At 49.7% G+C, this 51,009-nt stretch carries 61 protein-coding genes, 1 tRNA gene and 1 rRNA gene; 48 read left to right on the top strand and 15 right to left on the bottom strand.

What is annotated here, in order from left to right; all coding sequences use genetic code 11:
- Window positions 1–43 precede the first annotated feature (43 nt).
- Window positions 44–158, top strand: a 5S ribosomal RNA gene (gene rrf, locus CWI70_RS12325).
- A 161-nt stretch (window positions 159–319) separates the two neighbouring features.
- Here the strand turns inward: rrf and CWI70_RS12320 are convergent.
- Together CWI70_RS12320 and CWI70_RS12315 are read right to left on the bottom strand one after the other, a co-directional pair.
- The gene (locus CWI70_RS12320; protein ID WP_126774177.1) at window positions 320–3,754 is read right to left on the bottom strand and encodes a translocation/assembly module TamB domain-containing protein; all 3,435 of its coding nucleotides are present in this window, start codon (window positions 3,752–3,754) and stop codon (window positions 320–322) included.
- On the bottom strand, window positions 3,751–5,499 hold the full coding sequence (locus tag CWI70_RS12315) for an autotransporter assembly complex protein TamA (protein ID WP_241967907.1): 1,749 nt from the start codon (window positions 5,497–5,499) through the stop codon (window positions 3,751–3,753). The genes CWI70_RS12320 and CWI70_RS12315 overlap by 4 nt, the downstream gene beginning before the upstream one ends.
- Window positions 5,500–5,678: 179 nt before the next feature.
- Between CWI70_RS12315 and CWI70_RS12310 the strand changes: the two genes are divergently transcribed.
- The 3 genes from CWI70_RS12310 (at window position 5,679) to rimI (ending at window position 6,663) form a co-directional block, all read left to right on the top strand.
- A tRNA-Trp gene (locus CWI70_RS12310) sits at window positions 5,679–5,755 on the top strand.
- 75 nt (window positions 5,756–5,830) lie between these two features.
- Window positions 5,831–6,211, top strand: coding sequence for a hypothetical protein (locus tag CWI70_RS12305; RefSeq protein WP_126774175.1), 381 nt, complete (start codon window positions 5,831–5,833; stop codon window positions 6,209–6,211).
- Entirely contained in the window at window positions 6,208–6,663 is a 456-nt protein-coding gene (rimI, locus tag CWI70_RS12300; RefSeq protein ID WP_126774173.1) for a ribosomal protein S18-alanine N-acetyltransferase, read from the top strand. Before CWI70_RS12305 ends, rimI begins: the two co-directional genes overlap by 4 nt.
- On the opposite strand, the gene CWI70_RS12295 is transcribed toward rimI, so the two are convergent.
- Window positions 6,660–6,971, bottom strand: a complete 312-nt coding sequence (locus CWI70_RS12295) for an ArsR/SmtB family transcription factor (protein ID WP_126774171.1) — start codon at window positions 6,969–6,971, stop codon at window positions 6,660–6,662. The genes rimI and CWI70_RS12295 overlap by 4 nt on opposite strands.
- A 15-nt stretch (window positions 6,972–6,986) precedes the next feature.
- On the bottom strand, window positions 6,987–7,202 hold the full coding sequence (locus tag CWI70_RS12290) for a YgaP family membrane protein (RefSeq protein ID WP_126774169.1): 216 nt from the start codon (window positions 7,200–7,202) through the stop codon (window positions 6,987–6,989).
- A gap of 181 nt (window positions 7,203–7,383) precedes the next feature.
- On the opposite strand from CWI70_RS12290, the gene CWI70_RS12285 reads away from it, so the two are divergent.
- From CWI70_RS12285 to deoD, 5 genes are read left to right on the top strand one after another with little or no spacing between them, the layout of a single operon-like run.
- Complete coding sequence (locus CWI70_RS12285; RefSeq protein ID WP_126774167.1) at window positions 7,384–7,812, top strand: cytidine deaminase; 429 nt, start codon at window positions 7,384–7,386, stop codon at window positions 7,810–7,812.
- Window positions 7,809–8,585 (top strand): deoxyribose-phosphate aldolase, encoded by a 777-nt coding sequence (deoC, locus tag CWI70_RS12280; protein WP_126774165.1) that lies wholly within the window; start codon window positions 7,809–7,811, stop codon window positions 8,583–8,585. The genes CWI70_RS12285 and deoC overlap by 4 nt, the downstream gene beginning before the upstream one ends.
- Window positions 8,585–9,922 (top strand): thymidine phosphorylase, encoded by a 1,338-nt coding sequence (gene deoA / locus CWI70_RS12275; RefSeq protein ID WP_126774163.1) that lies wholly within the window; start codon window positions 8,585–8,587, stop codon window positions 9,920–9,922. The genes deoC and deoA overlap by 1 nt, the downstream gene beginning before the upstream one ends.
- Window positions 9,923–9,924: 2 nt before the next feature.
- A complete protein-coding gene (locus CWI70_RS12270) occupies window positions 9,925–11,151 on the top strand; it encodes a phosphopentomutase (protein WP_126774182.1) in 1,227 nt (408 codons plus the stop codon).
- Window positions 11,152–11,169: 18 nt separating this feature from the next.
- Entirely contained in the window at window positions 11,170–11,880 is a 711-nt protein-coding gene (gene deoD, locus CWI70_RS12265; RefSeq protein ID WP_126774161.1) for a purine-nucleoside phosphorylase, read from the top strand.
- A gap of 43 nt (window positions 11,881–11,923) precedes the next feature.
- Here the strand turns inward: deoD and CWI70_RS12260 are convergent, their stop codons facing one another.
- Complete coding sequence (locus CWI70_RS12260) at window positions 11,924–14,383, bottom strand: S8 family serine peptidase (protein WP_241967906.1); 2,460 nt, start codon at window positions 14,381–14,383, stop codon at window positions 11,924–11,926.
- Between the two features lie 164 nt (window positions 14,384–14,547).
- On the opposite strand from CWI70_RS12260, the gene prfC reads away from it, so the two are divergent.
- Together prfC and CWI70_RS12250 are read left to right on the top strand one after the other, a co-directional pair.
- Window positions 14,548–16,137: a peptide chain release factor 3 gene (gene prfC / locus CWI70_RS12255; RefSeq protein WP_126774159.1), complete on the top strand. Its 1,590-nt coding sequence runs from the start codon at window positions 14,548–14,550 to the stop codon at window positions 16,135–16,137.
- 2 nt (window positions 16,138–16,139) lie between these two features.
- Window positions 16,140–16,949 (top strand): TatD family hydrolase, encoded by an 810-nt coding sequence (locus CWI70_RS12250; protein WP_126774157.1) that lies wholly within the window; start codon window positions 16,140–16,142, stop codon window positions 16,947–16,949.
- On the opposite strand, the gene CWI70_RS12245 is transcribed toward CWI70_RS12250, so the two are convergent.
- The gene (locus CWI70_RS12245; protein ID WP_126774155.1) at window positions 16,900–17,472 is read right to left on the bottom strand and encodes a hypothetical protein; all 573 of its coding nucleotides are present in this window, start codon (window positions 17,470–17,472) and stop codon (window positions 16,900–16,902) included. The two genes, CWI70_RS12250 and CWI70_RS12245, sit on opposite strands and share 50 nt — an antisense overlap.
- Window positions 17,473–17,526: 54 nt before the next feature.
- Here CWI70_RS12245 and serB point away from each other — a divergent pair, with 54 nt between their 5' ends.
- From serB to CWI70_RS12220, 5 genes are read left to right on the top strand one after another with little or no spacing between them, the layout of a single operon-like run.
- Window positions 17,527–18,177 (top strand): phosphoserine phosphatase SerB, encoded by a 651-nt coding sequence (gene serB / locus CWI70_RS12240; protein ID WP_126774153.1) that lies wholly within the window; start codon window positions 17,527–17,529, stop codon window positions 18,175–18,177.
- Window positions 18,178–18,198: 21 nt separating this feature from the next.
- Complete coding sequence (gene radA / locus CWI70_RS12235) at window positions 18,199–19,560, top strand: DNA repair protein RadA (protein WP_126774151.1); 1,362 nt, start codon at window positions 18,199–18,201, stop codon at window positions 19,558–19,560.
- Window positions 19,560–20,279, top strand: coding sequence for a substrate-binding domain-containing protein (locus tag CWI70_RS12230; RefSeq protein WP_126774150.1), 720 nt, complete (start codon window positions 19,560–19,562; stop codon window positions 20,277–20,279). Before radA ends, CWI70_RS12230 begins: the two co-directional genes overlap by 1 nt.
- Window positions 20,267–21,223, top strand: a complete 957-nt coding sequence (locus CWI70_RS12225) for a FecCD family ABC transporter permease (protein ID WP_126774148.1) — start codon at window positions 20,267–20,269, stop codon at window positions 21,221–21,223. The genes CWI70_RS12230 and CWI70_RS12225 overlap by 13 nt, the downstream gene beginning before the upstream one ends.
- Complete coding sequence (locus CWI70_RS12220; protein ID WP_157980907.1) at window positions 21,220–21,972, top strand: ABC transporter ATP-binding protein; 753 nt, start codon at window positions 21,220–21,222, stop codon at window positions 21,970–21,972. The genes CWI70_RS12225 and CWI70_RS12220 overlap by 4 nt, the downstream gene beginning before the upstream one ends.
- Here CWI70_RS12220 and CWI70_RS12215 read toward each other — a convergent pair.
- A complete protein-coding gene (locus CWI70_RS12215; protein ID WP_126774144.1) occupies window positions 21,969–23,288 on the bottom strand; it encodes a S41 family peptidase in 1,320 nt (439 codons plus the stop codon). The two genes, CWI70_RS12220 and CWI70_RS12215, sit on opposite strands and share 4 nt — an antisense overlap.
- A 141-nt stretch (window positions 23,289–23,429) precedes the next feature.
- Here CWI70_RS12215 and nagZ point away from each other — a divergent pair, with 141 nt between their 5' ends.
- Window positions 23,430–24,443: a beta-N-acetylhexosaminidase gene (nagZ, locus tag CWI70_RS12210; protein ID WP_126774142.1), complete on the top strand. Its 1,014-nt coding sequence runs from the start codon at window positions 23,430–23,432 to the stop codon at window positions 24,441–24,443.
- Between the two features lie 10 nt (window positions 24,444–24,453).
- Here nagZ and queC read toward each other — a convergent pair whose 3' ends face one another.
- Window positions 24,454–25,110: a 7-cyano-7-deazaguanine synthase QueC gene (gene queC / locus CWI70_RS12205; protein ID WP_126774141.1), complete on the bottom strand. Its 657-nt coding sequence runs from the start codon at window positions 25,108–25,110 to the stop codon at window positions 24,454–24,456.
- Between the two features lie 74 nt (window positions 25,111–25,184).
- Between queC and queE the strand changes: the two genes are divergently transcribed.
- The 14 genes from queE to CWI70_RS12135 all read left to right on the top strand — a co-directional run bounded on the left by queE (window position 25,185) and on the right by CWI70_RS12135 (window position 35,039).
- Window positions 25,185–25,871, top strand: coding sequence for a 7-carboxy-7-deazaguanine synthase QueE (queE, locus tag CWI70_RS12200; RefSeq protein WP_126774139.1), 687 nt, complete (start codon window positions 25,185–25,187; stop codon window positions 25,869–25,871).
- 92 nt (window positions 25,872–25,963) lie between these two features.
- Window positions 25,964–26,263, top strand: coding sequence for a Flp family type IVb pilin (locus CWI70_RS12195; RefSeq protein ID WP_241967905.1), 300 nt, complete (start codon window positions 25,964–25,966; stop codon window positions 26,261–26,263).
- Entirely contained in the window at window positions 26,263–27,465 is a 1,203-nt protein-coding gene (locus CWI70_RS12190) for a hypothetical protein (protein ID WP_126774137.1), read from the top strand. The genes CWI70_RS12195 and CWI70_RS12190 overlap by 1 nt, the downstream gene beginning before the upstream one ends.
- Complete coding sequence (locus CWI70_RS12185; RefSeq protein ID WP_126774135.1) at window positions 27,452–27,994, top strand: hypothetical protein; 543 nt, start codon at window positions 27,452–27,454, stop codon at window positions 27,992–27,994. The genes CWI70_RS12190 and CWI70_RS12185 overlap by 14 nt, the downstream gene beginning before the upstream one ends.
- On the top strand, window positions 27,988–28,482 hold the full coding sequence (locus CWI70_RS12180) for a hypothetical protein (RefSeq protein WP_126774133.1): 495 nt from the start codon (window positions 27,988–27,990) through the stop codon (window positions 28,480–28,482). The genes CWI70_RS12185 and CWI70_RS12180 overlap by 7 nt, the downstream gene beginning before the upstream one ends.
- Window positions 28,466–28,678 carry a hypothetical protein gene (locus tag CWI70_RS12175; RefSeq protein ID WP_126774131.1) on the top strand — a complete coding sequence of 71 codons (213 nt, stop codon included), beginning with the start codon at window positions 28,466–28,468 and terminating at the stop codon, window positions 28,676–28,678. The genes CWI70_RS12180 and CWI70_RS12175 overlap by 17 nt, the downstream gene beginning before the upstream one ends.
- A gap of 3 nt (window positions 28,679–28,681) precedes the next feature.
- On the top strand, window positions 28,682–29,392 hold the full coding sequence (gene cpaB, locus CWI70_RS12170) for a Flp pilus assembly protein CpaB (RefSeq protein ID WP_126774129.1): 711 nt from the start codon (window positions 28,682–28,684) through the stop codon (window positions 29,390–29,392).
- Window positions 29,393–29,398: 6 nt separating this feature from the next.
- Entirely contained in the window at window positions 29,399–30,613 is a 1,215-nt protein-coding gene (locus CWI70_RS12165) for a type II and III secretion system protein family protein (RefSeq protein ID WP_126774127.1), read from the top strand.
- Window positions 30,610–31,797, top strand: a complete 1,188-nt coding sequence (locus CWI70_RS12160) for a TadA family conjugal transfer-associated ATPase (RefSeq protein WP_126774125.1) — start codon at window positions 30,610–30,612, stop codon at window positions 31,795–31,797. The genes CWI70_RS12165 and CWI70_RS12160 overlap by 4 nt, the downstream gene beginning before the upstream one ends.
- The gene (locus CWI70_RS12155; protein ID WP_126774123.1) at window positions 31,787–32,650 is read left to right on the top strand and encodes a type II secretion system F family protein; all 864 of its coding nucleotides are present in this window, start codon (window positions 31,787–31,789) and stop codon (window positions 32,648–32,650) included. The genes CWI70_RS12160 and CWI70_RS12155 overlap by 11 nt, the downstream gene beginning before the upstream one ends.
- Window positions 32,637–33,425 (top strand): type II secretion system F family protein, encoded by a 789-nt coding sequence (locus CWI70_RS12150; protein ID WP_126774121.1) that lies wholly within the window; start codon window positions 32,637–32,639, stop codon window positions 33,423–33,425. The genes CWI70_RS12155 and CWI70_RS12150 overlap by 14 nt, the downstream gene beginning before the upstream one ends.
- A gap of 19 nt (window positions 33,426–33,444) precedes the next feature.
- Window positions 33,445–33,825, top strand: a complete 381-nt coding sequence (locus tag CWI70_RS12145) for a DUF192 domain-containing protein (protein WP_126774119.1) — start codon at window positions 33,445–33,447, stop codon at window positions 33,823–33,825.
- Window positions 33,809–34,291, top strand: coding sequence for a hypothetical protein (locus CWI70_RS12140; protein ID WP_126774117.1), 483 nt, complete (start codon window positions 33,809–33,811; stop codon window positions 34,289–34,291). Before CWI70_RS12145 ends, CWI70_RS12140 begins: the two co-directional genes overlap by 17 nt.
- Window position 34,292: 1 nt before the next feature.
- Complete coding sequence (locus tag CWI70_RS12135; RefSeq protein WP_126774116.1) at window positions 34,293–35,039, top strand: hypothetical protein; 747 nt, start codon at window positions 34,293–34,295, stop codon at window positions 35,037–35,039.
- On the opposite strand, the gene CWI70_RS12130 is transcribed toward CWI70_RS12135, so the two are convergent.
- The 6 genes from CWI70_RS12130 to CWI70_RS12105 are packed head-to-tail and all read right to left on the bottom strand — an operon-like array spanning window position 35,036 to window position 40,800.
- On the bottom strand, window positions 35,036–35,398 hold the full coding sequence (locus CWI70_RS12130) for a Na+/H+ antiporter subunit G (RefSeq protein WP_126774114.1): 363 nt from the start codon (window positions 35,396–35,398) through the stop codon (window positions 35,036–35,038). The two genes, CWI70_RS12135 and CWI70_RS12130, sit on opposite strands and share 4 nt — an antisense overlap.
- A gap of 10 nt (window positions 35,399–35,408) precedes the next feature.
- Window positions 35,409–35,678 (bottom strand): K+/H+ antiporter subunit F, encoded by a 270-nt coding sequence (locus CWI70_RS12125; protein WP_126774112.1) that lies wholly within the window; start codon window positions 35,676–35,678, stop codon window positions 35,409–35,411.
- Entirely contained in the window at window positions 35,672–36,160 is a 489-nt protein-coding gene (locus CWI70_RS12120) for a Na+/H+ antiporter subunit E (protein ID WP_126774110.1), read from the bottom strand. Before CWI70_RS12120 ends, CWI70_RS12125 begins: the two co-directional genes overlap by 7 nt.
- Window positions 36,153–37,667, bottom strand: a complete 1,515-nt coding sequence (locus CWI70_RS12115) for a monovalent cation/H+ antiporter subunit D (protein ID WP_126774108.1) — start codon at window positions 37,665–37,667, stop codon at window positions 36,153–36,155. The genes CWI70_RS12120 and CWI70_RS12115 overlap by 8 nt, the downstream gene beginning before the upstream one ends.
- Window positions 37,667–38,011 (bottom strand): Na+/H+ antiporter subunit C, encoded by a 345-nt coding sequence (locus CWI70_RS12110; RefSeq protein ID WP_126774106.1) that lies wholly within the window; start codon window positions 38,009–38,011, stop codon window positions 37,667–37,669. The genes CWI70_RS12115 and CWI70_RS12110 overlap by 1 nt, the downstream gene beginning before the upstream one ends.
- Window positions 38,011–40,800, bottom strand: coding sequence for a monovalent cation/H+ antiporter subunit A (locus CWI70_RS12105; RefSeq protein ID WP_126774104.1), 2,790 nt, complete (start codon window positions 40,798–40,800; stop codon window positions 38,011–38,013). Before CWI70_RS12105 ends, CWI70_RS12110 begins: the two co-directional genes overlap by 1 nt.
- 431 nt (window positions 40,801–41,231) lie before the next feature.
- Here CWI70_RS12105 and rplN point away from each other — a divergent pair, with 431 nt between their 5' ends.
- The 17 genes from rplN (at window position 41,232) to rplQ (ending at window position 49,746) form a co-directional block, all read left to right on the top strand.
- Window positions 41,232–41,600: a 50S ribosomal protein L14 gene (gene rplN, locus CWI70_RS12100; RefSeq protein ID WP_026861019.1), complete on the top strand. Its 369-nt coding sequence runs from the start codon at window positions 41,232–41,234 to the stop codon at window positions 41,598–41,600.
- A 10-nt stretch (window positions 41,601–41,610) separates the two neighbouring features.
- A complete protein-coding gene (gene rplX / locus CWI70_RS12095; RefSeq protein WP_126764557.1) occupies window positions 41,611–41,925 on the top strand; it encodes a 50S ribosomal protein L24 in 315 nt (104 codons plus the stop codon).
- A 21-nt stretch (window positions 41,926–41,946) separates the two neighbouring features.
- Window positions 41,947–42,486 (top strand): 50S ribosomal protein L5, encoded by a 540-nt coding sequence (gene rplE, locus CWI70_RS12090; protein WP_126774102.1) that lies wholly within the window; start codon window positions 41,947–41,949, stop codon window positions 42,484–42,486.
- 11 nt (window positions 42,487–42,497) lie between these two features.
- A complete protein-coding gene (gene rpsN, locus CWI70_RS12085) occupies window positions 42,498–42,803 on the top strand; it encodes a 30S ribosomal protein S14 (RefSeq protein WP_126774100.1) in 306 nt (101 codons plus the stop codon).
- Between the two features lie 26 nt (window positions 42,804–42,829).
- Window positions 42,830–43,222, top strand: coding sequence for a 30S ribosomal protein S8 (rpsH, locus tag CWI70_RS12080; protein WP_034734085.1), 393 nt, complete (start codon window positions 42,830–42,832; stop codon window positions 43,220–43,222).
- A gap of 14 nt (window positions 43,223–43,236) precedes the next feature.
- Entirely contained in the window at window positions 43,237–43,770 is a 534-nt protein-coding gene (gene rplF, locus CWI70_RS12075) for a 50S ribosomal protein L6 (RefSeq protein ID WP_126774098.1), read from the top strand.
- 9 nt (window positions 43,771–43,779) lie between these two features.
- On the top strand, window positions 43,780–44,133 hold the full coding sequence (gene rplR, locus CWI70_RS12070; RefSeq protein ID WP_126774096.1) for a 50S ribosomal protein L18: 354 nt from the start codon (window positions 43,780–43,782) through the stop codon (window positions 44,131–44,133).
- A gap of 9 nt (window positions 44,134–44,142) precedes the next feature.
- On the top strand, window positions 44,143–44,649 hold the full coding sequence (rpsE, locus tag CWI70_RS12065) for a 30S ribosomal protein S5 (protein WP_126755499.1): 507 nt from the start codon (window positions 44,143–44,145) through the stop codon (window positions 44,647–44,649).
- A 6-nt stretch (window positions 44,650–44,655) separates the two neighbouring features.
- Window positions 44,656–44,838, top strand: a complete 183-nt coding sequence (gene rpmD / locus CWI70_RS12060; RefSeq protein WP_126755500.1) for a 50S ribosomal protein L30 — start codon at window positions 44,656–44,658, stop codon at window positions 44,836–44,838.
- A 4-nt stretch (window positions 44,839–44,842) separates the two neighbouring features.
- A complete protein-coding gene (rplO, locus tag CWI70_RS12055) occupies window positions 44,843–45,277 on the top strand; it encodes a 50S ribosomal protein L15 (RefSeq protein WP_126774094.1) in 435 nt (144 codons plus the stop codon).
- 5 nt (window positions 45,278–45,282) lie between these two features.
- On the top strand, window positions 45,283–46,611 hold the full coding sequence (gene secY, locus CWI70_RS12050; protein WP_126774092.1) for a preprotein translocase subunit SecY: 1,329 nt from the start codon (window positions 45,283–45,285) through the stop codon (window positions 46,609–46,611).
- 25 nt (window positions 46,612–46,636) lie between these two features.
- Window positions 46,637–46,750: a 50S ribosomal protein L36 gene (gene rpmJ / locus CWI70_RS12045; RefSeq protein WP_055439830.1), complete on the top strand. Its 114-nt coding sequence runs from the start codon at window positions 46,637–46,639 to the stop codon at window positions 46,748–46,750.
- 132 nt (window positions 46,751–46,882) lie between these two features.
- Complete coding sequence (gene rpsM / locus CWI70_RS12040) at window positions 46,883–47,239, top strand: 30S ribosomal protein S13 (protein WP_126774090.1); 357 nt, start codon at window positions 46,883–46,885, stop codon at window positions 47,237–47,239.
- 11 nt (window positions 47,240–47,250) lie between these two features.
- Window positions 47,251–47,640: a 30S ribosomal protein S11 gene (rpsK, locus tag CWI70_RS12035; RefSeq protein WP_034734070.1), complete on the top strand. Its 390-nt coding sequence runs from the start codon at window positions 47,251–47,253 to the stop codon at window positions 47,638–47,640.
- A gap of 30 nt (window positions 47,641–47,670) precedes the next feature.
- On the top strand, window positions 47,671–48,291 hold the full coding sequence (gene rpsD / locus CWI70_RS12030) for a 30S ribosomal protein S4 (protein ID WP_126774088.1): 621 nt from the start codon (window positions 47,671–47,673) through the stop codon (window positions 48,289–48,291).
- 25 nt (window positions 48,292–48,316) lie between these two features.
- A complete protein-coding gene (locus CWI70_RS12025) occupies window positions 48,317–49,306 on the top strand; it encodes a DNA-directed RNA polymerase subunit alpha (protein WP_126774086.1) in 990 nt (329 codons plus the stop codon).
- A gap of 38 nt (window positions 49,307–49,344) precedes the next feature.
- The gene (rplQ, locus tag CWI70_RS12020; RefSeq protein WP_126774084.1) at window positions 49,345–49,746 is read left to right on the top strand and encodes a 50S ribosomal protein L17; all 402 of its coding nucleotides are present in this window, start codon (window positions 49,345–49,347) and stop codon (window positions 49,744–49,746) included.
- A 74-nt stretch (window positions 49,747–49,820) separates the two neighbouring features.
- Here rplQ and CWI70_RS12015 read toward each other — a convergent pair whose 3' ends face one another.
- A complete protein-coding gene (locus CWI70_RS12015; RefSeq protein ID WP_126774082.1) occupies window positions 49,821–50,651 on the bottom strand; it encodes a hypothetical protein in 831 nt (276 codons plus the stop codon).
- Window positions 50,652–51,009: the final 358 nt, after the last annotated feature.

Genomic DNA, 51,009 nt, shown 5'->3' with positions numbered 1-51,009 from the left:
AGCCTACACAATCAGCTTTGACCTTATTTTTGACAAGTTTATGCCTGGCGGCCATAGCGAAGTGGAACCACCTGATCCATTCCGAACTCAGTAGTGAAACGCTTCAGCGCCGATGGTAGTGTGGGGCTTCCCCATGTGAGAGTAGGACACCGCCAGGCTTTAAATAGAGAACCCCAGTCCAAATGGACTGGGGTTTTTTTTATGCCTCACGGACAACTGCGTTGTTCGCTATTCGCTGTTTGTTGTTGGTTTAAACCAAGAGCGAACGCAGTGAGCGTGCAAACAGCAAACAGCAAACATCGCTCTTCGCTTTTATCTATTAACGCTCGAAGGTGTAGAAGATGTCGCCACCTTGAGCCTGACTACTGGTCATGGTTTCAATGAGTAAACGCTCAGTTAATTGATAGCGAACCATAAAAGTATTCGTACTCTCTAGTAGCCCTACGCCATATCTGACAAAAAGTTTTGGCGACAAATACTTACCGATATAAAAAGACGTTTCGCGTGTGTTTGGATCGTTATCAATACCGAACTCATCGATACCAAAAGAGTCTTGTAACGACTCTCCGATAGCATCAGTTCCCTTGGCTCCCAACATAAGCAGCGCTTGTAGTTGAATGTCTTCGGATCCAGTTGATGATGCCGACTGCATGCTCTTACCTAATATCAGGTACGAAAGAATTTCTGAATCAGGCATGGCAGGTGTCGAGAACAAACGAAAGTCTGGCTCAGTTAATGTTCCTACCACCTGTGCGCCAACGTTGACATTGCCAACGCTATTGCCATTCGATATGTCGCGTTTCACTCTTAGGTTTAAGCCTGGGTTACTGATATCGCCACCGTTATATATAAAGGCTCCGCGATCAATATTCAGCTCCTGTCCATAGAGTTCATAGCTACCGTTGGCGACATTGATACTACCGATTGCGGTAGTCGGACGCCGCGGTTCTTCCATAATTTCAAGGCTACCTTGCAGTCGGCCAGTAAAGCCGTACGCGTCAACGGTCACTTGCTGCCCTAGATTAACGCGTATTTGGGCGTTGACCTGTAGTTCATCTCCACCTACTAATGCATCTTTGACTGGCTCCCCGTCGCGGGTGATAACTACATCGTTACTGTTGCTGACCGAAGTTTCAAAGTCGGGGGCTGCAATCGCTGCAAAAGGCACATCTACAGTACCTGCAATATCGATGCTACGATTGTTAACGTGAACGGTTAGATTTGGGCTTACATCGACAGTTGCTGTAGGCATTTGTAAGGCACGGAAGTTTTGTCCAGTGATCCTCAAATAGGCCTCAGCGTCTAGGGGCATGGCCACCCCCTCCACCAATACCCAGCCGTCGTCACCTGCTTTGGCTTGACCTTGAATCTCGATCTCATCCTCAGCTCCCGCTTGATCGATCAAAGCGAGCCGAACGTCATTGAAGACAAAGTTGGTTTCTGCGAAGACGACGGATTCTGCATAGACCTCCATGTCACCGCTGAAACTTGGTTCTGCCAATGAGCCTGTCAGATTAAGCTGAGCCGTGGCTTTGCCGCCGTTGTAGCGCATGCCGGGTAAAACCCAGTCAAGCATTGCTAGGTCATCCAATGCAAATAGCAGACTTCCCTCGACTTTAGGCTCGGTGTAGATATCTAGTAACGCCAGATCACCGAACAAGCCACCTTCATTGTTAGCAAGTTGACCTTCGACTTCAGCGGTAATGGCATCGGCATTGCCACGAGCTGCGAGCTCCCAATACGATAGTCGGGTACTTGTTTCTTGGTTTAAGGCAAAAAATACCGTGTTATCACTGGTTAATTGCAGTCCTAGGTCGCTCATTTGCAAGCTATCGCGACGAAAAGTTGCCGTCGCATTGAGCGAAACTAATCCTGCAATGCGCTGTGCTACGTCGCGCTCTCGGAAACGATTCAATAACCATAGCGAGAGTCGTTCGCCAGTTAGGTTCGCAATAACGCTTTCTTGGGTAAGGGCCAACTCGGTGCATAGTACTCCAAATTGGTTAGCGTCATGCTGTAAACACAGTTTATCCAATTCCGCCTGCCAAACCTGCTTTTGTTGTTTAATTGCGAGCTGTGTTGGTTCGGTGAGTAGCCAACTGTCTAAACTGGCGGTTTGGAGCTTAAATTGCTGGAATAGAATTTGAAACTCGCTGAGCTGCGCCTGCGTATCAATGCTAAATTCTGTTTCAAGTGACTGTAGTTCACTCAAGCCAGCAGGAAGGTGAGGGAGCTGCTGAAGATCTTTCACGAACAAGCTTCCTCGTAGATTGTCATTAGCGGTTGACCCGTTCAGCTTCAGTTCGGTTTGACCAAGTGCTATAGCGAGGTCTGAGAAACTGAGTTGATTGTTATTGAGCTCAAGGCTACCCGCGAGCAGTGCTTCATTGCCAGCAAGGCCTATGGTGCTGCGTCCTGATTCAATATCTAAACTGACATCTAAGGTGTCTTCCCATGACGCCTTAAGCGTTCCCTGCATTTCAAACTCAGGGCTCGAAAGGGAAAGCTTGGCAACTTCGAGTTGTGTCATAGACCCAGAGCCTTCAATCTCAACTGTTAACTCTTCGATGAGAGATTGCGTGGCGGTCTTCATGCCCATGACCGATTGGTTCGCAAACTGAAAGTCATCGAGGGTTCCTACAATTTGGGTAAATCCGACTTCGGCTTGTAGGTTAAGGTCCGTGGTCTGAAAACCTAGGTTCGTGTAAGAAACAAGTATGTCGAACGGCATCTGTTCATAGTCGCGACTAAAATCATTGTGTTGCCAGAAGCCATTGAGCGTCACTTCGCCATAATTATTGAGGTTAGTTGCCGTGAGCTGGTTGAGTTGAATTTTGTCATTGTCAATTTGTGCGTTACCCGACAAAAACGAATCGGCGTTGATGTAGTTGTCACTGACAAAGGCATAGTCCGTCAACCAAGGTTGCACCAAATTCAACGGTAATTCAGTTAATGTCAGCTCGCCTTGCCACGTTGGGTTCGCTAGTGGTGAATTAACGGTAGCCGTTAATTTCTGTTCCGGTGTGTTCGCGCCCTTGAATGTACTCGTTATTTGCAAGGGAGCATTTTGCAAAGCGCCATCGACATTAACTGTACCTTCAATCATAGGAATACGCGTGTCAACGAACGCTAATGTATAGCTACCGGCAACCTGTAACGGATAGTTGTTTTTAAGGTGAGCAGAAACACTGCCGTTATGAGCAAAACTAAATTCTGGTTGCTCTGTGCGTAAATTGAATCCATTAAGCTTCAATTGACTGTCAACTAGGCTCAGCGAGCTCGATAATTTGATGGTTAAGGTACTGAGAGCGCTCGCATCGTCAGCAGATTGGAAGGCGAAATTAGTGATAGTTAATTCAGCAACATCCACTGTAAAAGGTAGGTCAATCGTGGGTAATACAATAGGTTCGTCGTCGCGCTGAGCTTGCTCGAGCAGCTGCAGCTTTGAGTTATACAGGCTTAGTTTTTCAATGGTCAACTGACTATCTAACAATTCCCAGGGTCGCCAAGCCACAATGACTTCGTCGGCACTGTAGCGTTGTGTGGGCGTTTGTAATACGAAGCCATTGAGAGTGAGTTGATCAATGAGACTACCTTCGAGTTGGTCATAGCTCACTGATACTGGGGCAAACTTGAGCGCCTGCGACAGCATGAAGCGCGAGCCGGTCGTGGTGCTTACCAACACGTATAACAAAACAGGTACGAGGATGAATAAGGCTACAATCACCGTAGCTAATCGTTTTAACCATCTCATAAGTCTGGCCCTATGGTTAAATGCAAGCGCCAAGGTTTATCAGGTTCATCTACTGCTTGTGCGACATCTAAGCGAACAGGGCCGATCGGCGATAGCCAACGTAGTCCAACCCCATAAGTCTGCTTCCAGCTCATCGACCAATCCATACCGCTATTACCAAGGTCGGTGAACAGGGCGACACGCCAATTTGGCGCTACTAAGTAATCAACCTCAGCGCTGGCTACGCCAAGGTAGCGCCCCCCCACCACGACACCTTCGTCGTTGGTTGGACCTAGTTGCTGATAGGCATAGCCGCGGACACTATGGTCGCCCCCCGCAAAAAAACGTAATGATGGTGATATTTCTTCGAATGCATTGGTCTCCATTGCGCCTAATTCTGCCCGCGCGAGTATGCGCCACTGCTCGTTGAGCGAATAAACAGCTTTACCGCTTAGGGTTAGCGAATAAAATGTGGCACTCGACAGAACGCTATCACTCGCCCCTTGGAGTCGCGCACTGACGCGGTAGCCACTATCGACTAAGTTACGGTTGCGTGGGTCCAGATTGCTACTAACATAGCTAAATTCGGCGCTTGGCACTAAAAAGTTCGACGTTTCTCGGGGATCTGTGCCAAAGCGAAAGTCTTCTTGTTGATAGCTTAATTGGTAGGTACGCTGCCAGCGGTCGTAATGGCGTGTATCGCGCGCACTGGTGCGATAAAGCGTCGACTGGAGCTCTTCATAACTACGATCGATGACTTCACCAGTGAGGCTGTATTGATCTCGTGCCGGGTTTTTGCCTGGAATAATGTAATCAACAAAGCCAGTGCTCTGTACCTGCGAGAGTCGTAAAAGACTCGAAATTCGGTGCCCTCTGTCATTTACCCAGCGTCGATCAAAGGCTAACGTTAGACGCGCACCTGTGTCGGTGCCATAGCCTGGGCCAACTTGGTAGAAATCGCGTTGATTAGGTGTCACCCGAACTGATACCGGAACTTGTTGGCTTTTAGCTTCTTGCCATAACGGTGCCACTTCCACCGTTTCAAAATAATCGCTCCCAGCCAGTGCTACTTGTAGATCCAGCAGATCGCGGGTGTGAAACAAATCCCCTTCGGCAAACTGAAAGTAGCGTTCGATAAATTCGCTCGATAAATGGTTACAGCAGATTGAAACGGTACCAAAGCGGAATCTTTCACCGCTGGCGTAGGTGAGTCGTACAGCCGCGCTAGCATCACTCAATTCGACGTGGAGTTCTTGCTGGGTAAACTCTGCGTCGTAATAACCGCGTTCGGCAGCGAGGTTGCGTAGCATGGTTTTTACGCGTTCGTAATCGGCGTGAAGTAAAGGCTCGCCAACTTTCACCGGAAACCGTTTGCGTAATTCTTTATAAGCCTCGTCTTGTCCTAGTGCGCCGGTAACATTAATGGCGACTTCGCTGATGCGTGTGCGCTCGCCCAGTTCAATAGCGTAGGTTACTTTGATTTGCTGCTCGCTAGTGATGATGTCAGTGTCGACTGTTGTGTGGTAATAACCAAAAGGTTGAAGTGCTTGCTTGATCTCAGTTTCGCCACGGCGCGCTAAGAAACGCACGCGGAAAATACTCGGAGCAGACTGACCAGAGTATTCTAATAGTCCAAGGTAACTCTCGACGTTGGTGGCAAGCTCACCATCAACACCGCTGTAGGAGACCTCTAAAGTTGCATCGTTTCGCTGTTGTTGGGCGCTCGCGGAGTTGCTCAGCAAACACCCACAAAGTATAACGAGCAAGCATATTCCATTGCGTAAGATCACTTCGTCACCGTTACTTGCTTATTGAATCGCTCATAAAAATCAGTATATCAGAGCAATTACATGAAATCGGTGAAAAAATCTGCAAGTGAACTGTAAATAGCTATAAAACACTTGCCAGCACACAAGTGGCCAGTATAATTCGGGTTCTACTTTGCAGGGGTGTAGTTCCAATTGGTAGAACAGCGGTCTCCAAAACCGACGGTTGGGGGTTCGAATCCCTCCACCCCTGCCACTTTTAAGTCATCTCCAAATTCGCTAAGCTACAACCTTCTTCATTTTAGTGTGGGCGTTATCACTCGGTGTCGCTATGACCATTGATCACAAGAATCCTCCGCTTTGGAGCACGCAACAACAGCAAGCGCTTGCCGCACTTAAATTGACCTTGTGGCGCAGCAAAGGCAGTGATGAACAATCCGCGATTGCATCGGAATCGACCACGAAAACCGTTAATTGTTACAAAGCTGGGCCTTGGCTATTCGTGAGTGCTAAGCCGCTCGCTGTCGACTTACCTGTTTGGTTGCGTGATCTTACTCGAGCCTGTTCGGGCACCGCTGAGCGACCAGCAGAAGTGAGTCCTTCGGCTGTGGCTGAGTGGCAACAAGAGTTGGTGCTGCAGCTTGCGGAGAGCCTGCCGTCAGCCGCAGATAAGAAAGCTCTGTGGCGGCACATTGCCCATCGAGAACAATGATCACTCGATTAACTCATTACGAACCTCGCATGTTGGCGATTGAACAGGCAAGCCATGTTGTTCCTTGGTCAGAGCGCACGCTCGAATCCTGTTTTCAAGCGGACTACCGCGTCTATGGCTGGTTTGCGGGCTCGGAAAAAGTGCTGCAAGGTTTTTATATTGCACATCTGGTGTGTGATGAGTTGACGTTGATGAACATTGCGGTACATCCCGACCTACAGGGGCAAGGCATAGGTCGTTTACTGATGCAGCACCTTTTAACCCTGGCAACGCAAGAACACGCAAGCATTTGGCTAGAGGTCAGAGCATCAAATAGGCCAGCCCAAGCACTCTACTTGAGCGTAGGCTTTAGCGAAGTTGGTCGACGGCCCGATTACTATGCAGTGGCAAATGGCCGTGAAGATGCAGTCGTCATGCGTTGGGATGCGGCAGACAGAGTGGAAGAAAGTTAATAGTCTGGGCAGAATTTAGTCTTTAACAGGCGCATGAATTGCAACGTGTCTTCGTCATTAATTGAATAGTAGATCGTTTGCGCTTCTTTACGAAATTTGACCAAGCCTTGTTGTCGCAATACTGCCAAATGCTGCGAGAACGCTGACGGGCTCAACGGGAAATGCTGATTCAACACACCCACGCTCTGTTCACCATTGGCTAGGTGACAAAGGATTTGCAGGCGATGTTCATTGGCAATGGAGCGCAAAAATGTAGCAGCTTGTTGCGCTTCTTCCTGTTGCATTTCTTCGATTGTCAGCGTACTCATGCAGTATTCCTATTCTTATTCCGATCTAGCTAGTTCCCGTTCTGTTTTTAAACCAAAAAGCTTACGTAGCGCAAGGCTTGCTGGACAAAAACCAGTAAACGACTGCTGAAAAAGGTTAGCACCTATAAAAACGGTCAGCCAAACAAAGTTTGGATGTACCCATACAGTTAATGCGACCGATAACAGTACCATGAAACCAGCAAAAGCTGTTAGTGCGCGTTCGACAGTCATAAAACACCTCGTTTAAGCGGTAGCTAATTTAGAAGCATCTTAAATATAGTGTAGGTTGCCGAATTTGTCCATAGTTGTCGTACGAAAATAACACCCCTAAGCGATTTCATTGATCTCGCTGACTTGGAACAGACAAACGAAAAGAGTAAGCTGATCGGCCGAAGATCAAGAAAGAAACATTATGAATAACGAACTACATCAATTGGAATTCCTCCGCCAGCATGCAAAGCAAGCAAGCGAAAAAGCTTACGTGCCTTATAGCCAGTTTCCGGTAGGTGCTGCTTTGTTGATGAAGAGTGGGGAAGTGATTAGCGGCTGCAATGTTGAGAATGTCTCTTATGGTTTATCGAATTGCGCCGAACGAACAGCTGTTTTTAGCGCTGTCGCGCAAGGCTACGATGCCCGTGATATCTCTGCGGTAGTGGTGTACACCCCTGGTGATAAAGCTTACGCTCCTTGTGGTGCGTGCCGACAAGTTCTCGCTGAATTTTTGGCTACCGGTACGCCGATCGTTTCGACCAGTGAGCGACAAATGCGGCAGTGGGCGATTGAAGATTTACTCCCTGATGCCTTCGAATTCGACGTGAATGCTTATCGGAAGCCGCTATGAGTAGAAGCGAACGAGATGTCGCGCAACTTGTGTTGCGCTTGATGGATTTGACTTCACTGAATCAGTCTGACAGCCCCGCCGCGATTACTGAGTTGTGCACAAGCGCAGCTTCGTCGTATGGCAGCCCTGCGGCATTGTGCGTCTTTCCCGAATTTGTGGTTTGGGCTAAGCACGAGTGCGAGCGACTCAACTTAACCCAGGTAAAAATTGCCACAGTAACGAACTTTCCAATGGGCAGTATTGATGTGGCTCGTGCCGTTGCCGAAACAGAGCGAGCTGTGGGCGCAGGTGCTGACGAGGTTGATGTTGTTTTCCCTTATCAAGCACTCACTGCTGGTGATGAAAAGGTTGGCTATGACATGGTACAAGCGTGCAAGCAGGCCTGTGCAGAGCGTGCGCTGTTGAAAGTGATTTTGGAAACCGGTGAGTTGCAAACGCCACAACTCATCCGTCGAGCGAGCGAAATTGCGATTCAAGCTGGGGCAGATTTTATTAAGACATCGACTGGTAAAGTCGCTGTCAATGCCACTCCTGAAGCCGCAAAAATGATGCTCGAAGCGATTCGCGAAAGCGGAACACAATGCGGATTTAAAGCTGCTGGCGGCGTCCGCACAGCGGCTGACGCGGCAGTTTATCTTGATCTTGCCCAACAGATTATGGGATCAAGCTTCTTGTCGCCAGAGCGTTTTCGGTTTGGTGCGAGCGGCCTTTTAACCAATTTACACGCTATTCTTGCTGGACAAAGTCCAGCATCAGCAGGGACGAGCTATTAATGTTTTTACCGCAAGAGATTATTCGTAAAAAGCGCGATGGAGGCACATTAACTCGCGCCGAAATTGACTTCTTTGTCCAAGGTTTGAGTGACAACTCGATTGCCGAGAGCCAGATTTCGGCTTTAGCGATGGCGATCTTCTTTCAGGGCATGAGTATGCAGGAACGCGTTTGCCTGACCGAAGCGATGCGCGATTCTGGGCAAGTTTTACATTGGCACGATTTAAACCTAGATGGACCGGTGCTGGATAAGCATTCCACCGGCGGTGTTGGTGATGTCGTGAGCCTTATGTTGGGACCAATTATTGCCGCCTGTGGCGGTTACGTGCCAATGATTTCGGGACGTGGACTTGGTCATACCGGCGGCACGCTAGATAAAATGCATGCCATCCCGAACTATCAACCGTTTCCAAGCGATGACCAATTTCGTCAGGTAGTGAAAGATGTAGGCGTCGCAATTATTGGTCAGACAGGTAGCCTAGCTCCAGCTGACAAGCGCTTCTATGCTACGCGAGATGTTACCGCGACAGTTGAATCCGTGCCTTTGATCACTGCTTCTATTTTGTCGAAGAAGTTGGCGGCAGGTCTTGATGGACTGGTGCTCGATGTGAAGTGCGGTAACGGCGCCATCATGCCTAACTTGGCACGTGCAGAAGAGTTGGCGGAGAGTCTAGTTACTGTCGCGCAAGGTGCAGGTCTCAACACCAGTGCGTTGATTACTGATATGAACCAGGTGCTCGCACACTCCGCTGGGAACGCCATAGAGGTTCGTGAGGCGATAGCTTATTTACGGGGTGACCATCGTACGCCACAGTTACATAAAGTCACGGTGGCGCTCGCTGCCGAGATGTTGTTGCTAGGCGGTTTGGCGCGTTCGCAAGAAGCCGCCGAGCAAGCTGTTGATGAAGCCTTGGCCAGTGGTCGAGCTGCGGAAAAATTCGCTGCGATGGTGGAGGCTTTAGGCGGCCCTAGTGATTTGCTTGACAACGCCGCTACGCACCTACCGCTAGCTAAGGTCGCGCGGCCGGTATTTGCAACGGCGGAACAGTTAGCGGCGGGCCATAAGGTTACGCATATTGAAACACGTCAAATTGGCTTAGCTGTGGTTGCTTTAGGCGGCGGTCGTCGGCGCAGTGAAGATAAACTCGACTACAGTGTTGGGCTTGAGCATATCGCAGCGTTGGGTCAAAACATCGACGAACAGACGCCGTTGGCACACATTTATGCTGCTGATGAGAGCAGCTGGCAACAGGCTGCAGAAACAGTTCGTCAAGCATTTCGATTTAGCAATGAAGCGAGCGATTTACCGCCCGCTGTTTACCGTCGAATTGGAGCCTAATGATGGCGCGTGCAATTGTCCTCGTACTTGATTCTTTCGGTGTCGGCGCCGCCGCCGATGCGGCAAAATTTGGCGATGAAGGGGCGAATACCTTAGGGCACATTGCTGAACAATGTGCCCAGGGCCAAGCCGATGAAGGGCGCAGTGGACCTTTGCAGATCCCGCACTTAGTGGAACTTGGCTTAGCCGAAATTAGTCGCGGCGCTACTGGCGGCTATCCTCCTGGTCTTACCCCTGTTCCGCAGTGCCGTGGGCGCTATGGTTGGGCACAAGAACTCTCTTCCGGAAAGGATACGCCGTCAGGCCATTGGGAAATGGCTGGGGTACCGGTGCTATTTGAATGGGGTTACTTCACCAATAAAGACGCATCGTTTCCGCCCGAATTGCTTGACCAGTTGCTGGCGCAAGCAGCGCTGCCAGGTTATCTGGGAAATTGTCATGCATCGGGTACGGAGATCATCGAGCGCTTAGGTGCTGAGCATTGCCGGACCGGAAAGCCTATTGTTTATACGTCAGCGGATTCCGTTTTTCAGATTGCCTGCCATGAAGATACCTTCGGCTTGGAACGCCTTTACGAGCTGTGTGAAGTTGCCCGGAAGTTGGTCGATCCCTATAACATTGGACGCGTCATTGCGAGACCGTTTAAGGGCTCAGCAGAGAGAGGCTTTGTGCGTACCGCAAATCGCCGTGACTATGCGACACCACCACCTGCACCGACGGTACTTGATAAACTAAAAGCGGCGGGGGGAGAAGTCATTAGTATTGGCAAAATCGCCGATATCTTCGCCCATCGAGGCATTACACAAAAATACAAGGCGGATGGTTTAGAGGCTTTAGTGGCGAAGACGCTTGAAGTAATGACCCAGGCGCCTGAGCGAAGCTTAATCTTCACTAACTTGGTTGACTTCGACACCTTATATGGGCATCGCCGTGATGTGGCTGGTTATGCCCGCGCATTGGAGACCTTTGATCGTTTGCTACCGAAGATTCTAGCGGAGCTGGAACAAGATGATATCTTGATTATGAGCGCCGATCACGGTTGCGATCCGACGTGGCCGGGAACCGACCATACGCGGGAATATGTGCCGGTAATGATGTACGGCAAAAATCTTCCGGCGCATAACTTAGGCCGTCGCGAAAGCTTTGCTGATATAGGTCAAAGTATCGCCGAGCTGTTGGAGCTTGAGCCGATGGATTATGGTATTTCTATGCTCCCTCAACGACTCTAGCGACAGGATAGAAGCAACGTGCCAACACCCCATATCAACGCTGCGCCCGACGCATTCGCACCAACGTGTTTACTCCCAGGCGATCCGTTACGGGCGAAGTTCATCGCCGAAACCTACTTGAATGATGTTACCTGCGTTACCGATGTTCGTAATATGCTGGGTTTTACCGGAACCTACCAAGGCGAGCGAATATCGGTGATGGGCAGCGGCATGGGTATGCCTTCTTGCGCAATCTATGCGACCGAGCTTGTTCGCCACTATGGTGTAAAACGTATTATTCGCGTCGGTAGCTGTGGCGCTATCCAACCTGAAGTACAGTTGAATGATGTGATTATTGCGAATAATGCGAGTACCGACTCGAATATGAATCGTCAGCGTTTTGGCGAGTTTGACTTTGCCGCTTGTGCGACCCCGCGCCTTGCACATCAATTTTTAAAGTATGCCGACGCAGCACAACAGACCGTGGCCATCGGGCATGTGTTTTCAACCGATAACTTCTATGACGTACCCGATGCGAGATTGGAACAGTTACAGCGCATGGGCGTGCTGGCGGTAGAAATGGAAGCGGCAGGGTTGTATGCCATTGCTGCGCAATACAAGGTTCAGGCGTTGTGTGTGTTGACGGTCTCCGATCATATTCTTAGTGGACAGCAGTTGACCAGTACCGAACGGCAGAATGGCTTTGCGAAGATGCTTGAGTTCACCTTGAAAGCACTTCATAACAATTAAAAAAGCCGCCACCCGCAAGGGTGACGGCAGGGACTACCTAGGTTTAATTTGCGATGCGCGGCAACAATTGGGTTACATCGCGGGCAAATTCCGCACGTGTTACCTTTTGGTTGCCATTAAAGTAGGCTTTTAGGCTCGGTTGCAGATCAAATGGGCCTTGTTCAACGTCGAGCTCCACTTGTGCTAACCCCATGTTCAAAGCAAGTTGCACATAACCGCGCAGCTCTGCTGGAATCGCTAAGCTATCCTCAAGCTCGATGACTTGATCAAACCGAGTCACCTGAATAGGTTGTTCGGGGTCAAACGATGTCGCAACAGATGCTAAGCCGAGGGCTTGGACGAGGGTATAGGCAACGGTTGTGCGATCGACCGCGTCTTGACTGCCAAATAGCGAACTTGATGACGGGAATAGCAGCGGAGCTGCTGAGGCTGCGCGCATAATGCCATCGTTGTCGGTGGTCGCATTTGCGAATGCAGCACTCGGGCCATGAGTATCGATAAACTGCTCTTGATTCCCTTTGTTTGACTGTCGCACTAGGCCTGCCAGCGTTAAGGCATCAGCAAGCTCAATCTTAGTTAGCCATTCGTCGGCGGCAAATCCTGTTGCACGAGCATCCATCAGACGTTCATTGATCGCCAACTCAATAAAAGCTCGCGCAGGGTGATTGACAGTGTCGTCGATGCCTTCAACACCTGCCGTTTCAACTAAGCGAATGGCGACATCGGTGGCCGACGGAACACCGATACCATTGGTGACGCCAAGAGGATCAAGCGCTAGACCACTTACCGAACCAATACCTCGAGCATAGACTTTCCAGGTGCCGGCGACTGCTGGCGCACTCACGCCAACCGATGACCCCAACAACGGTAAACCGATACCTGAGCCATAACGATTGCCATTTGGATCTTCCAGCACAAAAGCAGTACCGGTTTCGATCTGTGCATTGGCTAAGACAAGGGTCGCCGAGGCTGGCACATTAAAGGTTTCAAAGGAGCTCTCGCCAACAGGTACATATTCGACAGTACGGGTAAAGCTGTCACCATTGCGCAGTAATGCGTTCGCGTTGAACTCACGATTGAGTTTAACCGTGTCGCCAAAGTCATCGGCATTTCCTAACGCCGCTTTTACTGCTGCATGGGCGTTAACATAGCCCGCTCCAGCTTCCCAAGCATCACGTCCGGGCATAACGGTGGCGGTATCTTGCAGGATTTGTTTGACTTGTTGCCATTGCAAATTCGGATTGGCTTCAAGCATTAGCGCAACAATCCCTGATACATGTGGAGCTGCCATTGAGGTGCCGCTAGAAAAGGTGTAGTACGGGAGTTGTTCCGGCGGAAGCTCCTCGGAATCCTGTGTTGCGCTCAACGTCCCCGTGCTTGACAGTGAGGCACGGGCGGAAATGATATCGACGCCAGGTGCGGTGATTGTTGGACGGTCTTCCCACGTGAAGGTTTCGCCATTAATCGTCACCGATCCCGACTTTCCATCGACGCCGCGCGAGCTAAAGTCTGCTAACTTGCCTTCTTTGTCACCGGCCGCGACAGTAATAACCCATGGCGCCTTTTTGAAGTTGCCAGTAATGGTGGATTCCCCAGGGCCTGAGTTACCCGCCGAGAACACCGTAATGATGCCATTATCCGCAAGCGCTTTGGTCGCGACGTTGGTAGGGTCATCTGGATTGAAGTCGGTACCGACATCACCGGTGTTACCAAATGAATTTGATATCACACGGATGTTGTAAATAAACTGGTTATTGAGTGCGTAATCGAAGCCACCTAAGGTATCTAAAATGAACAGCGCGGCGCCTGAACCATAGCCGATAATCGATGCGCCCGGCGCAACCCCTGCGTGCTCGCCTTTACTCATGGCGCCAGTGCCAGCAATTGTTCCAGCTACATGCGTGCCATGACCGCCAGCGATATCGGTATTCGCGACATTCTCTTGATAAGTAATTGGTGCCACGCCCGACAAGCTATTTAAATTGACTTGCGCCAATACGTTTTGCACCACGTGTTGTGGATACAGCAAATCGCCGTGCGTACCGTCAACACCTGAGTCATTGACCACCACGCCGACGCCGCGGCCCGAGTAGGGCACTCCGGAAGAGCGGAGCGTCTTATCGGCACGCAGTTTTTTGACGCCTGTGAGTTCGGTTGCGTCACCATTCTCAAGTTCTAGTCGGTCGTTATGCCATACGGAACGAACGTCGTCACGTTGGTAAATCGCTTCAATTTGTTCTGCGGTAGCTAAGGCACCCACCATTGGTAATCGCTGTAACGCGACACCGTTGATACCTAGGCGTTCGAGAGCTTCCATCTGACTTACAGAAGGAGCATCAGTTTGCTCAAAAGTGATAATAACTGGATGTAAAACATCTGCTTGGGCTCCTGCAATTATTGCTTGAAGATCCGGGTCAAAGGTTTTAGCAAGCGCATTGGGTAGATGAATTGAGAAGGCGAGAGCCAAACTCAATGCCGATAGTTTGGTTGTTGTTTTCATCATGAACTTCCTCGATTTATGTTGGTAGACGCTCTAACCTTGGCATGAGCGGCTATGTCGTGAAATAGGGGAGAACCCCCAACATTGAGGCGCCAACAGCCACAGATATGTGATAAAATTCACGATTCAAATTAAATCGTTTGTGGTGATATGAGGAATAAGAACTGATGAGTGGTAGTGGTTTGAGCAGCGAAGTCAATAAACGCAGAACATTTGCGATCATCTCGCATCCGGATGCGGGTAAAACGACTATCACTGAAAAAGTTCTGTTGCACGGACAGCGCTTACAAAAGGCCGGTACTGTAAAGGGTAAAAAGTCTGGTCAACATGCGAAGTCTGATTGGATGGAAATGGAGAAAGAGCGTGGGATCTCGGTTACCACCTCAGTGATGCAGTTCCCTTATCGCGATGCCTTGGTGAACTTACTAGATACCCCAGGCCACGAAGACTTTTCGGAAGATACCTACCGCACACTGACGGCAGTGGACTCCTGTTTGATGGTGATCGATGGCGCCAAAGGTGTCGAGGATCGTACCATCAAGCTGATGGAGGTGACGCGTTTGCGCGATACGCCGATTATCACGTTTATGAACAAACTGGATCGTGATATTCGTGACCCACTTGAACTGCTTGACGAAGTTGAAAGCGTTCTCAACATCATGTGCGCACCCATTACGTGGCCAATTGGGTCGGGTAAGAATTTCAAAGGTGTTTATCACCTTATCGATGACGAGACGATTCTCTATAAAACGGGCCAAGGCCACCGGATTCAAGATCGTGAGGTCATTAAAGGTCTGGATAATCCTGAGCTTGATGCCCGTATTGGCGATTATGCTGATGATTTGCGCGAACAGATCGAGTTGGTGCAGGGGGCTTCCAACGAGTTTGATGAAGAGCTCTTTCTAGCCGGTGAACTTACCCCAGTCTATTTTGGTACTGCATTGGGCAACTTTGGTGTCGATCACATGCTTGATGGTCTGGTGCAGTGGGCGCCTACACCGTTGCCACGTGAAACCGATGAAGGCAAACAAGTAAGCGCCACGATGCCAGAGTTCTCAGGTTTTGTATTTAAGATTCAAGCGAATATGGATCCAAAGCACCGTGACCGTGTTGCCTTTATGCGCATCGTGTCAGGCAAATATGAGAAAGGCATGAAAATGCACCAGGTCCGCATTGGCAAAGATGTGCGCATCGCCGACGCTTTAACTTTCTTGGCCGGTGATCGAGAGCACGTTGAAGAGGCCTATCCGGGTGACATTATCGGGTTGCATAACCACGGTACGATTCAGATTGGTGATACTTTTACCGCAGGTGAAAAGTTTAAGTTTAGTGGTATCCCTAATTTTGCACCTGAGCTCTTCCGGCGGATACGCCTCAAAGATCCGCTGAAGCAAAAGCAACTGTTAAAAGGCTTGGTGCAGCTCTCTGAAGAAGGCGCCGTGCAAGTGTTCCGCCCGTTAGCCAACAATGACTTGATTGTCGGCGCGGTAGGGGTGCTACAGTTCGATGTGGTCGTTCACCGCTTGAAGTCTGAATACAATGTGGACGCTGTGTACGAGTCAATTAATGTTGCTACAGCGCGTTGGGTATCGAGTAGTGACGAACGCAAACTCGATGAGTTCCGCCGCAAAGCTGAACAAAATTTGGCGCTGGATGGCGGCGATAACTTAACCTATATCGCGCCGACAATGGTGAACTTAAACCTTGCTGCAGAGCGCTATCCTGACATTGACTTCCACCACACACGCGAGCATTAACCATGGTTGAGAGCCTCTTCGATACCCATTGCCATCTCGATTTTGAGGTGTTTGATGCGGATCGCGAAGAGGTTCTCCGCCGCGCCGCGCAAGCAGGCGTGCAGCACATTTTGGTGCCTGGAACGCGACGCATGGCGCATTTTCCGCCATGTTTCGAGCGAGGCTCACAAGTACAGTTACATGGTGCCGTTGGCCTGCATCCCTACTTTATTGAGCAGCACCAAAGCCAAGATCTCGATTGGGTCGACAAGCAATTGCAACACGACAAGCGGTTGTTGGTGGGTGAAATAGGCTTAGATCGCACCTGCACCGAATGGCAAAAGCAATGCGAGTTATTTGAGCAGCAGGTGCAATTAGCGGTGCGTTACCGGCGACCTTTGATCCTACATCACCGTAAGTCGCAAAGTGACTTGCTGGGGCTCCTTACTCCCTACCTTGCTGAGTTACCACAGTGTAAAGGTGTCTTGCACGCCTTCAGCGGTAGTCGTCAACAAGCGCAGGACTGGATTGCGAAGGGCTTCAAACTTGGTGTCGGTGGCACTATAACTTATGCTCGGGCGGCGAAAACGCGGGCTGCGATTGCCGAGGTGCCGTTATCGGGCCTAGTGTTGGAAACCGATGCACCAGATATGCCTGTGGCAGGTCATCAAGGTAAGCGTAATGAACCTTCACGGCTCGCTGATGTTTTTGCAGCCCTTGCCGAACTGCGGCAAGAGTCGGCGTCCGAACTGCGCCAAAAACTGTGGGAAAACAGCCTAGAGCTTATTGATTTTCTTGCGGCGGACGCCAGCGACGATAGCGCCATTTATTGAAAGTGATGGTGATTAAAACGCCTGCGAGTAAGGCAAAAATAATCAAGTATTGTCCGTAATAAGTTAGATATTCGTGAGTCGCAAGCGGTTCGGCGAGCAATAGAGGTTGGTTAACGGTAACGTGAAGATAACCATGAATGACCGGCTCTTCGCGGATCTCTTCGACCAGGACAAAAACCTGTTCGGGTTGCTCGGTTACCGCATCAGCACTAACAACTTCGCGTCCGTAGGTGTCGTAGATAGCACTAAATTCTACCAAGCGATGTTGGCTCAGTTGATCCACTAAGGCCTGCAGCTTTTCTTGGTCATTTTCGATGAGCCAATAGCGCGCCTCATGGCCCGCTTGTGTGGCCATGAGTTCGACAAGCTGTTGGCTATGCGCCTGCAAGTCTGCGAGACTGGTTTGCTGCATGCTACTCCACAAGTTCTCGATTAGGATGATCAGGAGTAGCGCAGCAACTAATCTTCGTCCGCGGCGATAGACAAGCTTGATGATATTGATAACATGCTGAGTTGTCGTCATGACAAAACTATACGCTGGGAACACCGACGAGAGCAACTAAGAAGAAGAGAAACAATGCCGAATTTACAACAACCTGGCTTGGTTGTGTTCGATATGGACTCGACGCTGATTACCATCGAGTGTATTGATGAGCTGGCCGCCTTAGTCGGTAAGAAGCCCGAAGTGAGCGCGATTACCGCAGCAGCGATGCGCGGCGAGTTGGATTTTGCCGAGAGTTTGCGCGCCCGTGTTGCCTTGCTGCAAGGCGTACAAGAACAGCAACTTGAAGCACTTTTTCAGCCCATCCCGTTGAGTCGCGGCGCCGCTGAGTTGTTACGTTGGTTTCATGCTCAAGGCTGGTATACAGCGGTGGTTTCTGGCGGCTTTACTTGGTTTACCGAACGGCTTGCCGCAACCATTGAATTAGATGCTCACCACGCCAACGCACTGCAGTGGGAGGGTGGACAACTCACCGGCACGGTGGCTGAGCCTATCGTTGATGGGGCAAGTAAGGCACGTTATTTAATTGAATTGGCGCAGCAGTGGTCGATTCCGCTAAGTAACACGATTGCTGTTGGTGATGGCGCCAATGATGTTGCGATGCTAACGGCTGCAGGTTTTGGCGTGGCGTACTGCGCCAAACCGGCTTTGCGAGACGTCGCCAACCTGACAATTGATTCCCCCGATCTGATGCTGCTTGCTGATCATTTGAGCACGTTGGCGTAATTTGTAACTTGAGTGAGCGTTATGGCAAAAGCAAAAACAGCATATGTGTGTAATGAATGCGGCGCCGACTTTGTGCGTTGGTTAGGGCAGTGCACCGAGTGCAAGGCATGGAACTCACTGAGTGAAGTTCGTTTAGGTAATGCGAAAAGTGCAACGGTAGAGCGTCGTGGTTTTGCTGGCGCGACACAAGCAAAAGTACAAACTCTGGCTGAAGTGGACTTAGAAGATCTGCCACGGTTTAGCTCAACCTACCAAGAGTTCGATCGGGTGCTAGGCGGTGGTATCGTGCCCGGCTCAGCAATTTTGATTGGCGGTTCACCGGGCGCCGGTAAAAGTACCTTGTTGCTGCAAACCATGTGTCAATTGGCGGCCACCATGAACACTTTATATGTGACTGGTGAAGAATCCTTGCAGCAGGTGGCATTAAGGGCACAACGCTTGGGCTTGCCGACCGACAAGCTGCGCATGCTTGCCGAAACCTCAGTGGAAACAATTTGCGACTTGGCGGACCGTGAGCAACCCAAAGTTATGGTGATTGACTCGATTCAAGTCATGCACCTTGCTGATATTCAATCGGCGCCAGGTAGTGTTTCTCAAGTTCGCGAATCGGCAGCTTACTTGACGCGGTATGCCAAGCAAAAAGGCGTCGCCATTATTATGGTGGGCCACGTGACCAAAGATGGTTCACTAGCTGGCCCCAAGGTTCTTGAGCACTGTATTGATGCCTCCATTTTGCTGGAGGGAACTGCAGATTCGCGGTTTCGTACGTTAAGGGGCAACAAGAATCGCTTTGGCCCAGCGAATGAACTGGGTGTTTTTGCGATGACCGGACAGGGCTTACGTGAAGTAAGTAATCCCTCAGCGATTTTTTTGCAAAGGGGTGAAGAACACGGCAACGGTTCCGTGGTGATGGTCATTTGGGAAGGCACGCGACCACTCCTGGTTGAACTACAAGCTTTAGTGGATGCCAGTCAACTGGCTAATCCGCGCCGCGTCGCGGTTGGTACCGAAGCAACACGTTTGGCGATGCTACTGGCTGTCTTACACCGTCATGGTGGACTACATATGTCCGATCAAGATGTATTCGTTAACGTGGTTGGCGGCGTGCGGGTTACCGAAACGGGAGCCGATCTTGCCTTGTTGCTTGCTATTGTTTCGAGTTTTCGGGAGCAGCCGTTGCCACGAGACTTAATTGTGTTTGGTGAGGTTGGTCTAGCTGGTGAAATTCGACCGGTGCAGAATGGCCAAGCACGTTTGAACGAAGCTGCTAAGCACGGCTTTACCCGCGCCATTGTGCCCGCCGGAAATCGTCCTAAGGATGCCATTGCCGGTATGGAAGTGATTGCCGTGAAGAACCTGCAACAGGCACTAGAGGCCATCTAATGGTTGCAGAATTGCTGTTGGCGAGTGTCATTGTGAGTTTGAATCCTTGTTTCGATGACTGGCTGCCACAGTGGTTGGGCGAGGGCATAGAGGTTGTCACGACTCAAACGCATGGTCAGCGTCTGGAAGCTATCTTGCTACACGAGCCCGACAGTGTGGTCGCCGGAAGCTTCGTCAATCGCTCATTGCGACTGGCCTTGGAGGCACGAGTAAAACTGGTCACTATACCGTATGTAACAACAACGGATCAGTGGGATGCGGCGTTACAGCAGTTAGGTCAAGAGTTACAGCACGAGACTCAGCTACAGCATTGGCGCGGTAAGCAACGTCGACAGTTGCAACGCTTTAACCTACAAGCGCTCGGCGAAGTCTTGGTGCTGATGCCCAACGCTTACACGTGGGGGCTGGACAGTTGGGTTGCCCACCTGCTGCAACAGCGAGGTGCGACATTATCGCCGCTTATGGGCGACGGCCAACTGTTGCGCTTGAGTTTGGAGGAGGTGTTATTGACCCAGCCTGACACCGTCATACTTGAGGGCTTCTCGAGTGATTACGCACGCGCTCATGATTGGTTGTGGCACCGAGCTATGCAAGATTGGTTAACGCAGCGACAAGTTGTAGAGGTAAACGGTGCAATTGCCGGTTGCTCAGACCTGCGTGCGGTTGATTACCTCAAGAGCATAAGGTCCGACGATGGAGCGCACCTATGGGGCGACTAACACTAGCGGTACTAGTGCTTATCACTATTGCCGTGATGGCACTGCATACCTTGCTCGGCTCGACTGGATGGGGCATGGCCGTGTTGGGTGATAACGCGGCGATGATTTTTTATGAATTACGCTTACCACGCATGCTGCTTGCGTTACTGAATGGTATCGCTTTAGGTGTCGCCGGCGCGGTGCTGCAGGTGCTTTTTCGTAACCCACTCGCAGAGCCCGGGATTACCGGTGTCGCAAGCGGCAGCGCACTGGCTGTCGTGTTGGTGCTCTATAGTGGTCTAGTGTTGCCGAGTTTATGGGCTTTACCGGCGATTGGTATGCTGGGCGGATTGCTGAGCCTGATCGCGCTATGGTTGATTGCCGGTGGCAACACCAGTGGTTTTCGGCTGATCTTGGCCGGCGTCGCAGTGGCTTCGCTTGCTGGCGCATTGGTTGCATTAGTCTTAAATTTGGCACCTAATCCATTTGCTTATCTGGAGTGGAGTTTATGGTTGCTAGGCTCGGTGGCTAACCGTGGCTGGGAACAGGTCATACTGATGTTACCCAGCATAGTGCTCGCTGGCGCTGTTTTATATTGGCAGCGCAATTATATCGATGCGCACATCTTCGATGTCGCCACGCTCGCTACGCTTGGCTTTCGGCAGCGTTTCGCGACGTGGTGGGTGCTGCTTGCGGTCACTTTGCTCATTTCAGCGTCAGTTGTAACTGCTGGAGTGATTGGCTTTATCGGATTACTCGCGCCGCATGCGGTACGTCTTTTGGGCGAACATCGGCCGATTCCGTTGATTGCGTTGAGTGGTCTTTGCGGTGGAGTCCTGTTGGTGTTGATTGACGCTGTGGTTAAAACCATCCCTACGACAGTCGAACTGCAACTTGGCGTGGTGGCGGCGTTTCTGGGCGCGCCATGGTTAATTTATTTATTGGCAAAGCAGAGGTTTGCGTGAGTCTGGTCTGTGAAGAGCTGAGCTTTGGTGCACGACTCCAACAGGTAAGCTTTAGTGCAGCAACGGGGCAGCTGGTGGGTATTATCGGTGCCAATGGCGCAGGCAAAACGACATTGTTGCAGGCCTTAACTGGACAGTTGGAGCCGACCGCGGGTAGGGCCACATTCGCGAATGCTACGATTGCGCAACTGGCGTCGCTCGAGCAGCGCAGGTTGATTGGTTTTCTGCCGCAAAACCCTACCGCTCATAGTGATATAACGGTTGCACACTTTTTACGTAGTGGCTTGGTTAACCTATCGCTACGGCAATCGCCGTCAGCTGAAGTGAAGCGCGTGGTTGCGTTGTTAAAGATTCACGATTATCTATCCCGTCCGCTGACGCAGCTTTCCGGAGGTGAACAGCGCCGAGTACAACTCGCTCGCGCGCTGCTTGGTGATCAACCGTGGCTAGCCTGTGATGAACCTACCGCAAGCCTTGATTTGCATTATCAGCTGCATGTAATGCAGCTACTTAAAAGTCTTGCGCAGCAGGGGAAAATCATAACGGTTGCCTTACACGATCTGAGCTTAGCGGCGCGTTTTTGCGACCAGTTAGTGTTACTCCATAAAGGTCGCCTAGTTGCTGCTGGCGAGCCAGCAGCAGTACTTACCGATGAAAACTTAGCGAACGCTTTTGGTATCTCGGCACGTTGGTTGTGCACCGAACAAGGCGTCGCATTATTACCGTCGTTGCTTAAACAGCCCTCTTAGAATTCGCGGCGCCATTGTTCGAGTAAGTTGTAGCGTTGCTTATTCGCTTGGCTATCCGCACTAAAACTTTGCGCTTGGTTGAGTTGTGCGCTCGGACTACAACTACCAAAGCTGATGAAATATTTGGCTTCATCTAACAACGGGTCGCCATTAACGCCCCAATCCCCCGCTAGTGTATCGGCAGCCGAGCATTGTGGGGCGAGACCATCAAAGTAACGGCCCTCTCCATCAGCGTTAACGGTTTCAAAGTTGATCACGAAACTGCGTTTGTCACAAAATGGCTGTGGCGACTGACCGACGGGTTTGCCGCAGGTTGGCTGGCCAACCACAACAACATCAACGTAGGGTTTAAGGCCATTAATAATGAGCTCTGAGGAGGAACAGCTTGCCCCAGTTGTAAGTACGAATACGCGGTCAAGATCAAGTTGTTGCACACCATCGACCAATTGGAATAGCGAAGTATTGTTTTGATCCGAGTTCTTATCGTTATAGATCAGTGAAACAAAGGGGTTACCAATGACGTTGTTACCCGCTGCTTGGCTTGCCGCTTGGTTCGCATAACGAATGAGTCCACCACCGTTATAGCGCACATCAATGATAAGTTCATCGACGCCAACGAGCGTATCGTAAGCACTATTGAGATCTGCTCCGGTGCGGTCGATAAAGCTATTGAGAACATAATAGCCGACGTCCTTGCCATCTTGGGCAAAACGGTCAACCGCTAAGACTGTATTGGTTTCAACCGCGGTTTTGGTGATGACGTCGGTTTGCTCTTCACCGTTGGGTTTCTGCCAGCTAAATGTCACCGAAGTGCCTTCTTCCGCTGGGCCTAGGGCTGAATTCAAACTGCCATTTGCAATTAACGTTGCCACTGCGACGCCATCAATCTCGATAATTTCGTCGCCGCGACTCATGCCGACATTGGCTGCTGGCGATTCGGCAAAAACGTAATTAAGGAACAAGCGTGAGCCAACCACGCGGCTCGAAAAACCGAAGCCAATGTACTCGGCGTTGACGAAACGTTCTTGATATTCTTGCTCGGTAAGGATGTAGCTGAACCGATCCTGAGGACTGCGGATGGCGTCGAGTAGGGCGTCCACCGACGGGTAACTCGTTGGGTCTATTCCGGCCGGAATATCTTCGTACCAAAAATAATTCTCGCGCATGTAGTCAAGAAAGTAACTGTTTTGCTCGGCGATGGAGCAGCCTCCGGTGTCGGGTGAACTATCATTGGAGCCGCCACCGCAGCTAGCGATGAGCGGCAAGCTACCTACGAGTGCTAGTGCGCGAATAACGCGATTGGTTTGGAATAACATGGTCGGCTCCTTAAATCGGTCAATACTCTTTATATATAGCCTTGCGACGAACAAGTCTAGTCCTTGAATTGATTAGTGACGTGCCGCAGATTTTTTGGCAAACTGCCTCCTTTCATACGTATCAAATGCGACGGAAGTTCTATGACGGCAGTAATGATAGACCTTGAAGGTACCGAGTTAACGCAAGCGGAACGTGAGTTAGTGGCACACCCAGCCGTGGGAGGGGTCATCTTTTTTGCACGTAACTTCGCTTCTCAAGAGCAACTTCAAGAGCTGGTTCGACAAACCCGTGCTGCTGCTAGTAATCCACTTATTCTCGCAGTTGATCATGAGGGCGGCCGTGTTCAACGCTTTCGTGAAGACTTTTCAAAGATCCCTGCGATGGGGACGATTCTGCCAGAAAGTAGCTCCATGGAAGAAGCGCAACATATTGCGCAGGAGCTTGCTTGGTTGATGGCGAGCGAAGTTCTGGCGATGGATATCGACATTAGTTTTGCGCCCGTCCTTGACGTTAATGGCATTAGTGAGGTGATTGGTGAACGGGCGTTTGCATCCTCAGCCAAACACGTAACCACTCTTGCCCGTGCATGGATTAAGGGCATGCATCAAGCTGGGATGAAGGCAACTGGGAAGCATTTTCCAGGCCATGGTTCGGTGCAGGCTGACTCCCACATTGCCGCGCCCGTTGATGAACGACCATGGGAAGCGATCCGGCGGACCGATTTACCACCATTTATAGAGCTCGCCAACTGTATGGATGCGATTATGCCGGCGCATGTTATCTATCCTGATATTGATGATAAACCAGCGGGTTTCTCCGAGCGTTGGTTGCAGCACATTTTACGTGCTCAACTGGGCTTCAAAGGTGTGATTTTTAGTGATGATTTAGCCATGGCTGCCGCACACGCGGCCGGTGATATGCCTGACCGCGCTCGTGCGGCGCTGCGCGCCGGTTGTGACATGGTGCTTGCCTGTAACGACAGAAGTGGCGCCGAAGCCGTACTTATTGCCATGGAGCAGGAACTCGCCACGATCGAACGACAGCCAAATAACTGTTATGAGCGGTTGGCAAAATGTGCCGCGCTGGCGATGCCAATGTTACGTAAACATCCGCGCTGGCACCAAGCACAACACCTACTTGAACGATTCAGCTGAGGGTTACGGTTCACTCGTACGCTAGCGGGTCGACGGTGTTGTTTGCCGCAAACGCTTCAAGCCGTTCAACACAAGCGCCGCACTTTCCGCACGCCTTGTCACGGCCGTTGTAGCAGGTCCAGGTGTTCTTGTAATCAAGGCCCATAGCAAGTCCGTCACGCAAGATTTCAGCCTTGTCATTCGTGAGGTAGGGAACGGCGATTTCAATCGGCTCGTAGTTGGCGATGCGACTTACGTCATTCATACGCTGAACAAATTCAGGACGACAGTCGGGATAAATCGCATGGTCTCCAGAGTGTGCGCCGTAGTAGACGGCTTCTGCGCCAATCGAAACCGCATAACCAATCGCTAGTGAGAGCAGAATCATGTTGCGATTCGGCACCACAGTCGATTGCATTGAAGCTTCTTCGTAATGACCTTCAGGAATAGCTGTGCTCGTGGACGTCAACGAGCTGTTGCTGATCAACTCATTGATCGCTGTGATGTCGACGATTTTATGGGGAATATTTAGTCCCCGCGTGACTTCGGCGGCAACCGTTAGCTCTTTAACGTGGCGTTGTCCGTAATCGAAGCTTAAGGCATAAACGTCATGCCCATCCCGTATTGCTCGGTGTAGCACGGTAAACGAATCCATTCCACCAGAGTAAATAACGACAACCTTTGCCATATCAGAATTCCTTGTGACTTCTTGATCAATACTAATTTAAGGTACAATAACGGCATAGTTTACCGCAAAACAGGATGAATCCCATTAGTACTCGCTATCCAATCAATGAATTGTTCGAAACGATTCAAGGTGAAGGCTTCTATACCGGCACACCGGCTATTTTTCTGCGCTTGCAGGGTTGTCCTGTCGGCTGTCCTTGGTGCGATACGCAACACACATGGGAAAAGTCAGCGGCGGATAAGGTTGATCTTGCAACGCTTTTGGCGAAGTCCTCGGCGTCTGCGCAGTGGGCAGAGCTCACGGCCGCTGAGATTCTTGCGGCCTTTAAACAACAAGGTTTTCAGGCCAAGCATGTAGTGATCACCGGTGGCGAGCCAGCAATGTACGACCTACGTGAACTGGCACAGGTTCTTGAAGCCGCAGGATACCGCTTGCAAATCGAAACCAGCGGTACCTTTGCTTTGCAAGTTTCGGCTGCGACCTGGGTTACGGTGTCGCCCAAACTAGATATGCCGGGTGGCTTTTTGGTACGTCCCGACTGTATGAAACGTGCGAATGAAATAAAACATCCGGTGGCGATGCAAAAGCATATTGATGCACTCGATAATCTCCTCGCTCAATGTCCGCCTGCCGAGAACGTAATCATCGCACTGCAGCCAATATCCCAGCGTTCACGGGCAACCGAGCTGGCGATAAAAACCTGTATCGAACGGAATTGGCGTTTATCGGTGCAGTTGCACAAGTATCTTCACATCGAGTAAGCCTAAGCTCCTTTTTGTCTGACCCTGCTTTCTTGTGGCTATAGTTGAGCTATCCATCGTTTGGGTACATTCAACTTTTGCAAGGAGGCTTTATGCAACACGGACGTTCATACTCTTCATTGGTCATGGCGCACAAGTTTCATCGTGGTCAGGGAATGACCGAGTACATCATTATTGTTGCCCTCATAGCAGTGGCTGCAATCGGTGTTTATTCATTATTGGGCAAGACTGTACGCAACCAAGTCTCGGGCATTGCTCATGAAGTTAGCGGACAGAGCTCCTCTCAGCAACTTAACGAAGCGCGTTCAAGTGCAAGGCGCTCAGGCACTGTAGCTCGGCAGGATGTCAATCTTGGCAACTACGATGAAGCCACCGAGTCCGGTAGCAACTAATGGCGCGCAATGGCTTTACTACTTTATGGCTGATGCCAATTTTGGTCGGTATCATTTTTCTGATTATCGGTTTGATGGCACGTAGTGAAGCCCTGCGCAGTAGTTGGTATCAACAAACCGTCGCCGATAACATGGCAAGTTCCGCCGCAACGGTGTTAGCACGTGAGATGAACCTACTCGCAATTACGAACCGTGCATTGTTCGCGAACGAGTTGGCAATTGCACAACTGTTGGGCTTAGCGAGTTGGTTTCAGATGATGAAGGATGTTGCCGACCGCAGTGCAATGGCTTCGTCTTGGATTCCATACCTGAATGCCATCACCCGGAATATCGCCAATGCGGTCGATAACTTTGAAGAGCCGTTCCAACAAATCTTGCAAGGTGTGCTTTATTTTCAACGCATGGTCACCACGGCGATACGAGCGACGCAATGGTATGCGCGCATTAGCTTTGCCATGACGTTACCGAAAACAATGGAACAAATACTCGCCGCCCATGACGTCGGTGATGAGCCAATAAAATGGCAACTCTTGCATGCTCCAGGACTGGTTCCGGTGCCATGGTTGTGGTGGACGTTTATACCAGCACAAGCTTCGGGAAGTGATAATCAGCTGGCGCATCGTTTGATGCTGGAAAGTCTGGACCCCTTCAGTAAGAAGCGTAGCTATGAGTGGTTCGATGCGTTGCAAATTGAGGTTGAGAAAGCTGGCGGAGCGCGTCTCCACGAAGATTCTAGTGGGAGTTGGAGTTGGCAAAGTATGGATACGGTCTCGATTCATGTGCGCGGCCTGTTGGATTCTGACGAATACCCGTGGGGTGATGGCGCAACTTATCTCGGTGAAGAAATCGAAAGTGTTGGTGCTAAAGATTTTGGACGCACTCGAAAGATCAATCCGACCGCAACTCAGTGGGGTGTTGCCGATCAGGTAGAGTTTTCTGGCAATGCGCAGCCCTTTCGTTATTTTAATCGCACGCAATTGGATCCCGCGGATTGGCCTGCCGTTATTGTTGTCTTGCCTCAAGCGGTGGCAAAAGCAAGTGTCGTTTACTCGCGTCCAACGCGTTGGTTTCGCCGCTCGGATAGTAAAAATGAGCAGGCCAACTTGTTCAATGCACTTTGGCAGAGTCAACTGAAGTCGTTATCGCAATTAGAGCGAGTGTTATTAACAGCACGAGTTGGTGATGCTCATGAAAAAGTTTAGCGATAACTCGGGACAGGCGATGGTCGAGAGCCTCATTGTATTGACGTTGTTGGCTGGGCTGCTGTTGCTGCTGACCGATACTGTTTTTCCACTCCACGAACACCAATTAAAACGCATTGAAACCGGGCGTGCGGCCGTGTGGAATTGGCAACTGAATAGTACGGTGGAGGTCACGGAAAACTATGCATTTGCCAAGCGCGCTGAAGTGGTTTTAAGCCCTTTAAAAGGATTGACTGGGCTGGCACTAGAGCAAGATAACTTACGTGTCATCGCCAGTGCTCCTGATGTCGCCGCTATGGCGCGACTTACCGATACGTGGTCGCCGATGAGCGCGGAACAGCTTGATTCTAGGCCAGCTCGATTAACACCGCTCGCACGGTTGCAGGAGTTGGGCCTTGGTAAAATCCAGAATTTTATAAGCTGGCTGCACTTTACCGAAGAGTTTTCCGCTGAGAGTTTGCGGTTCGGTTATATCGCTAATGAGGCAACACCTGCTGAGTTGGCGTGTCAGAGGGGGCAGTCATGCTAGCGGTGGATCTTCCGAGCGAATGGCAGGCCGAAGTTTGGTCAACGCAAGCTACCAGTTCGGTTTGGCGGTTAGCACTTGCGCAAACACCACGGTTAGAACAGTTAAATTGCCAGACAATGACAATCAATGCACTGCTTTCATGGTGCGAGAAAGACTCAAGTTTATGGCTGATGCAGCAGTTAAATGGCGTGTATTGGCTAACTGAATATCGCCGCACATCGCTGTCTAAAAGTGTTGTGCGAAGCGACTGGCGAGGCACTCGGCTTCAACAGTTTAGTGCTCAGGGCCAGACTGTAGCTATTTATCAAAACAACTATCACCCGAAGCAATTAGAACGTTATCTCAAACTCCGCCATAGTGGGCGGCATCCAATAGTTACGGAGTTAAGCCATGGAAGGTTTTACGTATCCTTGCAAAAGCCAAGTGAGGACATCTTCGTCTACGCACGTACGCAGGGCACTCTCTTGGTCAGTGCGCAGCGTCACTAACTGTCAGCAAACAAACAATGGCCAAGCAACAGTCGAAACGTTGGTGGTGGCGTTGAGCTTGTTCGCTATCGTCGTGATCCCAGTAACTGCAAACAACGAGAGCTTAGTGGAGCTTGTTGAGATCATCGTCAGTTCGTGGATGTTGGTGTTCTCGGTTACCTGGCAGCAGTTTTTGCTGCACCCATGGGCGGCGTAATCAATGGCTAGGTTTGGGTGGCGCTTTATTGTTCTTGGTCTCGTGGTATTGGCCATGGTTACTGCAAGCTATCAACTCGTTATGCGGTATTTAGCACAACAGTCACATGAACTGGAGCAACGTCTCAACGCAGAGATGGAGTGGGTGCTGGTATTCAGTCACGATCTTGAGGCTGGCGCAGTCATTGGGCTTGACGATTTGCAGCAGCGTAAATACCCGCCGAGTTATATCAGTGATGATTGGCTGCGACCCAATGATGCTATGGCTGTCGTTGGTAACAGCGTGCAAAATTTCGTCAGCGCTGGGGAGCCGGTAATGCTAGGTCACTTAGGCAGAGTTAGGCGTTCTTCTTTTAGTGATCAGCTAGCGCCAGACGACTATGCCGTTACGGCAACAGTAGGTATCGAGCAGGTTCACCATGGTTTGTTAGCCGTGGGCAATCGGGTGAGCTTAGTTGCTGGCGGTGGTGGTGAGCCGCTGCGTATGCTTACCAACATAGAAGTGTTAGCGCTCGACAATCAAAGCAAAGAGTACGTCGGGGGAGCACTCGCGGTGACCATTACTTTCCGATTAAAGGCCGAGCAGGCGGCGATTTTTGAAGGGTTTAGGCGTCAGGGTTTTGCATTGTGGCTACAACATCCTGAAGCCGAGTATAGCCACGTGAAATCACCTTTAAAACCACACCTCTTTACCATATCAAAAGCAGGGAGCTAATTGATCATGATGTCTTTTCTTGGGGCATTTCTTTTTCTGGGTGCGGTAGGTGCAACACCAGCATCCACACAAATACAAGTCCAAGTCGGTGAATCGCACATACTCGCTCCGACAGGAATTGAAGAGATCGTCATTACTTCGCCCGAGGTTTTAGGCTACCAACAATTGCCTAGTGGTGCCGTGGTGATTACTGGGCACCAACCGGGTAAAGCAGAAGCGTTAACGTTTAAAGCCGGTCAGCTTCAGCAAAGATTCACATTTATTGTTAAGCGAGCGCCAGATAAGCATCTAAAACTCAGGCTAGCGACATTGCAACGGCGTTTTCCGCAATTACAGATTAGTGATGGTGCTGACGAACTCATTCGATTATCAGGCCAGCTACCTGCGCAAGCGAAAGCTGATATGAACGATTTGCTGGCGCGTTTTCCTCGTCTTGCGTCACAAATTGAATGGCTTCCGCCAGCACCCGAACCGATGTTAGTGCTCGAAGTTCGCATTGCCGAAGTCAAACGCTCATTTGCACGGCACATAGGTGTTCGTTGGCCCGGGCACGTCAACGGCCCGTTGCTTCAAGATATGGGGAATTGGCTTCACCTGCCGTTAAGCGCGCAAACCACACTGGATATTATGGAACGTGAGGGACGTGCGCGACTGCTTGCCAACCCAACACTAACCGCAATGAGTGGAGGTAAAGCAGACTTCCTGGTTGGCGGAGAGTTTCCGGTGCCGCAAGTGGTCGCTCAGGGTATGCAAGATGTCAGTTTTCGACCTTACGGGATACAGCTAGAAATTTCCCCTAAGCTGTTAGCTGACCAACAGGTAAGTGCCACCCTCGTCGCTGAATTAAGTTCGATCGATCCGGCGACAGCAGTCAACGGTGTACCTGGCCTTCTAAGCCGACGCGTATCGTCGACACTGACCTTACCGTTGGGAGAAACACTGGTGTTATCAGGTCTCATTCAACATGAGCAAGCGCAACAGGCCGATCGGTTTCCTGAGCTGCACAAGTTGCCTATTTTGGGTGCACTTTTTTCGTCGACGCAGTTTCGTGCAGCGGAAACGGATCTGATCGTAATGGTGACGCCACGTCTAGCCAAACTTGCAAGTGCAGAGCAAGCTAGTCTTGCCGAGTTTGTTGCTAAGCGTGAGCGCTTTCAAAATGCCGTTGGTTGTGTCGGTCTAATAGAACCCTTTATGGGCGCGGGGGAGAACACACTATGATCGAAAAAAACCAGCTCATCGAGGCGCTACGCCTGCAAATACAACGCGTCACGCTGCAACGCGAGTTTGCCAGCACAGATAGCTTGCGGGGCTATGCGTTTGATTTTCTGTCAGCTTATATAAAGCAACACGGTGCTGAACAGCCAACGCATGAACATCAGCATTTGGTTAATGACGTGATAGAAGCATGCATGGGGTTTGGTCCGCTTAGTGGGTTATTGGCTGACGATTCGATCAGCGAGATCATGGTGAATCATTACGCGGGCATATTCATTGAGCGTCGTGGGCACCTAGAAGCGTCCGATGTACGCTTTCAAAGTGAAGCGGAGTTACTGCAGGTTATCGAGCGCATGGTGCTACCACTAGGCCGACGTATTGATAGTGCTCAGCCGATGGTCGATGCAAGGTTACCCGACGGCTCAAGGGTCAATGCGGTGATCGCTCCGTTAGCATTACGTGGCGCGTGTCTCACCATTCGCAAGTTCTCACGGAAGGCTTTAACGTTTGCCGACCTTGAAGCTTCAGGAGCACTCTCAAGTTCAGCAACCGATTACTTGAAGAAGGTCATCGCACAACGAAAAAATATTCTCATCATCGGTGGTACCGGTACCGGGAAAACGACTTTTCTTAATTTATTAGCCAGTGAGATCCCTGCAGAGCAACGCTTGATTACCATCGAGGACGCTGCCGAATTGCAACTTAACCACGCCAACCTGATCGCGCTCGAGGCGCGCCCTGCGAATGCCGAAGGGAGTGGCCTGGTGAGCATTCGCGATTTGCTCATCAATGCGCTGCGCATGCGCCCCGATCGGATCATTGTTGGTGAGTGTCGCGGTGCCGAGGCGCTTGATATGTTGCAGGCCATGAATACTGGACATGAGGGCTCGCTAACAACCTTACATGCGAATAGCCCACGAGAAGGCCTACAACGCTTGGAGGTAATGGTGATGCTAGCCGGTTTTGAGCTTCCGTTGTTGGCCATTAGGCAACAAATTGCCAGCGCCGTCGAGGTGATTGTTCAAGTCACGCGAGGCTCTAATGGTCAAAGGGTAGTGAACGCGATCAGTGAAGTTGTTGGTATCGAGTCTTCAGCGTACCAAGTGAGTCCGCTTTTTGAGCGGCGAGATGGTGGCTTACAAGCCTCGGGAATTCGTTCTGAATGGATAACAGATCATGCGTGTTGATGAATGGTTGGTTGTTTTCTTTGTCACTGCGACGGCAATACTTGCTCTTGGTTTAGCGACTTGGGGAGGAATAGCAATTTATCGTGATGCTCGCCAGCAAATTGAACAGCACGCTGAAGCGTCCTTAGCTGTATTTCTCATATTTTTGCCGATGCGGCAGTTTTGGTATGGAGTGCTGTTGCTGACTTCATTGATTGCGTTAATAACCCTGCTACTTACCCATGACTGGCGTTCGATGATGCTGACTATGGTTGTGTCAGTTGGTGCTTTGCCGCTTTTGAGAAATGTTTTACACCAAAAGCGTACGGCACAGATTGAGCAACAGCTCCCAGAGGCACTGCGGTTACTAGCAAATAGTCTGCATGCCGGGATGGGCTTGGCATCCGCATTAGCGTTAACGGCGCAGCAGGTTCCTGCACCATTAGCGACCGAACTATCTCTTATTGTCCAAAGGCAGCGCACCGGTGAAACCTTAGAAAGTGCATTTGCTGACTTTCAACGTCGTGCGGCGACCTCGATTGTGCAATTCTTCGGCTTTATCATTGTTACGAGCGTGCGCCATGGTGGGCAGCAAGCCGACGTACTTTCTCGTATGGCCGAAGCGATTCAGCAACAACATTATGCGCAGCAACGGATCTTAAGTTTATCGGCACAAGCGCGCCTGCAAGGACGAGTCATGTTCTTTCTGCCCTTAGGCCTTTTCTTTGCGCTTAAAACGGTACACCAAGACGCCACCACGCTATTGCTTACGACCTCGGCAGGACAGATTGTGGTAGTCGCGAGTGTTTGTTTAATGGCGGCTGGTTATTTTTTAACGCGTCGTATTTTGGGACAGTTTTATGTTGCTGACTAAATGGCTGCTCGGTCTCTTATTTTGCGGGATTGGCGTATTAATTTTTGTTCTTCTGAATAGTCTAGCGCAACGATTGTTACCGCGTTTACACAGCTATACCACGGTAGTTCTTCAGCGGCTACCGCCGCGGCTACGACGCCAAATTGATAAAGCTGCGGAGCATGCAGGTGCAGCGGGTGAAACAGCGTTTTTTGTGATGGAGCAAAGCGCAATGTTGATCGCGCTCGTGCTGAGCGTGCTGTTACCGCTTCCGACCTGGGTCGGCTGGGGGGTAGGTGGACTTATTGTGCTCAATGTTGTGCAGCGACGTGCAAAACGTCGCCTACTGGTACGCCGCTTCGAAAAACAATGGCCAAACTGTTTAGATATGCTGGCGATGTTAATGCGCTCGGGCTTGTCGTTTGCTGCTGCCCTCCATGCACTCGCACAACTCCCAAGCGCCTCTGTAGCAATTCGACAACTACGGCAACTGCAACAACAACTGCACGCAGGTGTGTCTATGGAAGCCGCTTTTTCGGCAATGAAAGCACGTTTGCCTAGCCCTGCCTTCACGTCGTTTGCCGCAGCGGTACTTCAGGCGCGATTAAGCGGTTCGGCATTAACAAATACGTTAATGTTGCAAGCGGAGCAGGCACGTAGCGAGCAGCAGTTAGCGGCGGAGAAATTTGCCCAAGAAGTCGGGGTTAAGCTTTTACTACCTTTAGTGACATGCTTTTTCCCAGTAACCTTTCTCATTATTTTAGGGCCTATTTTTATAGGTTATTTCCAGTCTTGATGCTGCATAAGGAAGATGCATGATGAAATATGGACGCTTGCTGATGAGTCCCGAACAATTTTGCCTATGGCACGAAGTTCATGTCTTGACCAGTTTTCCCCAACGGTTGCTTGGATTGCTGACCAAAAGAGGCTTGCCTAGGGGGCACGCCTATTGGTTTCCGAGTTGCTCTGCAGTACATAGCTGGGGAATGTTATTTGCCATCGATATAGTCGGGCTGGACAAAAATCAACGCATCACTGCGATACGACGCAATGTACAGCCGGGCGTGATGCTCAAACTTCAGGGAGTGCATTCGATTATCGAGTGCGAAGCTGGTTACCCATACCCACTTGAGGCTTGGTGTGGTCGCCGTGTGATCTTTGAAGAGCGGGAGGTGAATCATGAAGAGGTTCTTTGAGCTGCTGGCCATCGCGCTCGCCTGTTTGTTCATGACTGCATGCGTAGCGACTAACACCTCGCCGTCACCGAGTATTGTTGCAGGCCAAGACTCATCGCGAGAAGTTGCCATGCGAGCCTATGCAGAAGGTGACTATCACCTTGCGGAAGGAATTTTACAACGCCTTGCCGCTGCGCCACATCTTGATCCGCAAGCGCCCTGTTATTTAGGTGCAATTCACTATCGCCAGCATGCGTATCAAGCCGCGCTGAAACGCTTTCAAGAGTGCACTACTCAGTATCCGGAACGTTCAGAAGTTTGGTTTAACGCTGCTGCTTCACATCTTCGTCTAGCTACAGAGTTGTTATTAACTGGGCGAAGCTATCAGATCAATGAAAACTCATCTACGGCGCTAACGAAGCAGTATGAAGGCTTGCTCAAAGCTCTATTGCAACTGCAACGCGCGCACGCAGACGAGGTGTATTGAGATGTTCATACGCCAGCAAAGTCATGGCTTCGTGTTACCGATTGTCGTTTTGTTGTTAGGCCTTTTTAGTCTAACTTGGCGTTATAGTTTCAATCTTTCAGAACATGAGCGGCGCCTCAAACAGCAACAAACCCTAGAGGCGGAGCTACTTTTTTGGCATCGCGCTGTGGCTGCTTTCATGTTGCAGCATGAGCAACATCTGAGTCACTTTAGCGAATTGCTCGCGTTTTATGAGCTTGAATGGCCCGAGCATCGACTCGGCAATGGTGACCGCGTGACGTACAGCGGCACTGCAGTAGCGCCGGGGGAATTTGAGTTACGGATTGCTAATTTACCAGAAGAGGTGAGCCAAGTTTACCTTGAAGGCTCCTCTCCTATGTTCACAGCGGAGCAAACGGGAAACTTAGTCTTTGCCGTGCGTGCGAGTGAGCAGTGGGCATTCACCAATCCTCTTATTCGCCGGAGTCAGCCCGCTGCAAGTGTCATGGAAGCCGATATCGATTTGGCTGGGCGCGACATAGTAGGTATGGCGGACTTAGCTGCGGAACATTTTGGCGCTACTGTTGGCGAGGTGAGCGGTACGGGTTATCTAACAGCAGGTCAGATGGACGTGTTCACGACCAGTGCACTCAACGTAGAAAATGCAACCATAGCAGGCGTGGATCTACGCAGCTTAATCGACACTATGATTGCTTTAGATGCGCAACTTGGCCCGTGCTTAATAGCTGATGGGCCGTGTTACAACTAGTCGTCTTTGTCACTGTATTGTTCAGGCTTGGTACGAAAATCACGGGTGTTTTCTGAAAGCTCTAATTCAAGGTGTAGCCCCGCTTTCGCCAACAAATGCGCACTAATCGGTGCGGTAAGAAACAGAAATATCGCAATAAGCAATTCGTGCAAGCTGAGCCCGTCGGTCATCGAAAAGTAAAGAATAGAGCCAATAATCACGCCGCCGACGCCCAATGTTGTATTTTTAGTTGGCGCGTGTAAGCGTGCCATGAAGTCAGGCAGCCTTAGCAAACCCAATGAGCCGATAAAGGCAAAGCTGGCGCCCAAAATGATAAAAAATGAGATGACCCAATCGGCCCACACTGGTAAGTCTGTCATGGTGTCACTCCTATTCGATTAAGTCGCCGCGCAGCAAAAATTTCGCAGCAGCGATGGTGCCGATGAACCCAAGCATGGCAATCAATAAGGCCGCCTCAAAATAAAATGCGGTATCGTGCCAAATGCCTAGCAAGATCAAAAGCGCTAAGGAATTAATATAAATGGTATCCAGCGTTAAGATTCGATCCGGCAAACTTGGCCCGCGAATCAAGCGAATGATATTCATCAAAAGCGCCAAGCTAAATAAGCCGAATGCCACTTGTAGAGCGTAAACTAGCATTGGAATATCTCCTTTAGACGACGTTCATAGCGCTGTTTAATTTGTTGAATTGTGGCTTCCGGGTCGTCGACATTTAGCGCGTGGATGAGAATACTGCGACCGTCACGCCCAAGCTCGGCTGAAATGGTTCCCGGCGTTAAACTTATGGTGCTGGCCAAAATGGTAATCGGCACAGAACCACTAATCGCTAGTGGGAATTCAATAAGTGCCGGTTTTATATTTTTTCGAGGCCTCAAGATAATTGCCGCAATATTGAAATTCGACACGATGATATCGCCTAACAAGATAAAAAAGTATTGCACGCCGAGTAATGGGTGGTGCAGGGTTGTTCGATAATCACGAGCCCGCAATGTATACAACGGAATGATGATCGCCAACACCAGTCCAAGCAAGGTTGCACCTACGGATACTTTATTCTGCAATAGCAACCAGAACGCTAATAAGAACAAGCTCCACCAGGGAGCTGGAACAAGCTTATTCATGCTGGCCTCCATCGAGTACTTGTGAGATGTAACCTTGCGGGTTCGCTAACTGTTCCGCGATAGCTGAGGTGAAACCAGAAAAAGCTTGAGCAAAAACAGTCAATGCCACCGCACCGAGGAGCAGTAAAACAACAGCCATGTGCTGCCAGTAGGGGTGGCTTACATCGTTCGGTTTACCCTCAAGGGTGTGCCAAAACATACGGCTGCCAGCACGCGACAATGCAATCATCATTAGAAAAGTTGCACCAAGAATCAATGGCCACAGCCATGCCACTTGAGCACCTGTACGGGCAGCCTCAAGGATGAATAACTTACTAATAAAACCAGAGAGCGGCGGAATGCCAATTACCGTAATAGCGGCTAGGAAAAATAAACCGCCCAATAATTGGTGCTGCGCCATTTTACGTCCTTTGACGATGCGTGACGCGGTTTTGCCACGTTGTTCTGCGATCATGTCAACAAGTAAAAAGAGGGCGCCTGTTACGAGCGTCGAGTGCACGAGATAAAACAGCAAGGCACTTATCGCATCGTTGTGACCCAGACTAAGTGTGGTGAGCATCGTCCCCACTGAAACGAGGACCAAGTAGGCCACCACCTGACGAATATCACGGCTACCGAGCACCCCTAATGCGCCAATTAAAATAGTCAGTAAGCCTAACCACCATAACCAGCCGTAGCCCAAAAATGCGACTTCACCGGCGTCAGCGCCAAAAATCAGAGTGAAGACACGAACGATGGCGTAAATGCCGACCTTGGTCATGATGGCAAAGAGTGCGGCAACGGTTCCGGTGGTATTTGCATAGGCTTGTGGGAGCCAAAAATACAACGGCAATAGGGCTGATTTAAGTGCAAATACGATGAATAAAATCATGCCACCGGCGCGCGCAATTGCAGCATCGTCGCCTTGAAGTAGCGCAACTTTGCCGGCCATGTCAGCCATATTAAGTGTCCCGGTAATCCCGTAGAGCACGCCGAGGCTGATAAGAAAGAGCGCTGAACCAGTAAGGTTGAGCACGACATAGTGCAAGGTGGCGCGTAATTTTGCTTTACCGCCGCCGTGCATAAGTAGGGCATAACTCGAAATGAGTAAGATTTCAAAGAAAACAAATAAGTTAAATAAGTCCCCGGTAAGAAAAGCCCCCATGATTCCTAACACTTGAAATTGGAATAGCGCTTGGAAATGAGAGCCGAGGTTGTCTTCTCCGTGGCAGGCATAAATCAGCACTGGGAGTGCGAGCACTGCGGTCAACAGAACCATCAATGCGGATAGCTTATCTGCAACCAAAACAATCCCAAAGGGCGCTTGCCAACTGCCAAGCGCATACACCACGATTTCCGTGTGGACGGTGATCACCAGCATGATCGCCACAATAAGCGTTAATGAGGAGGCCACAATGCCAATGATGCGGCGATAGTACTGCGCGCGTTCACCCCACGGTAAAAGCTGTAGCAGTGCCGCCAGCATGGGGATGACAATAGGCAATGTAATTAAATGTTTAGTTAGCATTACCGCTGCCCATCCTGTTCCGCGTAGTTGTAATCATTGACTTCATCTGAACCAATTTCACCACGAACCCGCACGGCCAAGATGATGGAGTAGGCCGTCATGGCGAAGCCGATAACAATCGCGGTTAAGACTAATGCCTGAGGTAATGGGTCAGTGGTATTGTCACTCGCCCCAACGATGGGCAGCTCATTCACAATCAAGCGGCCTGTTGAGAAGAGAAATAAATTTACGGCATACGACAGCATCGTTAAACCAATGACGATCGGAAATGACCGTCCGCGTAAAATTAAAAACACGCTACAGGCAGTTAATGTTCCTACGGTTATGGCGTACAACGTTTCCATTAATAACCCTCCTGACGTGGGCGGTGACGCGTGGTCATTTGACCAAAGTTGGCAAGAATCATGAGCGTTGCTCCGATGACTGTTAGGTACACGCCTAAGTCAAACAAAATCGCCGTAGCTAACTCAAACTCGCCGATGAATGGCCAATGTACATGAGTGAAACTTGACGTTAGGAAGTTGTGGTCGAAGAGCCAGCTCCCAATCCCAGTAAATAATGCGATCATTACGCCGACAGCTGTCAGCGTTTGATAGTTGTAATCAAAGCGCGACTTAACCCAATCGACGCCATTGGCGATGTATTGCAAGATCATTGCGGCGGCCGTAACAAGGCCTGCAATGAAGCCGCCGCCAGGTAGGTTATGACCGCGTAAGAAGATGTAAACAGACACCATTAGTGCTAGTGGTAGCAGCGCTTGCGATACAGTTTGCACTAGCAATGGATGCTTCACGCGGTGCCAAGGGCGACCATCGACGTCACTTGAAGGCATAAAGGGGCGTAAATTATTAAGTAATTTATGAATGCCGGCGGCGGCAATGGCAAGCACGGTAATTTCGCCTAGCGTATCGAACCCACGGAAATCGACTAAGATAACGTTGACCACGTTAGTACCACCGCCACCCGGTACCGAGTTGGCAAGGAAAAAGTCAGAAATACTGTTGAACGGGCGTGTCATAAGTGCGTAATTAAGGGTTCCCACGATGCCACCGATACTGCCCGCCAGTAATACATCACGTGCCACGCGCCGGCCGCTTGATGCGCGTGGAATTCGCTGCGGCATGAAGAACAATGCCAAAATCATTAAGATGATGCTGACGACCTCGACGACCAATTGCGTCATCGCTAAATCTGGCGCCGAAAAGTGAATGAAGCTCAGTGAAACGATAAGGCCAACTACCGAAAGCATCATCAGTGATGTTAGGCGTTGGCGGTGCAACATAGCTGTCGAAATGGCCGCTAACATCAGCAAAACAGCACCGACCAAACTCACAGCATCAATCGGTAGCTGCGGTCGACTCCCCGTTAACTGCAGGATATCGGCAAGTTCAGGGATCACGACAACCAAGGTAAACACCAGTAAAAATGCAACGTAACGTTGCAACGAACCATTTTCCACTTGTTGCATAAGTTCATCACAAAAACGTGTGGTGTTGCTGACGATTTTGGCAAACACATCTTTGGCATCGTGAGGGTCAAATTGGCGACTGAATGTAAGGAGTTCGGCGCGGCCGACATAAATCGCAATCCCGCCCGCGAGTGCTAGGGCGCTCATGAGCAACGGCATGTTAAAGCCATGCCAAATGGCAATATCTAAAGTAGGGACGGTGCCGTTCACAGCGAGCACAGCACTTTCCACGATGTTGGCTGTGAGCAGCATTGGTGCTATGCCGACTGCAATACACAGGATGGCAAAGAAAATCACCGGCATACGCATCATTAGCGGCGGCTCATGCGGTTTTTTCGGCAAGTCGGTCGCTGGCTCTTGGAAGAATACGTCATGTACGAAACGCACCGAATAGGCTACTGACAACATAGCGCCGAGCGTTGCGAGCACAGGCACAAACCACGACAAGCCGCCAAATAGGTGTTGATTGTAAGCTTCGGCAAAGAACATTTCTTTGGATAAGAAACCATTAAACAGCGGAATCCCCGCCATCGCTGCTGAAGTAATTACCGCAAGTATCATGGTGAAGGGCATCGCTTTGCGCAACCCACTCAGTTTGCGCATATCGCGTGAGCCTGTTTCATGGTCGATGATACCCGCAATCATGAACAGACCAGCTTTAAAAGTGGCATGGTTGAGAATGTGAAAGAGTGCGGCGGCGATTGCGCCTGCACTACCCAAACCCAACAGCATTGTGATCAAACCCAGATGGCTAATGGTTGAGAATGCGAGTAGGCCCTTTAAGTCGGTTTTAAGCAAGGCAAAATAAGCGCCGAACAGTAAAGTCGCTAAGCCCGTGAGGGTGACAATCGTGGTCCACTCAGGCGTACCACCTAATGCTGGCGTCAGGCGTGCCATTAAAAAGATACCAGCCTTCACCATCGTCGCCGAGTGTAAGTAAGCACTTACCGGTGTCGGTGCTGCCATCGCGTGAGGCAGCCAGAACTGGAATGGAAATTGCGCTGATTTAGTGAATGCCCCGATCAAAACTAAGATTAAGGCAGTCAGGTAAAGATCGTGGTTCTTGATTGCTTCGGCGGCATTGAGAACCGCATCTACTTGGTAGCTGCCGGCAATGTTCCCAATCAGTAACAAGCCCGCTAAGAGTGCTAGGCCGCCTGCACCGGTGATCGCCAAAGCCATTCTTGCGCCACGGCGTGCGGTACTTTGATGAAACCAATAACCAATCAATAAAAATGATGAAATGCTGGTCAATTCCCAGAAGAACCACATGAGAATAAGGTTATCGGCGGTAACAATACCCAGCATTGAGCCCATAAACAGCAGCAAACAGGCAAAGAAACGTGGCGCACTGTCTTTGGCACTCAGGTAATAGTGCGCGTAGATGATAACTAATAGACCGATACCTAAAATAAGGCCGGCAAACAACAACGACAGCCCATCTAATCGAAACGCGATGTGAAGCCCCAAGTCGGGGAGCCATTCGAGCAAATAGTGCGGCACAGCGCCATTTAGCGCTAGGGGTGCGGCGTAAATGAGTAAGGCGAGACTGAAGCTGGTCACCCCAGCCGCAGCTAAAGTGCTATACAACCGTGAGCGTCCGCCCAAAAGCAGGGGAAGGATTGCGCCGATAAAGGGCAAAAATACTATTGCAGCTAAGTTCATTTGTCCTCACTAGGGCTCGACTTCTTCGTTTAAGCGTTCGACTTAACGTCTTATAAGGTTGAATTTACCACTTCGATCAGTCGCTTGCCAACTGCTTCGGTCGCAGCTAGCGTGGTGTTGAGCCCTTCCACCCTACTATTGAAACTCATAAATAAGTAGGGTTATTAACTGGCATTCGCGTGGTTGAATTGATACTATGACGGCGTTCGTGGTTGGTTCGAATTGTTAACGCAAAAACCGCTGCGAAACTTCCCCTAAGAAAATCATCCCTAGCACTATCATCTAAAAATTTTATCTGTTACAATTCGCCGCCCTTTTTATAAGGGGAAGTCTTTTATTCTCTTTTCCGAAGGCAACGGACGAAAAGCAAGAGTAAAAGGACGGACAGCGACCCGAGAGGGTCTGTTTAATTAATCAAGCGGAGCACTGCAATGATCCAAATGCAAACTACACTGGAAGTGGCCGATAACTCGGGCGCACGCAGCGTACAATGTATTAAGGTTCTGGGTGGCTCGCACCGCCGGTACGCAAACATTGGCGACATCATCAAAGTTTCTGTTAAAGAAGCGATTCCTCGCGGCAAAGTGAAGAAAGGTGATGTAGTTAATGCGGTGGTCGTTCGCACCAGAAAAGGCGTCCGTCGTCAAGACGGGTCAGTCATCCGTTTTGACCGCAACGCGGCTGTATTGTTGAATAACAACCAACAGCCAATTGGCACTCGTATCTTTGGACCAGTGACTCGTGAATTGCGCTCAGAGCAATTTATGAAGATTGTTTCTCTGGCACCAGAAGTACTGTAAGGAGTCAGTTATGGCGGCAAAAATCAAACGTGATGACGAAGTAGTAGTCCTGGCAGGTAAAGACAAAGGCAAGCGTGGTAAAGTGCTGAAAGTCGACACCGCTAAAAATCGTGTTTTCGTTGAAGGCGTAAACATCGTGAAGAAACATCAGAAGCCGAACCCGGCTCTTGGCGTTGCTGGCGGTGTGATTGAGCAAGAAGCTTCAATCGACGTTTCTAACGTAGCGGTTTATAACCCAGAGACTGGTAAAGCAGATCGTGTTGGTTTCAAACTTGAAGACGGCAAAAAAGTTCGTTTCTTCAAGTCGAACAACGCAATCATTTAATTTTTAATTTGGAGTTTTACGATGGCGAAACTGCATGATTTTTACAAAGAATCAGTAGTTCCTGAGCTGGTTAAACAGTTCAGCTACAACAGCGTCATGCAAGTCCCTCGGATTGAGAAAATCACCCTTAACATGGGTGTTGGTGAAGCTCTGGCTGACAAAAAGATTCTCGACAACGCAGTGGCTGACCTAGAAGCTATTTCTGGTCAACGCCCAGTTCGTACCGTTGCTCGTAAATCTGTCGCTGGCTTCAAAATCCGTGAAGGCTACCCAATTGGCTGTAAAGTGACTCTGCGTGGCGAGCGTATGTGGGATTTCTTAGAGCGTTTAATCTCTATTGCAATTCCTCGTGTTCGTGACTTCCGTGGTTTGAACCCTAAATCATTCGACGGACGTGGAAATTATAGTATGGGTGTGCGTGAGCAAATCATTTTCCCTGAAATCGACTTTGATAAAGTTGATCGGGTTCGTGGTTTGGATATCACTATCACAACTACTGCAGGCACTGATGACGAAGCTCGCGCTTTGCTCGCTGCCTTTAACTTCCCGTTCAAGAAGTAAGGTGTAGAGTTATGGCTAAAGAAGCAATGAAAATGCGTGAGCTCAAGCGTCAAAAGCTTGCAGCTAAATACGCAGAGAAACGCATCGCACTTAAAGCTGTGATCAGCGATCCGAATACTTCGGATGAAGAGCGTTGGGAAGCCGTGCTGAAATTGCAAAGTCTCCCGCGTGATTCAAGCCCTAGCCGTCAGCGTAATCGCTGCCGCGTTACAGGCCGCCCTCACGGTTTCTTACGTAAATTCGGTATGAGCCGAATCAAAGTTCGTGAGAAAGCGATGCGCGGTGAAATTCCTGGCTTGAAAAAAGCTAGCTGGTAAGCCACGAGTCACGGGAGAAAGCAAATATGAGCATGCAAGATCCAATTGCGGATATGTTCACTCGCATCCGCAACGCTCAGGGTGCTAACAAAGTCGCCGTGCGCATGCCTGCTTCAAAACAGAAAGTGGCTATTGCCCAAGTTCTGAAAGAAGAAGGTTATATCGCGGATTTCAGCGTATCTGGTGAAGTGAAAGCTGAACTAGAAGTAACGTTGAAATACTTTGAAGGCAAGCCTGTTATCGAATCAATTGAGCGCGTAAGTCGCCCTGGTCTGCGTATCTACAAGAAACGCAACGAACTACCTAAAGTTATGGGTGGTTTAGGTGTGGCTGTCGTCTCAACTTCTAAAGGCCTGATGACCGACCGCGCCGCTCGCAAAGCGGGTCTTGGCGGTGAAGTTATCGGTTACGTAGCGTAACGAGGAGTTAGGAAATGTCACGAGTTGCTAAAGCACCTATTGCCATTCCTGCTGGCGTTGAAGTTACGCTAAATGGCCAGGAAGTGACAATTAAAGGTGCCAAAGGCTCATTGAGCCGTGTAGTTAACGACGCTGTCGAACTTGTACAAGAAGACAACGTATTGCGTACTATCCCTCGTGAAGGCGTTGCAAATGCAACTGCTCAAGCGGGTACAGCGCGCGCGTTACTACAAAACATGGTGGTTGGTGTTGCGCAAGGTTATGAGCGTAAGCTGCAGTTAGTTGGTGTTGGTTACCGTGCAAATACTGCCGGTTCTAAACTCAACTTAACTTTAGGCTTCTCTCATCCTGTTGAGTTCGATATCCCGCAGGGAATTACTATCGAAGTCCCAACACAAACTGAAGTAGTCGTTAAAGGTGTAGACAAGCAGTTAGTTGGCCAAGTTGCCGCTAACATTCGCGCGTACCGTAAGCCTGAACCTTACAAAGGTAAGGGTGTACGTTATGCCGATGAGCAAGTGCGCCGTAAAGAAGCCAAGAAAAAGTAAGGTAAGACGATGGACAAGAAAACAGCTCGCTTACGCCGCGCAACTCGCGCACGTAAGAAAATGCTTGAGTTGGGTGCAAACCGCCTGGTCGTTCACCGTACACCACGGCATATTTACGCACAGCTCATTGCACCGAACGGTTCTGAAGTACTAGCTTCAGCTTCAACAGTTGAAAAAGCAGTCAAAGACGCGGTTAAAGCAACTGGTAACGTCGATGCAGCTAAAACAGTTGGTAAGCTGATCGCTGAACGGGCGATTGAGAAAGGCATTAAAGATGTTGCTTTCGATCGCAGTGGTTTCCGTTATCACGGTCGCGTTGCAGCTTTAGCTGACGCAGCTCGTGAAGCTGGACTTCAGTTCTAGGAGACGAACATGGCAAATGCAAATGTAGAAGCTCAACAAAGTGACCTGCAAGAAAAGCTAATCACAGTAAACCGTGTAGCAAAAGTAGTTAAAGGTGGTCGTATCTTTAGCTTCACTGCACTCACTGTGGTTGGTGATGGTCAGGGTAAAGTGGGTTTCGGTTACGGTAAAGCTCGCGAAGTTCCAGCTGCTATTCAAAAAGCAATGGAAAAAGCGCGTCGCAACATGGTAACCGTGCAGCTGAAAGGCGACACTTTGCAACATCCTGTAAAAGGCCGTCACTCAGGTTCACAGGTATTCATGCAGCCAGCCTCTGAAGGTACAGGTATCATCGCCGGTGGTGCGATGCGTGCAGTACTTGAAGTAGCAGGCGTGCACAACGTGCTGTCAAAAGCATATGGTTCAACCAACCCAATCAACGTTGTACGTGCAACTATCAAGGCACTTCACAACATGAAGTCGCCAGATCAAGTGGCGGCTAAGCGTGGATTGCGCGTTGAAGACATTTTGGGGTAGTGAACAATGGCGAATAAGACAATCAAAGTAACACAGACGCGTAGCAGCATCGGTCGTTTGCCGAAGCACAAAGCTACTCTACGTGGTCTTGGTCTACGCCGCATTGGTCACACGGTCGAGCTGGAAGATACTCCAGCCGTCCGCGGCATGGTGAACCAAGTCACTTACATGGTAAAGGTGGAGGACTAATACGATGTTCTTGAACTCACTCTCCCCTGCACCTGGTGCTAAAACCAGCAAAAAACGTCTTGGACGTGGTATTGGCTCAGGCTTAGGAAAAACTGGTGGACGTGGCCATAAAGGTCAAAAGTCTCGCTCAGGCGGTTCTGTGAAGCCAGGTTTTGAAGGCGGCCAAATGCCAATCCAACGTCGCTTGCCGAAGTTTGGTTTTACTTCACGTAAGTCATTCGTGACTGCAGAAGTAAACCTTGCTGAAGTAGCGAAAGTTGCTGGTGATACTGTTAACATGGCGAGCTTGAAAGAAGCTGGTTTGATTCGTAACGACATTCTGTTCGTTAAAGTAATCAAGTCAGGCGAAATCAATCGTGCTGTTACAGTACAAGGCATCAAGGTCACCAAAGGCGCCCGCGAAGCTATTGAAGCCGCTGGCGGCAAAATCGAAGGATAGAGCAAATGGCTAAACCAGGATTGGAATCTAACAGAGCTCAAGGCGGCACCTCGGAACTAAAACGACGCCTGCTGTTTGTACTCGGCGCGTTGATCGTGTTCCGTGCGGGCTCCTTTGTGCCTATTCCTGGTATTGATGCCGCTGTATTGGCGCAATTATTTGACCAGCAAAAAGACACCATCGTTGCCATGTTTAACATGTTCAGCGGTGGTGCACTTGAACGTGCATCGGTATTCGCTTTGGGTATCATGCCGTACATCACCGCATCGATTATTATGCAGTTAGCCTCGGTGGTTCATCCACGTTTGGCTGAGCTTAAGAAAGAAGGTGAAGCAGGTCGTCGTAAGATTAGCCAATACACGCGTTGGGGTACCTTGGTACTCGCAACATTCCAGTCAATTGGTATTGCCACTGGCTTACCAAGTCTGATGCCAGGACTCGTTATTGATCCCGGTTTCGGATTCTACTTTACAGCGGTTGTGAGCTTAGTCACGGGAACAATGTTCCTGATGTGGCTTGGTGAGCAGATCACTGAACGTGGGATTGGTAACGGTATCTCTATTCTTATTTTCACCGGTATTGTTGCGGGCCTACCGTCTGCCATTGGGCAAACGGCTGAGCAAGCACGTCAAGGTGACTTACATTTATTGTTGTTATTGCTGATTGGTGTGATTGTTTTCGCCGTGACGTATTTCGTAGTTTTTGTGGAGCGCGGTCAGCGCCGAATTGTGGTAAACTACGCGAAACGTCAGCAAGGTCGTAAAGTCTTTGCGGCGCAAAGTACACACTTGCCATTGAAAGTTAATATGGCTGGTGTAATTCCGCCAATTTTTGCATCGAGCATTATTTTGTTCCCAAGCACTATCGCAACTTGGTTTGGCCAAGGCGAGGGCATGGTAGCTAACTTCTTACAAGAGCTGTCGTTGACATTGTCACCAGGTCAGCCTTTGTACGTGATGCTTTATGCAGCGGCAATTATCTTCTTCTGTTTCTTCTATACCGCGTTGGTTTTCAATCCGCGCGAGACAGCAGATAACTTGAAGAAGTCGGGAGCGTTTATCCCTGGTATTCGTCCAGGTGAGCAAACCTCACGTTACATCGATAAAGTAATGACCCGGTTGACGCTTGCGGGCGCGCTGTACATTACCTTTGTCTGTTTGGTTCCTGAGTTCATGATGATTGCATGGAACGTTCAGTTCTACTTCGGCGGTACATCACTACTGATTATCGTTGTAGTTATCATGGATTTTATGGCGCAGGTCCAGACTCATCTGATGTCGCATCAGTATGACTCGGTCCTGAAAAAAGCTAATCTTAAAGGCTTCGGCCGTTAAGGTTGGATAATTACGGAGTGTAGCAATGAAAGTTCGTGCTTCCGTGAAGAAAATCTGCCGTAACTGTAAAGTTATCAAGCGCAACGGTGTTGTGCGTGTAATTTGCAGTGACCCTAAGCACAAGCAACGGCAAGGTTAATTCGAGAAAGAAGCCCGCAGCCTAGAAAAATTTCTTGGCTGCGGCTTTGATATGTTTGCAAATTGGCGACCGGTTGAGTATCCTAACGGGCTTTTCAAATCCGGTCACCCATAAACTATAGGAGACGTGTTAGTGGCCCGTATCGCTGGCATTAACGTTCCTGACAATAAGCATGCAGTCATTGCCTTGACTGCGATCTACGGTATCGGCCGTACCCGCTCAAAGCACATTCTTGCTGCAGTGGGTATCGCGGAAGATACTACGATCGGCTCTTTGTCAGAAGAAAAACTAGATCTGCTTCGCGAAGCAGTAGGTAAATTCGCTGTAGAAGGCGACCTACGTCGTGAAGTTTCTATGAATATCAAACGCTTGATGGACCTCGGATGTTTCCGTGGCCTTCGTCATCGTCGTGGCTTGCCTCTACGTGGACAGCGCACTAAAACTAATGCGCGCACCCGTAAAGGTCCGCGTAAACCAATTAAGAAGTAAGGAGTTGAGCAATGGCTAAACAACCAACTCGTACTCGTAAGCGCGTTAAAAAGCAAGTCGCTGATGGCATGGCTCACATCCATGCATCTTTCAATAACACCATTGTGACCATCACTGACCGTCAAGGTAACGCGTTAGCATGGGCAACTGCAGGTGGTTCTGGTTTCCGTGGTTCACGTAAATCAACACCATTCGCTGCACAGGTTGCTGCTGAGCGCGCGGGTGAAATGGCGAAGGAATATGGGTTGAAGAACCTAGAAGTGTTCGTAAAGGGCCCAGGTCCTGGTCGCGAATCATCGATTCGCGCGTTGAACGCTGTAGGTTATCGCATCACGAACATTACTGATGTGACGCCTATTCCTCACAACGGTTGTCGTCCGCCTAAGAAACGTCGCGTTTAATAGGCGCCATACGATAGTTGGAGAAAGAACATGGCTAGATATTTGGGTCCAAAACTCAAACTGAGTCGTCGCGAAGGAACAGATTTGTTCTTGAAGAGCGGCGTACGCGCGATCGATACGAAATGTAAACTCGAAAGCGCACCGGGTCAGCACGGCGCACGTCGTGGCCGTTTGTCTGATTACGGTTTGCAGTTACGTGAAAAGCAAAAAGTTCGTCGTATGTATGGCGTACTCGAAAAGCAATTCCGTAACTATTACAAAGAAGCTGCCCGTATTAAGGGCAACACTGGTGAGAACCTGCTGCAATTGCTTGAGCAACGTTTAGATAACGTCGTTTACCGCATGGGATTCGCATCAACTCGTGCTGAAGCACGTCAGTTGGTGAGCCACAAAGCAGTGGTAGTGAATGGCCAGGTAGTCAACATTCCGTCGTTCAAAGTTCGTCCGGAAGATGTTGTGTCCGTTCGCGAAAAAGCGAAAAAGCAGGCGCGCATCGCCGCCGCATTGGATCTCGCTGATCAGCGTGAAAAGCCAGTGTGGTTAGAAGTAGACGCGAACAAAATGGAAGGTCAATTTAAGCGTCTTCCAGAGCGTTCAGACTTGTCTGCTGAAATTAACGAACAGTTGATCGTAGAGCTTTACTCTAAGTAAAGCTTAAGCATAAAGAGAGGACACAATGCAGGGTTCTGTTACCGAATTCCTTAAACCAAGGCTAGTCGACATTGAACAAATCAGCCCGACTCACGCAAAAGTGACGTTGGAGCCTCTTGAGCGTGGCTTCGGTCACACGCTGGGCAACGCGTTGCGCCGTATTTTACTTTCATCTATGCCAGGTGTGGCTGTGACTGAAGTAAAAATCGACGGCGTTCAACACGAATACAGCAGTAAAGAGGGTGTTCAGGAAGATGTCATCGAAATTCTGCTGAACCTTAAAGGCTTAGCAGTCACCATGGAAGGTAAAGATGAAGCTACGCTGACCTTGAAAAAATCTGGAGCGGGCCCTGTCAAGGCTGGCGATATCACCACTGATGGTGATGTCGAGATTGTTAACCCAGACCACCTGATCTGTACTTTGACAGGTGATACTGAGATTGAGATGTCAATCAAAGTTGAGCGTGGTCGTGGTTATGTTCCAGCTTCGGCACGTCAGTCCGCTGACGATGAAGAGCGTCCGATCGGGCTTCTACTTGTCGACGCTTCTTTCAGTCCAGTTGAGCGCATTGCGTACAACGTTGATTCAGCTCGTGTTGAACAGCGTACCGACTTGGACAAACTGGTTATCGACATGGAAACGAATGGCACTCTGGATCCAGAGGAAGCGATTCGCCGCGCAGCAACTATTTTAGCTGAACAGCTAGAAGCATTTGTTGAATTGCGTGACATGAGCGAACCGGAAGAGAAAGAAGAAAAACCAGAATTCGATCCGATTCTGTTACGTCCGGTAGACGATTTGGAATTAACTGTGCGTTCTGCGAACTGTTTGAAAGCAGAAGCTATTCAGTACATTGGTGATTTAGTACAGCGCACTGAGGTTGAGTTGTTGAAGACTCCTAACCTTGGTAAGAAATCGCTGACCGAGATCAAAGACGTACTTGCCTCACGTGGTTTGTCTCTAGGTATGCGCCTAGAAAACTGGCCGCCAGCAAGTCTTGTTGATCGCGACTAAACCATCTTTTACAGAGAATTACTGAGAAGGGTATAGGTATGCGCCATCGTAAGAGTGGTCGTCAACTCAACCGCAACAGCAGCCATCGCAAAGCGATGTTCAGCAACATGGCAAGCTCACTTGTGCGTCACGAAGTGATTAAAACAACACTTCCTAAAGCCAAAGAACTTCGTCGTGTGATCGAACCGCTTATCACTTTATCGAAGCAAGATAGCGTAGCTAACCGCCGTTTGGCGTTTGCTCGCACTCGCGACAAAGAAGTGGTTGGTAAGTTGTTCAACGAACTTGGCCCACGTTATCAAGAACGTGCTGGTGGTTACACTCGTATTATGAAGTGTGGTTTCCGCGCTGGTGATAACGCGCCAATGGCTTATGTTGAGCTAGTTGACCGTCCAGAAGTTGAAGCTACTGAAGCTGAAGAAGTTGCAGTAGAAGAGTAAAATTCTCTCACGAGAATTAAAAAAAGCCGCTCATTTGAGCGGCTTTTTTGTTTGTGTTTTTTGAGCGTTAAGGATTATGACCCGCTATCTTTAGATTCAATAACCGTTGCTATTTCTTCTTCACCAATGCCATGTGCATTAGCTATGGTCTCTATTTCTTGATAGCTCATACCAGCACGATACGCGCCTTTAAGCACCGATAATGCCTCTTTTCGTGAAGTGACTTCATTTGCCGAGGGTTCGGCATCATCACTAGCAATCAAGTCGATTAAGTCAGATAGGGAGCTGGCTAGGTAGTCACCGATTGCCGGCAACACACTTAATGTAGCATGTACAATTCCCTCAACTTTCTCCGGTTGTGATGCGCTGGCGGACTGCATGATACTGTCTGCCATTTCAGGTTCAACCTTAACGGCTACACGAACAAGTTCTTCAACATTAGCGGGATCTACTCGGCTGGCTTCAACTACAATCTCATCGGCGTAAGCAGGCTCGGCTTCGACCGCAATACGTACGAGTTCCGCAGGTTTGGCGACCTGGGTGTGCATAGCTACTGCCATGATGTCTTTGGTGAAACCAGGTTCAGCGTCGATAGCGGCTTTGATTATTTGCTCGTAGCTTTTTGGGTAACGTTCAAACGCCGCGTGAAGAATAGGTTCGACATGCTCTGGGTAATTGCTTAAAAGGACGCGTACGGTACGAGTGGCCGAGAAGTTTCGCTTGGTGTAATAACGAAACATGCGTAAATAGGTATTAACTAGGCGTTTGTTATCTTCGGTGAGCTGGTAGCTATTGCTATCTATGTAACCTATTTCGTCACTTATGGTAATAGCTTGTGCAGCATTTGGTAAGGCTACACCGAAGGCAACAGCCAGCGCTATTGTAAGTGCTGTATTTGATTTCATCGATTGCACACCCCTAGTGATTCGTTATGTTGTTATTGTTTTTAGAAACGCTTTACAGAACATTAGCAGTGTTTATAGACAATAAACAGACAAAGATCGTTCAATCTGTTCAAAAAAAAAGCAGTCAGTATTTATTTCGCAAAAAGATCTTGCACCCAGTTAAATGATCCTTATAATTCGCCGCCGTTGTCACCGAGGGCAAAGCCAAAGGGGATAACGGTCAGCGGCGCGTAGCGCCTGCAAAAAAAGATCAAAAATGATCTTGACGCTGACAAGGGAAAGCGTAAAATACGCATCCCGCTCGAGAGTTCCGAAAGGGCCGAGCGAAACGTTCTTTAACAATATATCAAGCCAAGCA

The organism is Pseudidiomarina homiensis, assembly GCF_003987225.1.
GTDB classification, from domain to species: Bacteria; Pseudomonadota; Gammaproteobacteria; order Enterobacterales; family Alteromonadaceae; genus Pseudidiomarina; species Pseudidiomarina homiensis.
This window is presented reverse-complemented; position numbering and strand designations above follow the sequence as displayed.

Excerpts from the sequence above, each read along its gene's own strand:
- CWI70_RS12320 (WP_126774177.1), bottom strand. The coding sequence starts at position 3,754 with ATGAGATGGTTAAAACGATTAGCTACGGTGATTGTAGCCTTATTCATC.
- CWI70_RS12190 (WP_126774137.1), top strand. The coding sequence starts at position 26,263 with ATGGCGCGCAATGGCTTTACTACTTTATGGCTGATGCCAATTTTGGTC.
- CWI70_RS12120 (WP_126774110.1), bottom strand. The coding sequence starts at position 36,160 with ATGAATAAGCTTGTTCCAGCTCCCTGGTGGAGCTTGTTCTTATTAGCG.
- CWI70_RS12230 (WP_126774150.1), top strand. The coding sequence starts at position 19,560 with ATGGTTGCAGAATTGCTGTTGGCGAGTGTCATTGTGAGTTTGAATCCT.
- CWI70_RS12145 (WP_126774119.1), top strand. The coding sequence starts at position 33,445 with ATGATGAAATATGGACGCTTGCTGATGAGTCCCGAACAATTTTGCCTA.
- rplE (WP_126774102.1), top strand. The coding sequence starts at position 41,947 with ATGGCGAAACTGCATGATTTTTACAAAGAATCAGTAGTTCCTGAGCTG.
- rplR (WP_126774096.1), top strand. The coding sequence starts at position 43,780 with ATGGACAAGAAAACAGCTCGCTTACGCCGCGCAACTCGCGCACGTAAG.
- secY (WP_126774092.1), top strand. The coding sequence starts at position 45,283 with ATGGCTAAACCAGGATTGGAATCTAACAGAGCTCAAGGCGGCACCTCG.
- CWI70_RS12115 (WP_126774108.1), bottom strand. The coding sequence starts at position 37,667 with ATGCTAACTAAACATTTAATTACATTGCCTATTGTCATCCCCATGCTG.
- rimI (WP_126774173.1), top strand. The coding sequence starts at position 6,208 with ATGATCACTCGATTAACTCATTACGAACCTCGCATGTTGGCGATTGAA.
- CWI70_RS12150 (WP_126774121.1), top strand. The coding sequence starts at position 32,637 with ATGTTGCTGACTAAATGGCTGCTCGGTCTCTTATTTTGCGGGATTGGC.
- rpsH (WP_034734085.1), top strand. The coding sequence starts at position 42,830 with ATGAGCATGCAAGATCCAATTGCGGATATGTTCACTCGCATCCGCAAC.
- CWI70_RS12185 (WP_126774135.1), top strand. The coding sequence starts at position 27,452 with ATGAAAAAGTTTAGCGATAACTCGGGACAGGCGATGGTCGAGAGCCTC.
- rpsK (WP_034734070.1), top strand. The coding sequence starts at position 47,251 with ATGGCTAAACAACCAACTCGTACTCGTAAGCGCGTTAAAAAGCAAGTC.
- rplX (WP_126764557.1), top strand. The coding sequence starts at position 41,611 with ATGGCGGCAAAAATCAAACGTGATGACGAAGTAGTAGTCCTGGCAGGT.
- serB (WP_126774153.1), top strand. The coding sequence starts at position 17,527 with ATGCCGAATTTACAACAACCTGGCTTGGTTGTGTTCGATATGGACTCG.
- CWI70_RS12025 (WP_126774086.1), top strand. The coding sequence starts at position 48,317 with ATGCAGGGTTCTGTTACCGAATTCCTTAAACCAAGGCTAGTCGACATT.
- CWI70_RS12245 (WP_126774155.1), bottom strand. The coding sequence starts at position 17,472 with ATGACGACAACTCAGCATGTTATCAATATCATCAAGCTTGTCTATCGC.
- CWI70_RS12015 (WP_126774082.1), bottom strand. The coding sequence starts at position 50,651 with ATGAAATCAAATACAGCACTTACAATAGCGCTGGCTGTTGCCTTCGGT.
- queC (WP_126774141.1), bottom strand. The coding sequence starts at position 25,110 with ATGGCAAAGGTTGTCGTTATTTACTCTGGTGGAATGGATTCGTTTACC.
- queE (WP_126774139.1), top strand. The coding sequence starts at position 25,185 with ATGAATCCCATTAGTACTCGCTATCCAATCAATGAATTGTTCGAAACG.
- rpmJ (WP_055439830.1), top strand. The coding sequence starts at position 46,637 with ATGAAAGTTCGTGCTTCCGTGAAGAAAATCTGCCGTAACTGTAAAGTT.
- rplQ (WP_126774084.1), top strand. The coding sequence starts at position 49,345 with ATGCGCCATCGTAAGAGTGGTCGTCAACTCAACCGCAACAGCAGCCAT.
- CWI70_RS12215 (WP_126774144.1), bottom strand. The coding sequence starts at position 23,288 with ATGTTATTCCAAACCAATCGCGTTATTCGCGCACTAGCACTCGTAGGT.
- CWI70_RS12270 (WP_126774182.1), top strand. The coding sequence starts at position 9,925 with ATGGCGCGTGCAATTGTCCTCGTACTTGATTCTTTCGGTGTCGGCGCC.
- radA (WP_126774151.1), top strand. The coding sequence starts at position 18,199 with ATGGCAAAAGCAAAAACAGCATATGTGTGTAATGAATGCGGCGCCGAC.
- CWI70_RS12105 (WP_126774104.1), bottom strand. The coding sequence starts at position 40,800 with ATGAACTTAGCTGCAATAGTATTTTTGCCCTTTATCGGCGCAATCCTT.
- CWI70_RS12130 (WP_126774114.1), bottom strand. The coding sequence starts at position 35,398 with ATGACAGACTTACCAGTGTGGGCCGATTGGGTCATCTCATTTTTTATC.
- CWI70_RS12125 (WP_126774112.1), bottom strand. The coding sequence starts at position 35,678 with ATGCTAGTTTACGCTCTACAAGTGGCATTCGGCTTATTTAGCTTGGCG.
- CWI70_RS12140 (WP_126774117.1), top strand. The coding sequence starts at position 33,809 with ATGAAGAGGTTCTTTGAGCTGCTGGCCATCGCGCTCGCCTGTTTGTTC.
- CWI70_RS12250 (WP_126774157.1), top strand. The coding sequence starts at position 16,140 with ATGGTTGAGAGCCTCTTCGATACCCATTGCCATCTCGATTTTGAGGTG.
- rplN (WP_026861019.1), top strand. The coding sequence starts at position 41,232 with ATGATCCAAATGCAAACTACACTGGAAGTGGCCGATAACTCGGGCGCA.
- CWI70_RS12110 (WP_126774106.1), bottom strand. The coding sequence starts at position 38,011 with ATGGAAACGTTGTACGCCATAACCGTAGGAACATTAACTGCCTGTAGC.
- CWI70_RS12295 (WP_126774171.1), bottom strand. The coding sequence starts at position 6,971 with ATGAGTACGCTGACAATCGAAGAAATGCAACAGGAAGAAGCGCAACAA.
- CWI70_RS12195 (WP_241967905.1), top strand. The coding sequence starts at position 25,964 with ATGCAACACGGACGTTCATACTCTTCATTGGTCATGGCGCACAAGTTT.
- CWI70_RS12180 (WP_126774133.1), top strand. The coding sequence starts at position 27,988 with ATGCTAGCGGTGGATCTTCCGAGCGAATGGCAGGCCGAAGTTTGGTCA.
- prfC (WP_126774159.1), top strand. The coding sequence starts at position 14,548 with ATGAGTGGTAGTGGTTTGAGCAGCGAAGTCAATAAACGCAGAACATTT.
- CWI70_RS12285 (WP_126774167.1), top strand. The coding sequence starts at position 7,384 with ATGAATAACGAACTACATCAATTGGAATTCCTCCGCCAGCATGCAAAG.
- CWI70_RS12155 (WP_126774123.1), top strand. The coding sequence starts at position 31,787 with ATGCGTGTTGATGAATGGTTGGTTGTTTTCTTTGTCACTGCGACGGCA.
- rpsD (WP_126774088.1), top strand. The coding sequence starts at position 47,671 with ATGGCTAGATATTTGGGTCCAAAACTCAAACTGAGTCGTCGCGAAGGA.
- cpaB (WP_126774129.1), top strand. The coding sequence starts at position 28,682 with ATGGCTAGGTTTGGGTGGCGCTTTATTGTTCTTGGTCTCGTGGTATTG.
- rpsE (WP_126755499.1), top strand. The coding sequence starts at position 44,143 with ATGGCAAATGCAAATGTAGAAGCTCAACAAAGTGACCTGCAAGAAAAG.
- CWI70_RS12160 (WP_126774125.1), top strand. The coding sequence starts at position 30,610 with ATGATCGAAAAAAACCAGCTCATCGAGGCGCTACGCCTGCAAATACAA.
- CWI70_RS12290 (WP_126774169.1), bottom strand. The coding sequence starts at position 7,202 with ATGACTGTCGAACGCGCACTAACAGCTTTTGCTGGTTTCATGGTACTG.
- rpsN (WP_126774100.1), top strand. The coding sequence starts at position 42,498 with ATGGCTAAAGAAGCAATGAAAATGCGTGAGCTCAAGCGTCAAAAGCTT.
- nagZ (WP_126774142.1), top strand. The coding sequence starts at position 23,430 with ATGACGGCAGTAATGATAGACCTTGAAGGTACCGAGTTAACGCAAGCG.
- deoC (WP_126774165.1), top strand. The coding sequence starts at position 7,809 with ATGAGTAGAAGCGAACGAGATGTCGCGCAACTTGTGTTGCGCTTGATG.
- rplO (WP_126774094.1), top strand. The coding sequence starts at position 44,843 with ATGTTCTTGAACTCACTCTCCCCTGCACCTGGTGCTAAAACCAGCAAA.
- CWI70_RS12305 (WP_126774175.1), top strand. The coding sequence starts at position 5,831 with ATGACCATTGATCACAAGAATCCTCCGCTTTGGAGCACGCAACAACAG.
- CWI70_RS12260 (WP_241967906.1), bottom strand. The coding sequence starts at position 14,383 with ATGATGAAAACAACAACCAAACTATCGGCATTGAGTTTGGCTCTCGCC.
- CWI70_RS12225 (WP_126774148.1), top strand. The coding sequence starts at position 20,267 with ATGGGGCGACTAACACTAGCGGTACTAGTGCTTATCACTATTGCCGTG.
- CWI70_RS12165 (WP_126774127.1), top strand. The coding sequence starts at position 29,399 with ATGATGTCTTTTCTTGGGGCATTTCTTTTTCTGGGTGCGGTAGGTGCA.
- rpmD (WP_126755500.1), top strand. The coding sequence starts at position 44,656 with ATGGCGAATAAGACAATCAAAGTAACACAGACGCGTAGCAGCATCGGT.
- deoA (WP_126774163.1), top strand. The coding sequence starts at position 8,585 with ATGTTTTTACCGCAAGAGATTATTCGTAAAAAGCGCGATGGAGGCACA.
- CWI70_RS12135 (WP_126774116.1), top strand. The coding sequence starts at position 34,293 with ATGTTCATACGCCAGCAAAGTCATGGCTTCGTGTTACCGATTGTCGTT.
- rplF (WP_126774098.1), top strand. The coding sequence starts at position 43,237 with ATGTCACGAGTTGCTAAAGCACCTATTGCCATTCCTGCTGGCGTTGAA.